Below are 51,118 nucleotides of genomic sequence, written 5' to 3'. Positions count from 1 at the left end.
ATACATGCCAGTCATCCCGAGAATCGGGACGAGTTCGAGTCTCGTCCGGACCGCTGAAAAAATGAAGCCTTCGATTCTTTTGAGTCGGAGGCTTTATTCTGAAAGTCTTGAAAAGTTTGAATTGTGGAAAGGTAGAAAAATTGTGAAATTCAATGGACAATACAATGATGTACTGGCGCATGGTTTTAATTCTATATTCGCACAATAACAAAATTACACTCCCAATAGCTATCGGATACGAAAACTTTCATTTCTGTTGGTGGTTCGCATTTCATCATGAAAGTTTTTATTGCTCTTAAAAATCTTGTTAGGCGTCGATTTTTATTCGTATCTTAATTAAGTCAAAATAAAAATCACACTTATGCAACAACAACTTTTTAATGATCTTTGGAAAGGATACACAACAAAAAATCCTTCTGCACAAGCCATTCATGATCTTTTCTCGAATGAAGGAGAATTAGTCATCAACGATCATGTAGCATTTCGTACTTTTGATGATCCAAGAATGAACATACAAGTTTTAGCCAAGAAATTCTTGAAAGCTGGATACGAATATGTTGGCGAATATAAATTCGAAGACAAGCACCTAAATGCGGTTCACCTGGAACATCCAAGCGAAAAAGCTCCAAGAGTTTTTATATCTGAGTTGATTCTATCTGAGTTTTCAGAAGAGTTTCAAAAAATTATTAAAAATAGACTTAATTCCATAGGCAATGCTTACTATTCAGATCCTGATCTTATATTTAAAGGTAGTGTTTGGAGCAAACCTTCATATGAAACCTACCAAAGGCTAAGAGAAGAATCGGAATATGGAGCCTGGCTATATGTACATGGATTCACTGTAAATCATTTTACTGTTAGCATTAATGCTTTGAAAAAGTTTGATACAATAGAAAAGGTAAATCAGTTTTTAAAAGATAATGGATATCCAATGAATACATCTGGAGGTGAAATTAAAGGCTCTCCTGAGGTTTACCTGCAACAATCTTCAACCCTATCGGATATTATTAAGGTAGAATTTGAGGAAGGTGTTTATGATATTCCTGCATGCTTTTATGAGTTTGCTATTCGTTATCCTGATGATACTGGAGAACTATTCTCTGGCTTTATAGCTGCCAATGCCAACAAAATTTTCGACAGTACAAATTACAGGGAAGCTTAATCAGATAAAACATCATTCAAAAAGCAAAATTCATGAACTGGATTTTGCTTTTTTTGTGCAAACCAACAAATGTCACTCTATTTACATTTCGATAATATTATCTTTAAGCACAAAATCTAACACACCAAAAATGAACAAACAACTAACACTCATGATTCTTATTTGTATGCTATTATCAGCTTGTAATAAGAACACAAAAACTCTTCCTGTTGAAACGGGTGTCGCAAAAACTCTTGCTGATTATCGAAAAGTGAATATTTCAGATTTGCAATATCAACTTCAGTTCGATATCCCGGAAGAAAAGACAACTGAAATATCTGGAAAGAACAAAATGATTTTTGAATTAAAATCAGTTAACCAGGATTTACAAATTGATTTCCGTGAAGATGCCAGTCTAATAAAGTCTGTAAAGACAAACGGAAACAACTCTGCCTACCGCTTTGAATTGGAACACGTAATCATTCCAAAAGAAGAATTAAAAGTAGGAACTAATGAAATCGAACTTGAATTCATTGCTGGCAATACATCTTTAAATAGAAATGATGAATTCTTGTATACTCTTTTTGTGCCAGATAGAGCAAGAACTGCATTTCCATGTTTCGATCAACCTAACTTGAAAGGAAAATTTCAGCTAAACATGAGCGTTCCATCGCACTGGAAAGCCATGGGTAACGGAAAGCTGGTGCAAACAAAAGAGAATGGTAATAGAACCACTTACGAATTTGCCAAAACAAAGCCGCTGCCAACTTACCTATTCTCATTTGTAGCTGGTAAATTTGAAACCATCACTCGTGAACACAATGGCAGAAAGCACACAATGTATCATAGAGAGACCGACCCGGAAAAACTAGCAAATAATACCGATGAGATCTTCCGAATGCTATTTGAATCATTGGATTGGCTGGAAGAATATACTGATGTACCCTATCCTTTTGCAAAATATGATATTGTAGTAATTCCATCATTCCAATATGGAGGGATGGAGCATACAGGTGCTACCCTTTATAATGCATCAAGAATGTTTTTAGATAAAAATGCTACTCAAAACCGCCTGTTGGCACGTGCGAATTTAATAGCACACGAAACTGCACATATGTGGTTTGGCGATTTGGTAACAATGAAATGGTTCGATCAGGTTTGGTTGAAAGAGATATTTGCCAATTTCCTTGCTGATAAAATCACCAACCCAAGCTTTAAGGATATGAACCACGATTTAAAATTCCAGATGGCTCATTTCCCAAGTTCATACAGTGTTGACAGAACTACAGGTCCGAATCCTATCAACCAGGTATTGCCTAACCTAAAGGATGCAGGAACCATGTATGGTGCCATTATCTATCACAAATCACCAATTGTGATGAACATGCTGGAAAATATTATTGGAAAAGAATCTTTGAAAAAAGGATTGCAGACCTACATGAAAAACTACGCCTATGACAATGCCAGTTGGGAAGATTTAATTGCCATATTGGATGCTTCAACACCTTTTGATTTGAAACATTGGAGCAAGGTATGGTTCAACAAGGCAGGAAGACCTCATTTAACTACCAATATCAGCTCAAGAAATGGTAAGATTACCGAATTAAAAATGGTTCAAAAAGATGCCAAAGGAAATCCTGGTGATTGGACTCAAGACCTACACTTAATTTTTGGATACAAAAATGAAAGTAAGAGGATCAAAGTAAATATGAATGTTCCTGAAGTTTTTGTTGAGAATGCCAAAGGGATGGATGTACCTGAATACATCATTCCAAATGCCAAAGGCGATGCTTACGGATTTTTCAAACTAGATAAACAAAGCAAACAATACCTTTTGGAAAATCTTGATGGCATTAAAGATGATTTGGTAAGAGGTATTGCTCTAATCAATCTATATGAAAACCTAAGAGAAGGATTTCTAAGTGGAAATGAATTCGTGACAGCAATTGAAAAGCAAATTGCCAAAGAAGAGAATAGCTTGATCCTGGAACGCATGTTGTCTTACCTGAAATCAGTATATTGGATAGACCAGACACCTGATGAGAGAAAGAAAATTGGAAAGCAATTAGAAGATACTCTTTGGATAAGGTTGAGCAATGAAAATGACATGAGTAAAAAATCGAGCTTGTATTCTGCTTTGAGCAGTATTGCCGAAACTCCTGAAAGATTATCTCAGCTATTCAAAGTTTGGAAAGAAGAAATTGCCATTGGTGGATTTAGCCTTTCGGAAACCAAAGCAACTGCATTGGCATGTAATCTGGCAATTAAAATGCCTGAAAAAGCTGATGAACTGATCAAAACACAAACAGAAAGAATCCAAAATCCTGATCGTAAAAAGAAAATGCACTTCGTTGCTCCTGCCCTTTCTGCAGATGCTGAAGTTCGTAACGAATTCTTTGAAAGTTTAAAGAAGGAAGAGAACAGGCAAATTGAGCGTTGGACTTTGGAAGCTTTGCGATATTTGAATCATCCTTTGAGAGAAACAGAAGCATTAACTTATTTACCTGATGCATTAGAACTTCTTAAAGAAATACAGATTACCGGAGATATTTTCTTCCCTTACAATTGGCTAAGTGTAAGCTATAGCGGCCACCAGTCAAAAAAAGCGGGAGATATCACACGTAAGTTTTTAGAGGAAAGACCTGATTATCCCGAAAATTTAAAACTAAAAATCCTGCAGGCATCGGATGTTGTACTTAAGAAATAAATGAATAGCCACGTGGTTTCAAACCATGGTTCAAAATAAGGTGGCTCTTCCGAATTAGGAAGGGTCATTTTTGGTTTAACCACAAAGCATACGAAGGTTTTTCACAAAGGAACATACAATATTAATCTCCTCGGGAGAAGTTTAGGGTAAAACATGTCAAGAATTCAAACCACTTGTTATACCAAATGTAATATTCAATGAGCCATATTGGAAAATTGTATAATGCCGATGTTGAAAATGTTAGACAGTGCAAGCTTGCGAAGCAGTGGCTCATATATTTTCACAATCGGTATTAAAGGCAGTTTAATTCATCATTTATATCTTAGAATTTCTGTATCACAAAAACTCCAGCCAATATCAACAACACACCAATCGACCTTCCCCAATTCACTGGCTGAACAGGAACACCAAACAATCCAAAATGATCGATTACCAAAGAAAACACCAACTGCCCACAAACAATTAATGCAAAGCTTAATGCTGCTCCCAAACGTGGTACCAAAAAGATTACTGATGATACATACACAGCACCAATAGCTCCACCTATCCAGGCATGAAAAGGAGCCTCTTTAATGGTTTGCAACAAATTATTTGGTGTTCGCATACCAAGCACCACAAAAAGCAATATACTTCCTCCAACAATAAAGTTTACCAAAGCAGCCAATAAAGGAGCTTTCAGGAAAGAACCCAGTTTGGCATTTACACTGGCTTGTATCGGCATTAAACAACCCACCAGCAAAATCAAAATCATCAGGAAATATCTCATAGCTTTTTCTTTTGTTGCAAAAATAATGAATTCTACGAGCTATCCTTTATACCTAATCATTTCGATTATTGGTTCATTGGGACTTCCATCAACAATATTTTTGAGTCTTTATCAGCTTTTATCAATATGGTATTTCTTCCCCAAACGCCAAAGCCATCACGTTTCTGCAATTCCTGATTTTCAATAACTGCATTTCCTTCAATCACGAAAGCATATACACCATTGTACTCTGAATGGAGCTGATATTGACAATCTGTAGCAAGAGCAAACTGTCCCAAGTTGAACCATGCATCCTGATGAATCCAAACTCCCTGATCATCGACATTTGGAGATAGAATTTGATTGAACTGATTCTCCTTCGAAATATCCGCAATGGAAATCTGATCGTAGCGGGGCTCTACCTGTTGTTGATTTGGAATGATCCAAATCTGAAGAAATTGCACCGTTCTGTCGTGGTTTTTATTGTATTCGCTGTGATAAACTCCAGTCCCGGCACTCATCACCTGAATATCTCCAGCTTTAATTCTTGCAATATTCCCCATACTATCCTTGTGTTCCAACTCTCCCTCCAATGGTATCGAAATGATCTCCATATTCTCATGAGCATGCGTCCCAAATCCTTGCCCCACATCAACCGTATCATCGTTGATAACTCTCAAAACCCCAAACTGAATTCTGTTAGGATTGTAATAGTTCGCAAAACTAAAAGTATGATAGGAATCCAACCATCCATGCTTGACATGTCCCCTTGTGCTGGCTTTGTGCAATACTGTGTTCATCGATTTTATTTTCTGAAATATAAATTATTCTTTGATCCTTCGCCCAGAAAAGGCATAAATAAAAAAGCTACCAAAGGCAATGCTCACCAATCCTACAAACGGAGCGTACGGCGTAAATACAGTGAGCACTGTAGCAATGAACTCCTGCAAGTTTTGCTGACCAATAAACAAAAAGATGAGTGCAACAAGCACAAACATACCACCTATTATTTTTACCGCAAGCGGGTGTTTCGATTGCTTGGCCGATAGAATTAGTATGGCACCTATCACCAGGCGCACCACAATGGCAACAACATAAACCCAGAGCTCCTCCTTATTGCTATCCAAAAAACCAAAGATGATTTCAGGGGCACAAAGCAAAGATATCCCTGCCAATATCAATAGGATTCCGAATATTTTGATGCTTGGTTTCATGCTTGTTGGGTTTTAGTGAAATGTAACAGTCATTTGCTAGTTGTCGCTTCGGTTTTCGAAGAGGGTCAGCGTCCACAGGGCGAAGACGGTCAAGAAAGGAACAGAGACAACGCACAGCTGTAAAACCACAATGCAATATACAAAATGTCAGGCACTTTTATTCTTCAATCAAAGTAATAATAATAAGCTTGTTCTCTTGCTCTTCAACTTTTACATATCTTCCCTTTGGCTGGGGGTATCATTGAAGTTTTAAGCCTTTCTTTGATGCTGGATAGTTGATTCATTACTCATTCATCAATTTAATCTTCTTCCAATTTCAAATCCTTAAAAATCTCCTCAAACATTTCTCCTGGGGAAATGTCAATTGCCAAAGCAATCAAATACAGCTCATCAGCACGGAGCTTGGTTGATTCATTTGAACTCAATTGAGATAGTCGAGCCTGACTGATTCCAGTTCGTCTCGAAACCATTGCTCTATTCACTGATTTTTTAGTTAAATAAAGTCCTAAAGAAGTCATAAATCTTTCGAATTTGTTAAGATAAATATAACTCAGATAAAGAAAAATATAGAATCTCTAAAGTTTTATTTTGAATTTAGATATAGTTTAAATAGAATTATTTAGAAAGTCTAAAGAATACTTGCAAAATTCACAATTATGAGCAGAAGATATACCAAAGCCGATTTAGAACAAATCGTTTCCGTTCAACTGGAAAACCTGAATGCCATGCATGACCTTTTAAGTATCATGAAGCATCAAAATGAATTACTGAAGAATGTCAACAAGAAATTGAAAGATGAAATCACAGACTTTAAGCAGAATTTGTATCCAACTCGAAAAAGAAATTCTTAAATCTGTTAGGTTTCCGCAATGGCATACTTGTCTATAACATCAATATTGTTCTTGCCCCACCGATATGACATGATAAGAACAATAACTTATGGTTGTCAACCAAAACAAGTACTGTCTAATAAGAAGATAAAAAGTGAAATCATTTAAAACTTACCAATTGGAAAATCGTAATTTATTCTGAGGTGGATTCTGAATTAATCCTTTCAGTCACTAAGTTCTTTTTATTCTTTAATTCGTGATATTCCTTTTTATCGATGAGCTGCTTTAAAGTAAAAAAGACTGCAATAATTAAAGGAAAACAGTTCAGTCCCAGTTGGTAAAATTGTTCGCCGATTTCATTATTCAACAACCATTTCTGGCAAATAAAAACAGCAGTAACAAAAATCATTAAATAGCCCAGCCAAAGTAAAAACAAAGAGGTTCTTCGGAACTTCTTTTTGTTAGCAAAAACTTTCTCTTCTTTTTTTGATATTTGCTTCACATCTCCCATGCTACTAAAAGCAAAGGCAATCCCCATACACAAAACGCCAATACCAACATTGGCAAGGTTAGGTTGAAAAAAGGATCCCTTAAAAATGTAATAAACTGCCAATACAGTAAATGGGTACTGTACATACTGGAGGTAATGAAAAAATCTAATCATTGTTATGAGATTATTTTACTGGTTTTTAGCAAAAAAACAAATCTACAAAACAAACTGCGCTTAACAAAATAATAATTTGAGAAATAATACAAAGAAAAACTTAACAGAGTTGCAAGACCTATCAACCTTTAGCGTCTCGGTCGAGATTGACGCAAAGCCGTTTTCTTTCGGATCCATTGCCACAGCAAGCTGGCACCAATTGCCATGCCGGCAGCCAAACCATTAAAAAGAAAGTCGGCCATATCGAACACGCGGCGTGGAATAAACACCTGCACACATTCGTCGAACACTCCAATTAAGAAGGAAAGCAGCAACGATAATAGTGCAATTGTAAAGCCTTTGTACTTGTTCTTGTATCGTTCGAGCATGGCACGGTGAATAAAAACGGTAAGCACCGAATATTCTATCAGGTGAGAACGCTCGGCCAAGCCAAGGCGAAGGAAAAGCATCATGAATACTGCCAATATACCAAGTACGGTGACGGTATCGTTTTTGTCTTTGGCTCGGCGAAAGGTGTGCAAAATAACTGTAGTACCAATAATAATCATGCACAAAATAAAAATAAGAGCCTCCATATTTTCGGCCCCCAGCTTTTGCAGCAATGGATATCCGAATATCAAACTGGTTAAAATGGCCAGCCATACCAACAGCACGTATAACCACAATCTTTTTTCAAGTGATGATTTAAATAAAGGCATAGTCTTACTTTTGTTTATTAATCTGTAAGATACCAAGCTAAAATTTAGATATCAAGCTTTTGTGCAGACTTTGGTAATTTATCTGTAATAAAAAAAGCCGTCAGACTTTTGAATCTCTAACGGCTTTGTGATCTTATTTTTTGCGTTTGTAGGCACTTTGTACAATCTGGTCGAGGTAAACCTTCGATTCCACAAGCTCATACTCTTGTTCCTTTGGCAGGTTCCCAAACAGAGAAGCTCCCTCACCCAACAAAATTGGAATCGTAGTTACAATCAGTTCATCAATTAAATCCTCTTTTAAGAAAGATTGAATGGTTTTTCCTCCATCGATGTATAAGCTTTCGTAGCCTTTTGCATGAATGCTTTCAAGAATTTCCGACAGGCTTCCTTTTACCAATTCAATTTTGCCTTTGTACTTTTCCGGTACTTCGCTCAATGAATTTGAGATTACAAAAACAGGCTTTGTATAAGGCCAGTCAATTCCAAAACTACAAACCGTATCGAATGTGTTTCGCCCCATAAGCAAAGCATCTATCCTTTCTATGGTAGACATATAACCCATATCCAATTTCTCAGGATTTGGAACCATCTCTAACCATCCTAAACCTCCATTACGATCAGCAATGTATCCATCTAAACTTTGTGCTATAAAAACCAGGTTTTGCTTCATTTTGTATTTGTTTTAAAATTCACTGCAAAAGTCTCACTAATCTAAATGAAAAAATTGTACAAAATTTACCCTATTCCTTTTTCAGGGATTTTACGAATTGCTTTGGACTTAAACCACAAAACTTTTTGAATACCCTGATAAAGTGTGACTGATCGTAGAAACCAGCATCTAAACCAATCTGAATAAACTTTTCAGCATTGTTGTTCTGCAACAAATGAATGGCATGGTTCACTTGCTTCAACTTCACATATTCGCCAGGTGTTAGCAGGTAATTCTTCTTGAACTTTTGAATGAAACTTTTCTGCGAGATGGATATGGAGAGGTTAAAATCGCTCAATGAACCCTTGCCCAGCACATTGCTTGACAGATAGTTTTCAAACTTCAGCAAATCAGTATCAATTGTATTGCCTTGAAAAAGCGGCAGTAAGTTTTGTTCTACAAGCTGATAGTTGGGTTCATTTACTGCAAACAGATGATTGTAAAGAATTTCAGAAATTTGCTCCATGGCCTTGCTTCCAAACTGCTCGATGAGCATTCCGTAGCAAAATGGTTTTAGAATTAAGCCTACATTTCCATACACGCCCGATACTTTGGTCTGAAAAGGTTCTGTTTTTAATCCCGATATAATTTGATGATTATTTGTGCCTATGTAATTCTCAATATTCTGTCCTTCTACCTGAAAAGTATCTCCGTAGTTGAAGATCAATTCGGTAAACATTGCCGCATGGTGCCTGGCCTTCAATTGAAGATTGGAAGCCTTACCCACCCATATTAAATCAACGTATTGATTTAGTGGACAATTAGGAATGTATGAATAGGATGTCATTGATTTGAACAATTTGAAATAAGCAGGCTACAAATCTACTTGTTTCGATCCAACTCTTTATGCCTTATCTACAATCCGGATAATTTTATCCTCCTCGAAAACAAATTCAGATTGTCCTGAGATCTGCAAGATATCACCTTGCTTCATTCCATTGGGAAGATCGGTGGCTAAAATGGCCTTAAACTCAATATCAATTACCACTTTATCCAGCTGAATGTCCCAATTCTTGATCATTTGCTCACGCTGACTAAAATAAGTTATGGCTTTTTCAGCCTGTGTTTGAAATTCATCGATTCCTTCTGTTCGCAAAGTCAAAATCCCCTCTGAAATGTTCTCAAAAACTACATCTTTGTGCAAATCCATAAGCATTCCTTCCATATGGAACTGATTATAGGCCTGAATGTAATTTTCTATTAGTTTTTGTAGATTTTTCATGATAGTGGATTACAATATTTTAAACTGAAGCTACAAAACTAAAAACAGCTTACCAAATGTAAACTTATGATTCTCATAAACGTTTGTCCCAAGCTTAGTTATTTCGTAAATTTATTAAAAGGCCGATCATCATTGAATAATACTATTCTTTAGAGCACTTCTGAACCTTAGTTCTACTCACCCATTCAACTTTAAAAACATTTCTCATGGACATTTTACTTATTTTATTTTCGGCAGTTGTAGTATTCTTTTTTGCAGGCATCAGAATTATTTTCGAATACAAAAGAGCATTAAAATTCCGATTCGGAAAGTACATTAAAATCCTTAATCCAGGATTCCGATGGATCATTCCTATTGTAGAAACGGTTAATATTGTTGACATACGTGTAATTACCATCAATATCGATTCGCAGGAAGTAATGACCGAGGATAATGTTCCTTGTAGCATCGATGGAGTGGTTTTCTTTAAAATTGATGATCCCGAGAAGGCGGTTCTGGAAGTGGAAGAATACAAATTTGCCATTATGCAATTGGCTCAGGCTGCTTTGCGCGATGTTTGCGGTAAGGTGGAACTGGATACCATCCTATCCAAAAGGGAAGAGATGGGCAAAAACATCAAAACCATTGTTGAAAAGGAAACCCAGGAATGGGGAATCATCATTATTGATGTAAAGATTAAAGACATTCAGTTGCCAGAAAACATGCGCCGTATGATGGCCAATCAGGCCGAAGCAGAACGTTCGCGCAGAGCTCGTGTTATTCTTGCCCTGGCCGAAGAGGAAGCTGCCCAAAACCTTTTATCGGCTGGTAAAATGATAGACAAATCGCCATCGGCAATCAAACTTAGACTTTATCAAACCCTTGCTAATATTGCATCTGAGAAGAATTCCACCATTCTGTTCCCATTCCCTGAGGAAGTATTGCCAAGGAATACCAAAAAGCTAAAAACAGATTCGAAGGAAGAAAAAGGAAAAAAGGATAAGAAGTAGGGAGAGTATCATTCTCCCCTTCTTTAAAAATGATAGCCTAACTTTATAGATATTTCAGGTGTGAACCGATCTGGCTTGTACAATTCATTTCCCACCCGAACTTCCTTGCTGCCTGCAATTCGAAGATGACCAGCTATCCATGGATTGACATACAGGTTATCCCAAATTTTCATTACGTAACCTGCACCTAATGTGTATACCCAGGCATGGTATCCCGATTTATTTTTTAACTGATCTTCAAGCTCTCCATCCCAGTATTCAAATCCACTTCCAAGCCAGACTCCTTTGTAATTTGGTTTAAAAAAGTAGTCGACAACTACAGCATAAGCCTTCAGGGTATTGCGATTGAACTCATCATCAAGCATGAAATCCGGCAAATCCGATTTTGCCAAAATAGACCTAAAGCGCACTTGCTGATCATCCAAACCAAGCCATGCAGAGGCATAATAACCGTTCGAAACATAGGGAAATAAATCCAGTTCGGTACCAATGGTACATTTGGTTTGTGAAGAAGTTTTTTGAGCAGCCAATTGATTTAATGCACCCACTGCCAATAATAAGCCAATAAATAAAGCAATTCGTTTCATCATCGTAAGTTTTACCATTTACATATTGAATGCAAAACTAGCGCGATCAAAATCGAATATATTTGACAATTGTTAAAAAAATCAATGAATGGATTTTCTGATGCGACTTAATGACTCTTTGGTAATTCCAAGATATGAAGCAATATACTGCAAAGGTATGGATTGTATATGTTGTGGATATTTCTCCATTAATTCCTTGTACCGTGTTTCTGCTGATTGGCCAAGCAAAAGAAAAAGATGCCTTTCGGAATTTATGGCAACCTGTTCGGCAATCATGCGGCCTATGGTCTGCACAGTGCTGTACTTTGCATATAGCTTGTAAATATCTTCCCTGCTAAATTCCAACACTTCCATATCCTGCATTGCCTGAACACTTACAAGGGATTGAGATTTTGTAATAAAACTTGTGTACGATGTGATAAAGCTAGGTGCAAAATAAAAGTCACTGGTAATTTCATTTCCATTCTCACTTAAATGATAAAACCGTAAGTAGCCACTATTGGTAAAGAGTACATTACTACAATGCTCACCGGCTTTTACAAAATGCTCTCTCTTCTTCAATTTTCGAATGGTGGCTTTTCTGTAAAATGCAGAAATTTCTTCTTCCTTTAAATTTACAAATCGACTTAAATAATCATGAAAATCTTTTTTCAGGCTCATTTTTTTATATTCTTAGATTACATCATCAGGCAAAATAATCTGTCCTGAGAATGATTTTTTTACCGTTTACCTCTACCTCAGCGGCAATTCAATTAAAGAAAGGAATTTAATACCACAATCAAAAAAATCCCCTAACAAATTCATGTCAGGGGATTCTTTTCATTCTAACTTCTATTTCTAATTTATCTCCAAAATCATTACTGAGCGAGCCGGCAGGTCAATGCCATCCTTCAGCTCAAAAGACTTTCCTGTAAAAATATCTTTTGCTTTCGATTCTTTGTTGATCATCTCATGAAATCTGTCGGTAAACAAATGTGCTTTTTCCTTGCTCTTATTCAGGATTACCATCACTTTTCCCTCATTGGAATATCTAAAATACGTATACACGCCATTCTCAGGTGCAAAATGCATTAACTTCCCTTTGTGAATGATTTCATTGTTCTTTCTCCAATTCATCAATTTTTTCATGAAGTCTTGCGCATCCTTCTCTTTAGCACTCAAACCTTCGCCAGTAAAAGCATTTACCTTATCGCCTTTCCAACCGCCTGGAAAATCAGTACGTAGCTTTCCATGATCACCTCCTGCGTCACTCTTGGCTAAAATTTCAGTTCCATAATAAATTTGAGGTATTCCACGCATGGTAAGTGTATATACCATTGCCATTTTATACAAATCGTAATCTCTCTCTACTTGATCAAAAATTCGAGCCATATCATGATTGTCAGGGAAAATTACAAGATTATCCGGATCGGCATACAAGAAGTCATTCGACAACATTTCGTACAACTTAATCAGACCTGTTCCCCAGGTATCTTCCTGTACCAAACCTTCCTTAAGGGCATTCTGCAACGGGAAATCCATTAAACTTGGCAAGTTCGACACATAACCATCGTGATTTACTTTTCCTTTTTGCCAGTACGAAACAATTGCCGGATTGGTACTCCACTCCTCACCTACGATGTTCAAGTTTGGATATTCTTCCAATAATCTTTCAGTCCACTCACTTAAAAAAGCTGCATCGGAATATGGATAGGTATCTACACGAATACCGTAAAGCTCGGCATACTCAACCCACCAAATTGAATTTTGAATCAGGTAGGTTGCCATGAATTCATTACGCTGATTCAAATCAGGCATAGTTTGCACAAACCAACCATCGGCAAATTGTTTCAAGTCCTCCTTTGATGCATATCTGTCCTGAACAGTAGTTCGCTTGTGAGAACAGCTGGTAAATTCTCCTCCGTTATTGATCCAGTCTTTTGAAGGTACATCTTTCATCCACCAATGTTCCGATCCACAGTGGTTCAAAATCACATCCATAATGATGCCAACTCCTTTTTCTTTTCCCAATTGCGACAGCTTGCGATACTCTTCGTTGGTTCCGTAACGTCCGTCAATCTTGTAGTAATCGGTAGTTGAATAACCATGATATGAATATTCAGGCTGGTTGTTTTCCAATAAAGGGTTGATCCAGATGGCAGTAAAGCCCATATCTGAGATGTAATCCAAATGATCAATCATCCCCTGGATATCGCCACCATGACGACCATTGGAGTTGCTTCTGTCAGCTTGCTCACTTAAGCCCTTCACATTATCATTATCAGGATTTCCATTGGCAAATCGGTCAGGGGTTATCAGATACATTACATCGGCAGGAGTAAAACTTGCTCGTTCTGCTGAGCCTTCCTTGCGTTGCAACAACTGGTAGTTGTATTTCAAAACAGTCTTCTTGCCTTTTTTGAAAAGGATATCAAAACTTCCTGCTTTAACCTCTTCACTCAAGTTAAGGTCTACGAACAAATAGTTTGGATTTTCCACAAAGCTAACCTTTGAGATACTTACTCCTTCGTAACTTAGTTCAGGTTTAAGGTCTGCAATATTTTCCCCATGCACCAAAAGCTGAAGTTTAGGATTTTTCATCCCTGCCCACCAAAATGCAGGTTCCAGGTGATCAATCTTGTATTTTGCAGCCTCTGCAATGTTCCCTAAAAACAATACTGTGATTAGAGCCAATAGTATTCTTTTCATATCTATATAAATTTGATGTTTTACATTATTCTTTCTTCCCAAGCATAAACTCCAATGGAATATGCAACCTGTCTCTCCAGGCATTTTCATCGTGTTTGGCTCCCTCGAACTTTCTGGTCATCCAGTTTTGATTCTTTCTGAATCCTTTCTTTTTCATCATCAGGTCCACTTTTTGCTGGTAAGGCTGATAAAGAGAATCCAGGGTTTCAGTACCATAATCGAAGTAGATTTTATGAGATTTCGGATCCGGTAAATTCTTCTCCACATATCCCAGAAAAACACCATCGAGAGCAGGCCAATGAGTTGACATACAAGCTGCACCACCAAACACATCCGGATATTCCGAGATGGCATAACAACTAATTAATCCTCCCATGCTCGAACCCAAAATAAAGGTATCTTCAACTCCTTTTAGAGTATTGTACTTTTCATCGATGAAAGGCTTCAGCTCCTCTACCAGGAACTTCAAATATTGATCAGAAACGATTTCACCTTTGAATTTGTCTGTTCGCTTAACTTTCTGAATTTCATTCTTAGGCTTGTTGGGCATGTATTCTGCATACCTGTCACCAAACCAAACGCCAACAACAATTACCGGTCTGATTATATTCGCATCAATCAATCCGTAAACCACCTCATCAACGCCCCATTCCTGTTGGTTCCAGGTTATTGAAGCATCGAAAAGCATTTGCCCGTCATGCATGTAAAGAACCGGATATTTCTTGTTCTCATCATAATTTGGCGGAAGCAAAACTTCAATGGTTCGGGCACTAACATGCTTGGATTTAAAATCGAGATACTTGTGAATACCGGTAACCTGTTCATTCATATTTTGCGATTTTGCAACGAAAGCAAAGGATACAAGACATAGTAAAATTATATTTCTCATGATTATCTTTTTGAATTCAATGTTCAAGTAACAAAGCATCCGGGTATGAAACAAATTAATTTCGTAAACAACACTTTCAAAAGTATATATAACACAGCATTTTGTCCAAAGTCATATGTCCTCATTATTCTGCATTTTGTACTCATAAAACGACACTTGTAGCATTTGGGCTACAAAACCTTCTTCAATTTGTGATAATCGATATAGTATCTCAAGCGTAGCGAAAGACTGTTGATTTGATTCTTGCCAAGCATATTTGAGAAGTTCTCCCAGTAATTCCTATCGATTCGGGAATCGTTGGCCTGCACATTGTTCTTCCAAGCCAGCGATAATTCACTTCCCGGAGCAAACTCCCAGGTGTAAATCATATCTACATTCAGGGCATTGTAATTGATATGGTTGTGATTCTCATACTCCGACTGATCGCCCATGGAACCATCGCTCTCCAACAAATAACTCTCTTTGTATTCCACTTCCGACCAATAATGTCGCGCCCTTAAACTCAAGGACGACTTTTGATTGAATATCCACCTGGCCTCAAAAGTGTTGGCAAGTGTATTGATATCGCGGTTCACGAAATAAACATTCCCCGTTTCCTGCTGGTAACTGGCAAAGCCCAGACTGTTCTTGTTCTGTTCATAATAGAAATGGTGTTTCAGCAACAGCTTGTCGCTGATTCGTAGCTGAGGAGTCAGCTCTAACCAATAGCTGGCTTTCCCAAAGGTTCTTCCCTTCCAAAATGCCACTCGCGTGTTCAGGGCCAAAGCCTTTCGGTGGTCGGTATCATGTGTCAAACGAAGCCAGTAATCGGTAGGCTCTTTATACTTTCTACCCTCCACACGTGGCTCGTAAAAATCGTATTTGGGAACAGGGGTCAAACTCCACTCCAATGCCAGTGCTGAATAGTTTTGAAACACCAACCTGCTTTGCCAGTAGATCTCCAACTTCGAAAAACGATTGGGATGATACAAACTGTTGTGGGTAATACTCATCTGGTTGGTAAACTCATTGATATTGCCAAAAGGTTTGTAATTGTTGTACTTAAAGACTGCCACATTGCTTTGTTCATTATTCTTTTCGAGATATCCCATGGCATTGGGATCGAAACGATGATCGATTGCCGAATGAATCAGGTCGAACTGAAACTTCCCCTTGATGCGCGACAATTGTACCTTGTAACGGAGGCCGTTATTACTTGATCCCAACTCTTTGTTCTGACTTAGAGCTGCATTCCCCGAAACGGCATAACTCCCCGATGGATTGGTAAGCTTAAACTCTGTGGCACTCACCATCGATCTGTAATCATCGTGAGGGTGAATCATGTGCGTATTGGCAAAACTCACATAGGACTGATTGCCCAGGGACTGATCCAATACAATCATGTTGTAGTTGGCAACTCCCTGAGTTAGGTAGTTTCTGGTGGTTTGCTTGAGCGTATCCTTAATGTGTGCATAGGTCTTTGAGTTCACGGCATTGATAAAGCCAATTCCCAGCCCTTTGTTGGTTCTTCCCGATAATTTTACGGCGTTAATCAAACGTGTATCATTGGGATTTTCCGTGATCACCTCATGCTCTTCCAATGATTCTGCAACCTTTCCTCGCTTGACAGGCTCTCCTCCCAAACGACGGGAATAAAAGATATCGCCCTTATTAAAGATTTCGGTTCCCTCGGTAAAGAAAGAGCGTTTCTCGTCGTAGAAGGTTTCGAAAGGTGTAAGGTTCAGCTCCTGATCGTCGGATTGTACCTGTCCAAAGTCAGGAATCAACATCATGTCGAGTGTAAAACTTTCGTTGATCCCGTACTTCACATCCATTCCCCCTTTTACCGACCATGAATTCTCGTGCGTATCACTATTTCTGCTTACATAGGACGATACGTAGGGGCTGAAGGAAAGCCTCATTTTGGGTTCCACTCCTTTGATTCCATGCAGTTCTCCTGCCTGGTTCAGCCATCCCACAATGTCTTTGTCTACAAAATTCCAGGTGATGCCTTCATTCTTCCTTTTAATCAGGCGAAAGAAATTCATTTCCCACACCTGCACTTCTGTTTTGGGAAAACGTAGAGCCGAGTAGGGAATTCGCATCTCCACAATCCATCCTTCTTCAGTAATTCTGATGTGGCTGTCCCAAACGGCATTCCAGCTTTTATTCATCGCCGAAATGGTATTGTTTGAGTCCATCTGAATGCCCGAAGCAGAAACCATGAATTCCATTGCTGTGCGCCCGTCATTCCAGGGATTAATCTCAATGGAAAACAAATCGGCATTGAGCTGATCGCCAGAATCGCGAGGCCCGTATTCGGTAAGTATGCTGTCGGGGGCTGAATCATAGAGGATGGCGCCCACATAGAGAGCATTGTCATCGTAAAGCACTTTTACACGGCTGCGCTCACTGGGCTTTCCTCCGTTCACAGGACTTTGCTGAATAAAATCCTCCACAAAGGGAGCATGTTTCCAAGCTTCATCGTTTAAATGGGCATCTATTCGGGGAGCCTGTTCGCAACGAGCCGTCACAAAAGTTTTTCGAATGGTTTGTGCCTCTGCAAAAAAAAGGACACATAGAAGGTGTATTAGTAAAACAATCCGCTTTAGGTACATATCAAAACAAATAATCAGAGCTTATGCATTCATTTTTTTATGATTTCCATTCTCCTGAAAAATCACATCTTCAGAAGATAAAGTGAAAATGAATACATGAACAGTTAGTAATCTTTTCGGCCAAATTATAATCACCAAATAAGAGCTACTAATAAAATTGACCGACGGCAGGATAACAGCTACACTCTGCAAAATATCCCGTCATGGCAAACAAATATTTCCACATCGGCTTTTTGTCCATGGAAAACGGTTTTCTGTCCTGCCAAAGCCAATTGCAGATTAAAATACTTGCAAATGGATATAAATTCCCTTACATATGTAATTTATACCGATTATTATTTGATTTATCCTCTATCTGCACAAACTTGATATTGAATATCAAATATCTATCGGCATTATACCTGGAAGATTTGATTTTATAAATGGTATAAGAGAATTTCAGCCTATCGATTATGCAAATCATTGCTAAAGAAAACAGTATACTGGCCAGAGTTATAAATAATAGCTGGGTGCAACACCTAACCTTCTGGATGGTGTTCATCTTGTTCTTTGCCTATGCCTGGGGAAGTTACGATGCAAACTATTTGAAGACCATCTATGTGGAACTGGTCAACCTGCCTGTAAAGATATTACTGGTTTATTCGGTTATTTATTTCTTGTATCCGACCTTTCTGTACAAGGGAAAAATCTGGCAGTTTCTTTTCTTTTTTATCCTGTTAATTGCCATCTCGGCGTCCCTGCAAAGGATTACCGACAACCTGTTTATTATCGATTACTTTTTTCCCATGTGGGAGAAAGCACCTACTTTTTCCTTCTCGCAATTGGTTAGAAGTGCCGTTAACCTGGGAGCAGTACTAGCCCTTCCCATGACGGTAAAGCTGATGGAATACATCGGGAAAGTGCAACAAAACGAGCAGATCCTGGCCAAGGAGAAGTTGGAAGCTGAGCTGTCCTTTCTGAAAAATCAGGTTCAACCTCATTTTCTTTTCAACACCCTAAACAGCCTGTATTCTTTGATCCTTAAAAAGTCGGACCAATCGCTTGATGTGGTGCTGAAACTATCGGACCTGCTGCGGTACATGCTCTATGAAACCAATTCGGCCAGGGTAGATTTGCAAAAGGAAATCAACAGCATTAAAAGCTATCTCGATTTAGAAAAAATCAGATATGGCAATAGAATTGATCTTAGCCTGAACATTTGGGGTGATTTGGGAGGCAACCGCGTTGCACCCATGTTGATTCTTCCTTTTATTGAGAATGCATGCAAACACAGCACCAAAGGTTTCGATGGCACCGCCTGGATTACCATTGAATTGGGGATAAAGCAAAACAGCCTGATTTTAAAAATTGAAAACAGCCTGCCCTCATCAAGCTCCAACCAGGACTCTATGGTGGGAGGCATTGGCTTGCAAAATGTAAAAAGAAGGTTATCATTAATCTACCCCGAGCGTCATGAATTAAAAATCGAGGTAACGGAGGAATCCTATTGTGTTCACTTAAATTTAGAACTGTAATGAAGGTAAAGTGCTTAATTGTTGATGATGAAGATTTGGCTCTTGATGTTATTGAAGAGTACATCAATCGCATTGATTATTTGCAGTTGGAAGGCAAATGCAAAAGTGCCGTGGAAGCTCTGTCTATTCTAAACAGCAAGCAAATCGATCTCCTGTTTCTGGACATACAGATGCCGGGATTAACGGGCATTCAGCTTCTTAGGAACCTGTCGAACCCGCCTACGGTAATTTTCACTACTGCCTACTCCGATTTTGCCCTGGAAGGATTTGAACTGGAAGCCCTGGACTACCTGATTAAGCCCATCCCTTTCGAACGATTCATTAACGCGGTAAACCGATATTTTAAATTGAAGAAGCACCAGTATCATATTGCCGAAAAACAGGAAAGTACGCTTAGCGAGCAGCCTTTTATATTCGTGAAATCGGAAAAGAGGATGGTGAAGGTGTTTCTGCATGAAATCCTCTACATCGAAAGTCACAGGAACTATGTTTCCATTTACCTTGAAAACGGCAACGAGGTGGTCACCCTGAATACCATCAGCAATATTGAAGAGAAATTGCCCGAAATGAATTTTCTGCGCATTCACCGATCCTTTATTGTGGCCATCAACAAGCTTAGCAGTTACTCCTCAGCAAATATAGAGATAGGAAACAAGCAGCTTCCCATTGGTCGCAACTACAAAAATATGGTAATGGATGTGCTCGACCAGAATTCCATCAAGTAAACTTGATACAAAATTCGAATCCAATGTCAGTGACGACGATCAGTTTTCCCTCTAACTGCCGCAAGTCTGTGACTTGTGGCTATACCAATCCACTATCAATTCATCCTTTCCCATCGGCATAATCTATAGCACTACTATACTTTTAATGGTGTGCTTCTGTCACAATACTAATGTAGCAATACATGAGTTGGTTCAGCAGTAAATGAATTAAGCCCGGCACTTTTTATAATTTGGCTGGGCTAATATATTTTAAGTTTTAGCCACAAGCCTGTGATTTGAGTCAGCTTGGGGGCTATCAAGAGTACAGTATCTATATTCTTAAATTGTTAAAACTAGTTGTAAACCAATTCAACCTATTAAAAATGTGCAACAAAACATACAGTACGAATATCAATCCAATTTTATCATGCATTTCAATAAGAATGAAACCTAAAGTGCTTTCGTCACTTATTGTACTAATAAACCATGGGATGAAACCTGTTATTGTAACCAGAACACTGATAACCGAAAAGATTATTACCTGCCTGTGTTTTGAATAAAGCTTTTTCTTGATAACCACTTTATACCATTTTTGGAGTGTAACAATATGGTGCAGCATAAAAACAGAAAATAAAATACTTGATATTTTATGCACTTGCAACCATCCAAAATGTTTAAATCCTAAAACAACACTTGTAAAATCCTGATCTCCTACATGATAATAAAACTGAATTAGTAAACCAGAAAACACCGCAACCAAACTAGAAATAAGCAATCCAATATTTACCGATAAATTTAAAATCCCTTTACTCATACCTTAGTTTTTTAGATGTAAAACAGCATTAAAACCACAAACTTTTAGGCATTTTAAACATCCTATGCAGTTAGCTTGATTCACTATTTTTGCATGTTTGTGCCAAAGGATATTTATTTTGCCAAGCACATTATTTGGGCATACTTCAATGCACATCCAACATGCTTTACATTTTTTTGAATCGATTTGGATATTTTCGCTCAAGGGCTGTCTTGAACTTTTTACTTTTTGTTTCATAATTGTTATCGTTGATTTATGCAAAAATGCACCTTGAAGTTTTTTTCAACGATAACAATTGTTAAGAAATCAGGTTTTCTTTCTGTTTCTTATTCTGCTAAGTGAAATTGCTGTGATGCCCAAATATGAAGCAATGTAATGTTGAGGAATTCTTTTAACTATTTCCGGATGGTTTGTAACTAAATCTTCATAACGCTCTCTTGGAGTATCTTTTATCCTCGATAAGAATAAGCGAGTATAGTTTCTAAATCGTTGAAATATTAATGATTGAAAAGCTTCCTTTAATTTAGGATAAGCTTGAAGTATTTCATCAAAGTCATCTTTTTTTATTGACAGGATTGAAGATGCTTCAATACTTTCTATTGAAAAAAGACTTGGTGTGCCATTAATAAAACTATCAATTGATGCCACTGCCTGATCTTCAAAAAAGAATTGAAAAGTGATATCTTTTCCATCTTTGTTGAACCCTTGACGCAAACATCCCTTTTTTATAAAGTGAATACAATTAGCTATATCCCCTTCGTTTAGCAAAACAGTTTTAGATTTAATTTCTCTTTCAGAAATTGCGCTCCTAAACTTATTCCAACTTTTCTCATCCTCCTTAATCGAGTTCAGTACCAAATCTAAAAATGTCATAGAATTTTTGTGTTTAACCAATCACTCCCCTAAGTGCAGCAAGTCTGTTGTTTATAGTTCTGTCCTCCAATATCGCATGAGTCCATTCATGTGGTTCTATTTTACAAATAGAACTCAATAAAATGATACACTAGCAAAAGCATCTCTTCAATTAAAATTTACATGTTCATTTCATCCTACTTCCAAAGAATTGTAAACGTAATAATTTTATTACGGCATTTCAAATGTTTCCATTTCTTTATGTAAGCAAAATAATTGAGAGTAAGTTTTGTAAAAGTGGCCAGTTTTGGACTTCATGCTATGGTATAAAAACAGAAAAGCCACTCGATGAGCGGCTTTTCCTTGGGATATCGGTTTTCCGAATCAATCGGAAACTTAATACTACTTAACGAATACTTTGTATTCCCATGCCTTTAGAGACATTTTCTCTTTGGCAGCAAACTTGGCTGCTTCGTTGGTAAAGTACTCTTTATATTCTCCGGCTAACAGCTCAGAGTTCAGGTTTACATCCTGTGCTTCTCCTGTAAGGTTCAATACCACAAGAATCTTGTCGCCATCTTTTTCACGAACAAAAGCATATACAGCCTCATCCTTATCAGAAGGAATTCTTACCAACTGTCCGCCCTGTGCACCGTTTCTCAATGCCTTGTTGTTTTTCTTCAGGCTGATTAATTGAGTATAGAATGGCATTAACTCCTTGTTGTCCCAGTTGATTTCATCTTTCTCGAAGAATTTCAAACGGTGATCTAAACCAGCCTCCTGACCGCTGTAAAGCATAGGCATTCCAGGCATGGTGAAGGTTAACACGGCAAAGGTATTTCCTGCATCGCCCATTCTCTCCTTAATGGTTCCGGCCCATGAGTTCTCATCATGATTGGTCAGGAAGTTCATGATGTATGCATCCTTAGGATACAAAGTATCAACTTTAGCAAAGTATGCATCAATCTCTTTTGCATTCTTTTCTCCCTTGGCAATATGGTTCATCAGGTGGTGGAAATCCCAACCGTAAGCCATATCAAAAGCTTCCTCAACCAACTCAGGCTCCCAGGCTTCAGCCAACATAAATACGGGTTTCACAGCGTCCAACTCCTTGCGAGCTCTGTTCCAGAAATCGGTAGGTACCATGGCAGCCATATCGCAACGGTAACCATCTACATCGGCCTGCTCAATCCAGAATTTCAAAGAACCGATCATGTATTTGCGCAACTCCTCATTGTCGAAGTTCAAATCAGCAGTATCGCTCCAATCCTCAACAGGAGATACAATCTCACCTTTCTCATTGTGAGTATACCAATCAGCATGTTCAGTAATTAGGTGATTGTCCCATCCGGTATGGTTTGCCACCCAGTCAAGGATCACATACATTCCCAAATCATGTGCTTTTTTCACAAGGTTTTTGAAGTCTTCCATGGTTCCATACTCAGGGCTTACCGCTCTGTAGTCTTTCACAGAATAATAACTTCCCAATGATCCTTTACGGTTCTTCTCAGAGATAGGAAAAATTGGCATTAACCAAAGAATATCAACCCCCATCTCTTTCAAACGTGGCAAGTGATCTGCAAAGGCATTGAAAGTCCCCTCCTTGGTGTGCTGACGAATATTCACCTCGTAAATGTTCGCATTTCTACTCCATTCCAAAGGTTTTTCGGCCTTGACAGTTTTAGTTGCCGGTTTGTTTTGGCATCCTACCAAAATACCTGCTAGCACTAAAAAGCTTAAAACAGTCTGATAAATTCGCTTCATTTCTAATAATTTAATCAATTAGTATCTGTGATATTTTGTTTCGATAAAGAATGCTGAGAGTCCCTATTACAGGATTCTCTCAACGTATTTTAGTTAGTGGTTTCCAACAATACAATATCAAATTCAGTGTCGATAGTCACTTTTCCATTCTTCACCGTCACCTCTTTTCCTGAGTAGGCATCACGCAAGTGAGTTCCATCAACAAATTTTACAGGTAGTACTTTTTCTCCTTTTTCAAGATCCAAAGCCACAATCACCTGATCCTGAAAATCACCTTTCGTATATGAACGGCTGAACACATATGGATTTTCCGAAATCATTTTGTGAACACCTGCTCCAACAGCCGGGTGGTTTCTTCTGAACTGTCCCAACAACTGCCAGTGCTTCAATGTAGCCTGTACCTTAGCATCTGTTTTTACATCTTCCCAGTTCATGAACGAACGTAAGGTAGCATCGCCCTGAGTCCCCTCAATAAGCAAAGGTCTCGCCGTTTCGTCGCCATAGTAAACCTGCGAAGTTCCCGGGCAAAGCAATAGCTTGGTAGCCGACTCAATACTTCTTTCTCTTTTCTGATCGAAAGGAGTACCGTCATCATGTGAGGTCAGGTAGTTCAATACACCATATCCTTTTAAATCGCCATGAAGAATATCTGAATATCTCGAAAACAACTCTTCATAAGCTGATTGAGCGTTGTATTTAAATTCGAAGTTGATTAAATCGGTAAATCCGTTGGCATAGTAATTCACCTTTTTGTCGCCAAAATCGTAGGCAAACTTGTGGCTGATGCTATATCCATAAACCTCTCCTACTGTGTAGAATTTGTTATCATCCAGAACCTTTTCTGGATTGTTCTTCTTCCACAATTCAAAAGCATATTCACACTCTTTGCGGAAGTCAGCCCAAACCGATTCTTCGGTATGTTTTACTGTATCTACTCTATAACCGTCGATACCAAACTGAATAATGTAATCGCACAACCACTTAATCAGGTAGAACTTCGGGGTACGAGGATAACCCGTGCGAGCAAAGAACTCGTCCAGTTCCTTCATCTCCTGATCGTAGCGACCTTCGTCTTTCCACTTCTGTGCCAGGCTGGCTGGAATTCCAACCTCCTGAGTGCTTTCTGTTTTGATATCAGGCAGATTATCGGTTAAGGTACACTCAATGGTAGTTTTGTAATTCTTATAAGTACAGGTAGGCTCTACACGCACCCATTCCTTTTCCCATGCAGGATCTTTCTCAGTAGCTGGTCCGGTATGGTTGATTACGGCATCCATTACGATACGAATTCCATTGGCATGAGCTGTTTGAACCAATTCAGCCAAATCGTCCATGGTTCCAAAGTTAGGATCTAAAGCAGTCCAGTCCTTGGCCCAGTAGCCGTGAAAACCGTAGGTATTTCCTGTTCCCTCATCAACAGATCCGTGAATCTGTTCCGTGATTGGCGTAAACCATATGGCATTAATACCCAGTTTGGTAAAATATCCTTCTTTAATCTTTTGCGTGATTCCCTTGATGTCTCCCCCCTCGAATCCTCTCAATTTACCTGTTGGTAATTCTCTCTCAAAGTTGACATCATTATCTGTTGTTCCATTATTGAAACGGTCAGTCAGCAGGAAGTAAAGGTTTGCACCCTCCCACACAAAAGGTTTCTCTTTCTGTTCTGCTTTTTTCTCAACCTTTGAACAAGATGACAAAAACAGAAACAATACTGCTAAAATGCTGAATCCAATATTCTTCATTATTTGGCAAGTTTTATAGTGATTGATTGATTTTTTCCTTTATGTAACTCTTCAGTAAACTGAAGAACTCTTGAGTTTTTATCCCAGATGAAATCAAGGTTTTTCTTTCCCCACTTCACCTTCTTAGGTTGCTTTTTGATACTATGAATCACCCAATTTACTTTCTTGTCTTCAATTGTGTAGTTCGATCCTTTCTCAGTTGCAATATCCAATTTTAATTTGGAACCTGAATGGGCAGAAGTAAACTTCAACAACTCATATTCTCCTTTTTCATATGCTTTAGGAGTTTCTCCATTATCGTTGTAAAGTTTTCCCTTGCTAGTCTTCACAGAAGAGTCATGATAGTAGTGCAATTCATAATTCTCTAAAGAGTATTCACCTGAATTGTGCATTCCCTTTTTCATTGGAATGAAAGAACCTGCACGCACAAATACTGGAATATGATCCTCTTCAACCTGAACCGTGTACGACGATCCACCGAAATATTTTTTCTCCTTTACAAAATCGAACCATACGTTTCCTTTTGGCAAGTACACCTCTTTTTGCTTGGCTCCTGCATCAGTAATGGTAGATACTAGAAATGCATCTCCCCACATGTAGGTATCGGAAACATTCAGCAATGCTTTGTTATCCTGCTCTTCAAAAAACAGAGGTCGCATCAATGGCAATCCTGTTTGGTTGTTTTCAAACGCTAAGGTGTAGTTATATGGCATCAACTGATATCTCATCTCGATAGATTTCTTGGCTAGTGCCTTTGTTTTAGGCTCTCTGAATATCGGCTCCGATGGCACAGCTTCCTGCGCATGCGGACGATAAATAGGCTGGAATACGCCATACTGCAACCAACGGGTATAGAGTTCATCATCCAGGTTATCCCCGGCAAATCCTCCCAAGTCGGAGTGCATATAGGAAATTCCCTGTAGCCCCATCTGAAGGGAAATCTCAGTTTGAGGTTTCAAACCATCCCAGCTACGGCTCACATCTCCGGTCCATGGAATCATTCCATATCTTTGAGATCCGACAGCTCCAGCTCTCATCAAAATAAAAGGTCGCTGATTGGAAAGGTCCTTCTCGTATCCTTCATAGACCAATTTGGCCCAATAATGTCCGTAAATATTGTGTACTTCATCGGCTGAACCATTGATATGCTGCAAGGCTGAAGGGTGTACTTCAGGCTCTCCAAGGTCGCCCCACCAGCCACCAACGCCCATATTGGCCAAACCTTTATAGATATTCCAGAACCATTCTTGTGCCTCTGGTTTAAATACATCAACCAATCCTGTGTTTCCAAAGTAGAAGTCAAAGGTGAAAGGTTTCCCCTCCATGTCGGTTCCCAATACTTTGTTATCCACAGCTTCCTGCCATCTTTTCGAGGTGGTCAGGATAAAAGGTTCTGTAATCAGAATGGTCTTCACTCCCTTTTTATCCAAATCAGAAATCATCTTCTCAGGATTTGGGAAAGAGTCGCGATGGAAGGCCAGGTTCCCCATTTCTCCTTTCATCTCCTTTCCAAACCAGAACAGGTCCAGAATAATCGCATCTACAGGAATGGAATCTTTTACAAACTGATCGATGGTTTCCATGGTCTCCTTCTGAGAATGGTAACCAAAACGACTTGAAAAGTTACCCAAAGCCCATCGAGGCAACAGCGGTTGTCTTCCCGTCAGGTTGGTAAACTCATAGGTGAAATCTTCCCATGAATCAGCAGCAATTACCTGATAAACCTTACGTCCACTGATAGTCTCATAACGCAAAGTATTTGTCTTTTTGCTGTCTAAATCCAGATGTCCGATAGGAGCATTATCGAAATGAACCGCATATTTCTTTGATGAAATAACCACAGGCATGGTGTAGTTCATCAATTCAGAATGAGTTCCGTATCCGTAATGTGCACGATTGTAAAGATTCAAACGATATCCTCGTCTGTTCATTCCCAACACACGAGCTCCTCCACCAAATAACACTTCCTCTTTTTCAATTTGGAAATCGATATTTTCGGTACTGTCAGTTTTAGTATATCCCTCTTTTTCTGATATCAGATTCTTTCCTTTATATAGGTATTGAATCGAAAATGGTGACTTTGATATCTCCACTGCAAGTCCTTTTGACATGTATGCTAAAGTACCATTCTTCTCAACCAAACTAAGACCATCAACTTTTGGGTTCAACACAACAGCATGTGAAATACCTTTTTCTTCTCCATTCGGTATAAATGCAGTTTCAACAATACTTTCATTGTAAAATTGAATTTCATATTTTCCATCATTGGTTTTAACTTCTAAAACCTTACCATTCAATTGAGATGAAATAAATTGTCTCTCACTATTTTGTGCAAAAACAGTAGATGATATTGCAATTAATGCAATAAAAACAAATAATCTTAAACCTTGTAATAACCTCATACTCTTTCTAAAAATGCCCTCAAGCTATTTTCTATTTTAATTCCAATACCATTGATGTGTTCCCATTCACTTTTAATTTTCCATTTAAAAGTTGAATGTTTTTTTCACTCAAAATATCATATCCTTTTGTAAATTCTTTTATACTTTCCGAAAAACGATCCAAACTCAACTCCTGACTTTCATCACCATTATTTAGGATTACCATAACTGTTTTCTCATCATTAAATCGGAAATAAACATACACATCATTTTGCGGGATATAATGTTTGAGTTTGCCCGAATGAATAACAGAATTAGCTTTTCGCCACTGAAGTAGTTTTTGTAAAAAATTGAATGCCTCATTTTCCTTTTCAGTTCTTCCCTGGGCTGTAAAAGCATTTCTTGCGTCATCTTCCCAACCTCCGGGAAAATCGATACGCATTTTTCCATCACCATCACTCTTCTTTCCTTCCATTAAGATTTCCACACCGGCATAAATTTGAGGTATTCCTCTTGTAGTCATCAAAAAAGTGTTGATTAATTTAAACTTATCAAGATCACCTTTTAAAGTAGACATGATCCTATCCGTATCATGATTTTCTGTAAAAATCAGAATATTACTTAAGTCTTTGTATAAATAATCTGAAGCAAGACTCTTATACAATCGAACCAAACCATTCTCCCACTGCTGTTTTTCCAGGAATGCTTTCTCCAAGGAAAAGAACAACTGAAAATCCATAACACATGGCATGTAAGAGTTGTAAGCATTTGCATTCAATGCATCCTTTTGCCAGTAGGCAATATCAGCCGCAGACTTGTACCATGTCTCTCCGACAATATTCAAATGGGGGTATTCAGTTAAAACCGCTTTTCCCCATTTGGACATTCCCTGAGGATCATTATAGGGATGAGTATCCATCCTTATTCCGTCCAGGTCTGCATATTCTACCCACCAAATACTGTTTTGAATCAGGTAGGTCATCAACAATTCATTTTTCTGATTTAAATCAGCCATACTACGATCAAACCATCCATCAGAGAATTGAACCTGATCAATATTCGATGCATAAGGGTCCAGGATGGTCGATTTTCTGTGGTTGGAGTTGGTGTACTCATCGTGCAGATGTACCCAGTCTTTCTGAGGTAAATCTTTCATCCACCAATGAGCGCTGGCACAATGGTTAAAAACCATGTCCATGATCAGCTTTATGCCTCTTTTTTTACATTCTTTGGAAAGCTCCAGGTAAGCTTCGTTTCCTCCAAATCGAGCATCTACATTGTAGTAATCCGAAATGGCATAGGTGTGGTAAGAACCTCTGGCTTCATTATCTTCCAGTAAAGGAGTACTCCATAAAGCAGTAATTCCTAAATCTTGTAAATAGTCAAGCTGATTAATGATTCCTTCAATATCGCCACCATGGCGACCATCAAAATTGGCTCGATCTGCTTTTTCAGCCAATCCATCAACTGAATCGTTTTCGGGATTTCCATTGGCAAATCGATCTGGCATCAATAAATAAATCACATCAGAAGAATTAAAACCTTTGCGGTTTGAAGAATTCACTTTTCTCTCCTTCAGTTCATACTGATATTTAATTTCCTTGCCTTTGGAATTGGTAAATGTAATATCAAATTTTCCTGCTTTCGCAGATTTATCGATTTGTAAATTAACAAACAGGTAATTTGCATTCTCAACATTTTGCACTGATTGCAGAAAAACACCTGGATAATCCAATCTTACCTTATAATCTCCAATTTCCTGACCATAAATTAACAATTGCAGATTGGGATTCTCCATTCCTACCCACCAGAATTCTGGTTCAAGCTTTTCGATTTTAGTTGTTGCTGCTATGGTAGTCAGACTAAAAAAAGAAAAAAATAAAATTAGAAAAAATGTTCTTTTCACAGTGCTCATCATGAGTGTTATTAATATTAAAATTCAGGACAGCAGATAAACCACCATCCTGAATTGCTATAACTATTAATTAAGCATGTTCTACTACTAGACTGCTTTCTTTTTCAACTTTGTATTCATCATCTTTAACGAAGATATTGATTGTTTCCCCTTCTTCATTAATAACTCCTACACCATCTTCAGAAACTCTTACATTTAACAAGTTGCCTCTAAAACGAACTTTAAATGAGTAAGATTTCCAGACTTTAGGAAGCATTGGGTTAAATACCAAACTTCCATTTACAACTCTCATACCACCGAAACCTTCAACAATCGACATCCATGTTCCTGCCATACTTGTAATGTGAAGTCCTTCGTGCACCTCTTTATTGTAATCATCCAAATCCAAACGAGAAGTTCTTAGGTACAAATTGTAAGCTCTTTCTTCATCGCCAATTTTTGCTGCTAAAATAGAGTGAATACATGGCGACAATGATGACTCATGAACTGTTCTTGGTTCGTAGAAATCATAGTTCTTACGAATTGTTTCCAAATCATATTGATCTTCGAACAAGTAGATTCCTTGCAATACATCTGCTTGCTTGATAAAACAAGAACGTAAAATTCTATCCCATGACCAGTGCTGGTTAATTGGACGAATTGCTGGATCCAGGTCAGCAGCCAGGATTTGCTCTTTATCCATAAAGCCATCTTGTTGCAGGTAAACACCTGTTTCCTCATCAACAGGATAGTACATATTTTCAATAATATCGCTCCATTTAGAAGTTTCCTTATCGAAATCGAAGTTCAAATTCTTCAAGATTTCTTCGAAACGTGCTGGATTGGTTTCTTTCACATGAGCCATAGCTTCCTGAGTATATTTCATACACCAGTTTGCAATGGTATTTGTGTACCAGTTGTTGTTGATATTATTTTCGTATTCGTTAGGACCTGTAACTCCTAACATTACATATTTCTTCTTTGCTTGAGAATAAGATACACGCTGACTCCAGAATCTTGAAATTCCGATCAACACATCTAATCCATATTCTTCTAAGTATTTTTTATCGTCTGTGTGGCGGATATAGTTATAAATGGCAAAAGCAATTGCTCCATTTCGGTGGATTTCTTCAAATGTAATCTCCCACTCGTTATGACACTCTTCACCATTCATTGTTACCATTGGGTACAATGCAGCACCATTAGTAAAACCAAGTTTCTCTGCATTTTCAATGGCTTTTTGTAATTGCTTATGACGATAGATCAATAGGTTTCGAGTTACTTCAGGTTTAGAAGTACTCAAATAGAATGGAACACAGTAAGCTTCAGTATCCCAATAGGTAGATCCACCATATTTTTCACCGGTGAAACCTTTAGGACCAATATTTAGTCTTTCATCTTCACCTGTATAAGTTTGATTCATTTGGAAAATATTGAATCGAATGGCTTGCTGAGCAGCAATATCACCTTCAATAACAATATCACTATGATCCCATTTGTCAGCCCATGCATTAACATGTTCTTCCAATAGTGCACCATATCCTTTAGCATTAGCAGCCTCTACTACAGAAAGTGCGTCTGATGCAATATCAGTTTTACTGTGGTTTAATGAGCTTAATACAGCTGCATATTTATAGATTGAAATCTCTTGATCTTGCTCAGCATCAATTTCTACTGTATTGGCAACATATTTGGCATCCTCAGTTAAAGCAGGATTTAAATCCACTTTCTGACCATCCTTTAACACCTCATACTTCATGCTCATACAAACATGAAAGTCAAGTTTTTTAGTTGCAGCAGTAATGTATGCTTCACCTTTCATTGACTTAGCCTGCAGAACATTCCAAAATTGTTCGTCGTAGTTTGAATCTTCGTTTGTAACATCAGCATCCACATATGGAGTGAAACCAATCTTCCCATCAAAATTTAATGGTGTTACAGAGTAACGAATGGCACCAACTTCAGACGTAACAATACTTAAAAATCTTTTGGCTTCAACTTTTACCTTGTTTCCGTTAGAAAGTGTAGCTACAAAACTACGCTCTAAAACGCCCTCTTTCATGTTCAAAGTACGCACAAAATCACTCACTTCACATTTGGCAAGGTCAAGCATTTCACCATTAATTTTCACATCGATACCAATCCAATTTGGCGCATTTAACACTTTTGCAAAATATTCAGGATAACCGTTTTTCCACCATCCTACTCTGGTTTTATCCGGATAGTAAACTCCAGCTACGTAAGTTCCTTGTAAAGTTTCGCCTGAATAATGTTCTTCGAACATGGCTCTTTGTCCCATGTTTCCATTACCCAAACTAAATATACTTTCAGATGCACGGTGGTTTTCAGGATTAAAGCCTTCCTCAATTATACACCACTCATCATGCTTTAAATACTCATTCATGTTTGATTTTCTTTTAATTAGCTATTAGCAGTTAACTTTTCAAACAATTACTGCTAAGCGTTAATTGTTTATCGTTAAAAGTTTAATTGAGTCATTGAAAAACCCACGAATCCTGGAACAACAATATTTGCTTTTCCCAATACATCAGGTGATCCGATACCGACACATTTCATATTACCATTTATAGCAGCTTCAACACCAGCTTCTGCATCTTCAAAAACAATACATTCAGATGGTGAAACACCTAACAACTCAGCCCCTTTTAAAAATACTTCAGGATCTGGTTTTGCATTGCTAACATGTGTTCCATCAACAACTGCATCGAAATAATCAGTAAGTTCTAACTGATTTAAAATGGTCATAGCGTTTTTACTAGCTGAACCTAAAGCAATTTTGATTCCCTTAGCTTTAAGTTCATTAAAGAAATCTTTAACACCAGGAAGTATTTCATCTGGAGTCATTTTTAATATGTACTCCACATAGTTTTTGTTTTTCTTATCAGCCAGTTCCAGTTTTGTTTTTTCATCCAATTCAACTCCACCAATTTCCAAAAGAATATCTAATGATCGCATACGGCTCACGCCTTTCAATCTTTCATTATCCTCTTCGGTAAAGTCGAATCCCAATTCATTTGCTAAACTCTTCCATGCGATATAATGATACTTTGCGGTATCAACAACCACACCATCTAAATCGAAGATGCATGCACTAATCTTTCCCATCAGTTTTTATAAATTGTTTTTGTTATTTATCTGATTCTTTAACAAAGAATACAGATATTGCTCCTAAAATCATGATAATACCGGCTAGAACCAGAATGTAAATTCCATCGCCGCCAAAAAAAGTACGAAGTATTGGTCCTCCAAATACACCACTTAAAATCTGAGGTACAACTACAGTAAGGTTGAACAGTCCCATATAAACTCCCATTCGTTTAGCTGGAAGTACTCCTGATAAAATGGTATAAGGCATAGCCAAAATACCAGCCCACGCAATACCTACACCTATCATAGAAATCAATAATAAGTAATGGTTGCTAAACATCATGGTTGATATAAAACCGATACCTCCCATAGCTAAAGCACCTGCATAAACTGTTTTTCTACTGGTCAAGCTAATTAGCTTAGGCATTACAATAGAAAACAATGCCGCTACCAAACTGTACACTGCAAAACAAATACCTACCCAATTCCCTGCTTCGTTAAAAGCATTTAAAATTTGCTTATTGGTTTCGGTTTTTGCATTAAAATCGATAGGAACACCGAAATAATGCTGAGAAATTGCAGTTGTAGAGTAAACCCATAAAAGAAATAATGGAAACCACGAAAACAATTGTACAATTGATAATTGCTTCATTGTTTTTGGCATATTCATCAACAAACTCCAAAAACTTTCTTTCGTTTCCTTATCTTCTTCTGTTATGTTATTATAAGCCTCAAATTCTTCTGGTGGATATTCCTTTGTTTTAAATACTGTAACCAGCACACTAATCAAAAGAAGGGAACCTCCAATATAAAATGACCAAATTACCGAAGGAGCAACATTGCCTCCTGCCGATTCATTGGAAATTCCTGAAGCAGTCATAATAAAAGGCAATGCAGAACCAATTACAGCACCCACATTAATTAAAAAGCTTTGCACTGAATAACCAACATTTCGTTGCTCTTCAGGTGTCATATCAGCAACCAATGCTCTAAATGGCTGGAAGGTAACATTAAAAGATCCATCCATTAATGCAAGCATAACAACTCCAAACACCAAAGCCCCACCTGCTTTTACAAACATTGGTGCATTAGGCATTAAGAACATTGCCAACATTGAAACGATTGCTCCAAACAAAATATATGGAGATCTTCTTCCCAATCGGTTCCACGTTTTATCACTTGCTGCACCAACTACAGGCTGAACTACCAATCCCATAATTGGGGCTACCAACCAGAAAAAGGATAATTCATGTGGATCTGCACCTAAACTTGTTAATATTCTACTGGCATTTGCATTTTGTAATGCAAAACCAAACTGAACACCTAAAAATCCAAAGCTCAGGTTCCAGATTTGCCAAAAGCTTAAACGAGGTTGTTTCTTCATTTGATCGATATTAATTCTTCTTACTTTTTAGAAGTTTGATTTCAATTTAAGCTGTTTTTTATATCACAGCTTATATCACCACACCAGGATAAAAGAAACAAAAGGAATTAATCATGTCCCACAATATTGCAAGTGCAATACAGTTTAAGACCAACTAACTTTTACATCACAATTAGAAAAATGGATTTGATCTTATTCATCTCCTTCTATTATCCAGAAATGAGATCATATTATAAGGAAGTATATTTTTATAAAGTCGGAAAAGAGGTTTCCCTCTGGGACAAAAGTACGGAAAAGTATGCAATCTGTCAAGAAGTTTCGTACCTCGACCTCTCTACAAGCCAGTAAAAACAGGCCAAGAAACCCATTTCAAACGATTGCAACATTTTTTTATTTTTTTTTACATCTATTAAATTAAAAGCCAACATTCTAACTTTTAAACAAAAAAAAAGAGTTGAACTTATTCAACTCCTTATCATCTTATAATATCGATAATTAATTTTTAGTAGATCCCCTAACGATTAAATTAGTCTTTACAACTTTGGTTACAGGCTCATAATCCATTTCACCTTCCTTAATTCTTCCTACAAGCAATTCACTTGCTCTTAAGCCAACCTCATATCCATGCTGTTCTAAAGTAGTTAAAGCAGGATCAGAGGTTCGTGAAACAACACCATCGGTAAATCCTATAATAGATATATCGTCCGGAACCCTAAATCCAGTTTTCTTTACAACCGATAATGCACCGGCTGCTGTAAGTTCATTAACAGCAAATATAGCATCAGGTGGTTGTGGAAGTCTTAATAAATCCGGGGTTTTCTCTAATGCTTCCTCAAAACTATCACATTTAATAATCAATTCATCATCAATTGGAAGTTTGTGTTTTAGCAAAGCCTGTCGATAACCCTTCTGTCGATTTTGCCCCAAAAGCATATGTTGTGGTGCAGACAAATGAGCGATTCTTTTACATCCTGTATTTATAAGATGTTCTACCGCAGTAAAAGCACCAGCAAAATCATCAACAATTACGTTATCAGAAGAGATCTCATTGCAAACTCTATCAAAGAAAACAACCGGTATTCCATTGTTTCGTAACTCTTTAAAATGACTAAAATTTCTCGTTTCCTTTGACATGGATACCAACACCCCATCTACCCTACTTGACAACAAAGCCTGTACGTTGGCCAATTCCCTTTCATAAGACTCATTGGATTGGAACATCATAACATTATACCCAGCTTCGTGTGCAATTTTTTCAATCCCACTAATTACGGATGAAAAGAAGTGATGAACAATTTCTGGAATAATAACCCCAATAACATTCGATTTGCTATGTCGCAAACTAAGAGCAACAGCATTCGGTTTATAATGCCATTTCTTAGCCAATTCATTTACAGCTTCCTTGGTTTTTGCACTAATATCAGGATGATCTTTTAAGGCTCTTGATACAGTAGAGGCAGAAATGCCTAATTCTTTTGCAATATCTTTTATCGTTACCTGTCCGCTTCTCATATATATTTAATAGAGATTTAATAAATAAGTTTGATTGCACAACTCTAATATTATCAAAGAATTAAGAAAACCTTAGAATTACCCCAACCGAAACCTTTATAGCCTTCGTAAATATAGAAAAATTTAAACAAAACTATCGGATTACCCATTATAATATTGCCTGTAAATTTAAATATCGACATAAATAGATATCAAACGTTTGCGGCAACGATTGCGATGATTTATTTGCACTTAAATATCAATGGTTTAAAAACTTGATTTTGTCATTACGTATCTTTGGTAATAGAAAAAATTAAGGCTAACTTAAGACTTAGATAATTTTAAACGCTGAAGAAGGAAGCTAAAAAGTCGGAAACTTGAGTTCATATTTCTTTATCGTATTTTAAAATATATCTAAGCTATTAACTAAATTCTAATTTATCTTAAATTTCTATTTATGGAACTTAACATTAGTATGCTAAGAAAACTGCTTCTCATGTTTGTTACGGTTTTTTCATTTACCGTTTTGCAAGCACAGGAAAAAGCAGTTAGTGGTACTGTTACCGATGCAAACGATGGCATGGGTATACCTGGTGTTTCCGTTGTAGTTAAAGGTACCACTATAGGTACTACAACTGACATTGACGGAAAATATATGCTTAATGTCGATGCTAATTCTACACTTGTATATTCATTTGTAGGATATAAAACTCAAGAAATTTTGGTTGGAGAGCAATCTCAAATTAATGTAGTTCTTGGTGTTGAAACCGAAAACCTTTCCGAAGTTGTTGTGATTGGTTATGGTCAGGTTAGAAAAGATGATGCAACAGGAGCTGTTTTTTCAGTAAATTCTGATGATTTTAACCAAGGATCAACAAGTTCTCCACAAGACCTAATTGTAGGTAAAGTTGCTGGTGTGCAAATTGTAAGTGATGGAGGTGCACCTGGTTCGGCTTCTACAATTCGTATTCGTGGAGGATCTTCCATGTCTGCTAGTAACGATCCATTAATTGTTATTGATGGTATTCCGTTAGACAACAGAGCTATTGATGGTATGAGTAATGTTTTAAGTTCATTAAACCCGAATGATATTGAAACATTTACAGTTTTAAAAGACGCCTCTGCTACAGCAATTTACGGTTCCAGAGCATCCAATGGTGTAATCCTTATTACTACTAAAAAAGGAAAAGCCGGACAAGATATTCAAGTAACTTACGATGCAAAATTTTCTTTTGGCAAGATTAAAGAAACCATTGATGTTTTAAGTGCTGATGAATTTAGAGCTTTAGTAAATGAAAGAGCAAAGACAAGTTCTTCTGTAAATCCAGATTTACTTGGTAATGCTTCAACAGACTGGCAAGACGAAATTTATCGCAATGCTTCTGGTCACGAACACAATGTAGGTATTACAGGATCTTTAAAAAACATTCCTTACCGTGCCTCAATAGGTTATACTGATCAAAAAGGTATTTTGCAGACTTCAGAAATGCAAAGAACAACAGGAACATTAAACCTTAATCCAAAGTTTTTTGATGATCACTTAAAACTTAATGCAGGATTGAAATACATGTCTATCGATAATCGTTTTGCAGATCGAGGTGCTATTGGAAGTGCATTACGTTTTGATCCTACCAAACCTGTTTTCAACAACACTGGAATTTACGGAGGTTATACAACCTGGTTGATGAGCGATGGTTCAAGAAATGTTAACGCAACACGTAACCCGGTTGCTCAGTTACAACAAAGACGCGACGAATCAGATGTATCAAGATTTATTGCTGATTTCCAAGCTGATTACAAATTACACTTCTTCCCTGATTTACAAGCTAGTGTAAAATTAGGATATGACTATTCAGATAGTGAAGGATATACAATTACTGATCATGAAGCATCTTGGGTAAGAGGAAATCTAGATGTTATTGAAAGAAATTACACACAGGAAAAAAAGAATAAGCTTTTAGACCTTTATTTAACTTATAATAAAGACTTGCCATCTATTAACAGTAAAATAGATGTGATGGCTGGTTACGAGTGGCAAGAATTTTGGGCTAAATCAACAGGTATAGAAGATCTTAAAGATGGTAGTACCAGATTAGACCCTGTTAGAGAACCACAAAACAACTTAATTTCATATTTTGGTAGAGTCAACTACAACTTTATGGACAAGTATATTCTTACTGCTACTGTTCGTAGAGATGGTTCTTCAAGATTCCATGAAGATAATCGTTGGGGTACCTTCCCTTCTGCTGCTTTTGCATGGAGACTAAGTGAAGAAGAATTTATTAAAAACATTGAGGCCATAAGTAGTATCAAAGTTCGTTTAGGTTACGGAGTTACCGGACAGCAAGATATTGGTGGAGATTTCCCTTATTTAGGAGTTTACCAAATCAGTGATTCTCAAACAAGATACCAGTTTGGTGATAAGTTTTACAATTTGATTAGACCTAACGGATACGATGAAGCAATTAAGTGGGAGGAAACTACTACATATAACGCTGGTATCGACTTTGGATTCTTAAATAACAGAATTAATGGTACAATCGACGTTTACAAACGTAAAACCAAAGACCTGTTAAATACAATTCCAGTACCAGCCGGAACAAACTTTATCGACCTGTTAACAACAAATGTTGGTGATTTGGAAAACAATGGTTTCGAATTCACAATCAACGGTATCCTAATGAATAAGGAGGATTTATTTTGGGAGGTTGGATTTAACCTGGCTTACAACAAAAACGAAATCACTAGTTTAACAAATTATGACGATCCTACTTATGCAGGTGTAGAAACTGGTGGAATTAGTGGTGTAGGTGTAGGTAATAATATCCAAATCCACTCAGTTGGGCATCCGCTATATACATTCTACGTTTACGAACAAGTTTATGATGCAAACGGAAAACCAATTGAAGGCCTTTACGTTGATAGAAATGAAGATGGTCTGATAAATGATGACGATAAATACTATGCTAAAGATCCTGCTCAGGATTACAATATGGGATTCTCTTCATATTTAAAATACAAAGATTTTGATTTTGGTTTTAATGGTAGAATTGGAATTGGCGGACAAATTTACAATAATGTAATAGTAGGTGGTAGATACCAGGAAATGACAGTAAATGAATACTTAACCAACTTACCTACAGAAATTAACAAGTCACAATTCGAAACTGCACAACAATACTCTGACTATTTCTTAGAAGATGCATCATTCTTTAGAATAGATAATATTACTCTTGGTTATAACTTCACTAAGCTATTAAAACCTCTTCTAGGTTTCGATGTTAATGCCAGAGCATACGCTTCTGTTCAGAATGCATTTGTTATTACAGACTACAGCGGATTAGATCCTGAGGTTAACGGTGGGATTGACAACGACGTATATCCAAGACCAAGAACATTCTTGTTTGGATTGAATCTGAAATTTTAATTGATAAATGTTATTAGTTATGAATAAAAAATATTTTAAAACAAATTATATCATGATAGCATTTGCATTATTATTTGCATGTGTGTCGTGTGAGGATGATTTGAACACAACTCCTCGTAGTGAGGACCTGGCAACTGCTGACAAAGTGTTGACCGATGCTGAATCGTACAAACAACTTTTAGCTAAATGTTATGCAGGATTAATTCTAGGTGGTCAATCAGGTGTTGATGCAGATCAGGATATTAGTAGTATTAATGGTGGTTTTTCATCTTATTTAAGATTATTATGGAATCATCAGGAGCTACCAACAGACGAAGCTATTTGTGCCTGGAACGATGGTAATTTGAGAGATTTACATGATCAAGACTGGAATAGTAACAATGAATTTGTTACTGCAATGTATTATCGTATCAATCTTGAAATTGCGTATTGTAACAATCTGATTCAACTAACTGAAGGAAAATCAGAATTCGATGCATTTAGAAATGAAGCAAGAGTATTAAGAGCTTTAAGCTACTACCATATGTTAGATATGTTTGGTCGTGGTCCTTTTGTAACCGAAAAAGATCGTGTCGGATCATTTTTCTTCCCGGAAATGGCAACGCAACAACAACTTTTTGATTATGTAGAAACAGAACTTACTACTATTGAAAATGACCTAATGGATCCAGGAACCAATGAGTATGGTAGAGCGGATAAAGGTTTAGCGTGGGCAATTCTAGCAAAAATGTATTTGAATGCAGAAGTTTACATTAATACTCCTAAGTATACTGAAGCAATTACCTATAGTAATAAAATTATAGATAGCTATTCATTAGAAGCTGATTATGAGAATTTATTCTTAGCTGATAATCATTTAAGAACTAATGAAATTATTTTCCCTATCACATCAGATGGTAACAACACTCAAACTTGGGGTGGTATGACTTTCATCATTCACTCTACCGTTGGAGGCGACATGCCTGCAAGCGAGTCAGGTATCGATGGTGGTTGGGGTGGTAACCGAACTACTTCAGCTTTTGTAAATCTTTTTCCAGATGCTACTGGCACCGATGCTCGTGGTTTGTTCTTTACTGAAGGACAAAACCTTGAAATCGGAGACATTTTTAACTTTAGAGATGGATATGCATTGCGTAAGTTTAGAAATATTACTTCAACAGGAGCCGTAGGGTCAAATTTATCATTCCCTGATACTGATTTCCCATTGTACCGACTGGCTGATTTCTACCTGGTATATGCTGAAGCTGTACTTCGTGGAGGTACAGGTGGTACTAAAACTGCTGCAGTAGATTATATCAACGAACTTAGAGAAAGAGCATATGGCGATACATCTGGTAACATCACCGAAGGCGATTTGAACCTAGATTTTATCCTTGACGAAAGAGGACGCGAACTATATTGGGAGTGCCATAGAAGAACCGACTTGATTAGATATGAAAAATTAACAGGAGGAGCTTATAATTGGCCATGGAAAGGCGCCGTTGCTGGTGGTACATCAACTGATGCAAAATATAATGTATTTCCAATTCCATCGTCAGATATCAATGCAAATCCAAATCTGTCGAATATCTCAGGTTATTAATAGATTTAAAAATACGTTATGAAGAATATAAAATACATACTAATATTACTTCTCGCAGTAAGCTTTTTTTCTTGCGAGGATGATGATATTATCAAGTTAAATGATTCAAATTATGAGCCTGCTAATAACATCACAGGTTTTGGTTCTACTTTGAACATTTCTAAGGATATTAAAGCTGAATCAATTAAAATAACATATACTCCTGCATCATATGGTGTAGATATTGTTACAACTCATCAGCTTCAATTTGCTACATCAAACGATTTTGCAAATCCTGTTACTTTAGATATTGATGCTGCAGACGATTCTTTTACTTTCACAGTAGGAGCATTAAATGAGCTTCTTACAGAATCTCTTTTATTGCCAGTAGATGTAGAAGCAAATGTTTCTGCAAGAGTTATGACTTACTCTTTATCAGGAGTTGACACTCTTTATTCTGAACCAGTTAGCTTTGCAACTACTCCATATCTGGATATTCTTTTTGCTCCTGAAACATTCTATCTATTTGGTGATGGTGTTGGACGTGTTGCACAAAACAACAAGCTTAAATTCAATAAAGTTCATAGTGAACCAGATGATTCTTGGACAATTGTTTGGATGGAAGCTAATGGTACTTTCAAACTTTGTTCTGATGAAAACTACAAAGGAGTAATCGGTAAAATTGGAGATGCTGATCCTGCTACTGGAGAGTACACATTAGGTACTACTGACAACAGAGGTGAAGATATTCCTGTTCCGGGAACTGCTGGCTATTATACCGTTGGTGTTAATTTAGCAACAAACAAGTTACTAATAGAACCTGCTAACATATACATTACAGGTCCTACCATTGGTAATGTGTGGCCTACTAGTTCTGTTGTAGATGATAACAAGTTTAAGTTAGATGCTGAGAACAAGAAAATGTTCTTAACAAAATCCTTACAAGCTGGAGAACTTAGATTACACGTTACCCACCCATATATTGGAGACTGGTGGCATGCTGAATTCTTATTCTTTGATGGTAAGATTGTTTACAGAGAAGCTGGTGATGATCAGGAAAGAGTTAATGTTAACGCAGGCGAACAGACCATAGAGCTTGACTTTATTAATCAAACTGGTAAAATTGAATAAACATGAAAAATTTAAAATATTTATTTATATCACTTTTGGCGGTTCTATTCGTTGCCTGCGACGATGATTTTGACACGCCAGATGTAACAGAACCAGTTCAAGGTACAGCACCTGTACTTAATGAACTAGCGGAAGAAATCGACCTGGTTCTAATGAAAAAGAACGAAGGTGAAACCATTGTTGAACTTACCTGGTCTGAAACTACTTTCGCAGATCCTATTGGAGTGAGATATTACGTTCAGATTGATACTGTAGGTAATGAATTTGCCAACCCATTGGAATTTGATAGAATTGCAGCAACAACAACTACAATCACAGTAGGAGGTCTTAATGAATTGATATCAGGAAGATATCCTCCTGCAAAGAAAGTAGAGTTAGAAGCCAGAATTAGAGCTTTTGCAAATGAAGATCTAAATAGCTTGTACTCGAATGCAGTTTCTATGAAAGTAACTCCATACCTTGATGTACCAATTCCATCAGAATTCTACATCTATGGAACGGCTACTTCTGAATCAGATGTAACAAAAGCTTTAAAGGCTTATGGTGCTAATGACATTTACACCAAATACTTGAAGCTTACTAAAGATGGTTTATTCAAATTTGCTGAAAAGCAAGGTAGTGATGGATATGATTACAACTTTGGTAAATTCGCAACAAAATCTGATAATATCGAAGCTGCTGGTGACGATGCTGGAAACTTCAAATTCACTGGTGAAACTGGATGGTATAAAGTTGAAGCTGACTTTGTATCGAGCTCACTAAACATTACTTCGCATGTAGTAGGTTCGGCTACTTATGGTTTTGATTACGATAACCTTTATATGGTAGGTGATTACAATTCTACCGATCCTACCTGGGATGCTGAAAATGCTGTTGCATTTACTAAAGTAAGCGAAGGTGTTTATACTATTGAGAAAGCATTGAAAGATGGTGCTCAATTCAAATTTATTGGCCAACAAAGCTGGGGTGACCTTGATTGGGGTAACATCCAAGAAAATGGTAACACTGGTATCTTAGGTCCTAAAACTGCTAATGGTAACATTACTTTCGATGGTGGTGATGCTGAATATGACATTACTGTAGATCTAAACGCAGGTACTTTTACAATTGTTGCTAAGCCTGTATTTCCTACTGAACTTTACATGACTGGTAATGGAGTTGGTCCTGATGATGAAAACTGGGATTGGAAAAACGAACTTCAATTTGTTCCTGTTAACAGTCATCCTGAATTGTTCTGGAAAATTGTTTGGATGAAAGGTTCAGGAAGCTTCAAATGTGCTCCTCAAGCTGCATGGTCAAACGATTTTGGTAGAGATGGTGATGCAACCAATGGAGTTTACGCCAAAGGTGGTACAGACATTCCTGTTCCTGCAACAGCTGGATATTACATGGTTGTTGTTGACTTAGCAAATAACACGATCGAAATTGCCGAGCCTAAGGTTTACGGTATGGGTAATGTGTTTGGTGGATGGGATGGTGGAGATCCTGCTGATCTTTTCACTGTTGACAATACCAATAAAGTAATTAAATTTGATGGAGTTCCTAATGATGGAGAATTAAGAATGTATGTTGATGCACCAACATTGAACTGTGATTGGTGGCAAGCTGAATTCATCGTTCTTAATGACAAAATTGAATTCAGAGGAACTGGTGGTGACCAGGATAGAGTAAATGTTACTGCAGGTGACAATATCTCTCTTAACTTCTTAACTGGAGCTGGTTCGATCACAACACCTTAATAAAACGATAAGCATGTAGGGTAGTCATGAGGCTACCCTGCTTCAAATAATTAAATGCAATTGGTAACTATTCTGGTTGCTGATTGCATTTTTTTATACTGAAACCAAACGGAATTCAATCAATACAAAGTTCTGATTATGAAGAAACTTTATACATATCTTACCTTTATATTCCTGCTAATGTCATTCATTAGTCAGGCACAAATCATAACAACCTCTCCCGCCTTTCCTACCGAAAGTGATGAAGTGACCATTACTTTTGACGCTACTTTGGGAACTGGAGGATTAAAGGATTACACTGGAGATGTTTATGCTCACACAGGTGTAATTACCGACAAAAGTACTTCTGATACCGACTGGAAATATGCTCCTACCTGGGGAGATAATAGTGCCAAGTACAAATTGACCTCACTTGAAAACAACAAGTGGGAATTGAAGATTACTCCAAGCATTCGTGAATACTATGCTGTTGCTGATGGAGAAAAAATATTAAAAATGGCTTTCGTATTCCGTTCTGAGGATACTCAAAAAGAAGGAAAAGGTGATGGCGGAACTGATATATTTGTAGATGTGAGCGAAGGTGGCTTAAACGTTAGCTTCTCTGCTCCTGCCAACAACAAAGTCATTCAAAAAAATGAAGATTTACAGGTTACGGTACAGTCCAGTGCCAGTACAAACCTAAGCCTGTTTTTGGATGGTGTTGAAAATGAAACTACCACAGGAACTGAAATTAGTAAAATCATTAATACCGATGTTGCCGGTAATCATGAATTGGTAGCTGTTGCTACTGATGGTTCGGAAGAAGTTAGAGCTACAGTTAATTTCTTCGTTCGCGATGATGTTGTAAATGAAAGCATGCCTGCCAATGTTGTTGCTGGTATCAATTATATTGATGATAGCTCAGTAACACTTGTTCTGTATGCTCCCCAAAAGGAATATGTATATGCCATTGGAGATTTTTCAGATTGGAAACTTGATAACATGTACCAAATGAAAAAGGATGGTGATAACTTCTGGGTGACCATTAATAACCTTCAAGCTGGTAAAGAGTACATTTTCCAATATCTTATTGATGGAGACATTAAAATTGCAGATCCATATGCCGATAAAATATCAGATCCTTGGGATGACAAATACATTACTGACGAAACCTACCCTAATCTAATTGATTATCCGGAAGGAAAAACAAGCGAAATTGCCAGTGTATTCCAAACAGCACAAACAGCATTTAGCTGGACTGATAATGGATTTACCATGCCTAAAAAGGAAGACTTGGTTGTTTATGAACTTCATGTAAGAGATTTTACTGCAGCTGGTAATATCAAGACAGTTACTGATACTTTAGATTATTTGGAAAGATTAGGTGTAAATGCAATTGAACTAATGCCATTTAACGAGTTTGAAGGAAATGATTCATGGGGTTACAATCCATCATTTTATTTTGCTCCCGATAAAGCATATGGTACTAAAAACGATTACAAAGCCTTTGTCAATGAATGTCACAAAAGAGGAATTGCCGTATTTATGGATATGGTGTTGAATCACACTTACGGACAATCGCCATTCCTGCGCATGTATTTTGATGGTAGCAAACCAACAGCTAATAATCCATGGTACAACCAGGAGCATAATTTCGAAAACACGGCTGCTCATTGGGGATATGATTTGAATCATGAAGCCCAGGCAACTAAGGACCTTGTGGATCGCATCAACAAGTATTGGATGGAAGAGTATCACATTGATGGTTTCCGTTTTGATTTCACCAAAGGATTTTCCAACACAGTTCATAGTGCTTCTTCTGATCCTTGGGGAGGAAGATATGATGCAGCTCGTATTGCCAATCTTAAAAGAATGTCTACTGAAATTTGGGCCGTAAAATCAGATGCAGTGGTTATTTTCGAGCATCTTTCGGATAATGAGGAAGAGAAAGAGCTGGCAGCTCATGGCATTATGCTTTGGGGTAATGCCAATCATGATTATAGTGCAGCAACCATAGGCAATGGTTCCGATTTTAATTGGACCTCATGGAAAAACAGAAGTTGGGATGGGCCTAAGCTTGTAAGTTATATGGAAAGTCACGATGAAGAACGCATGATGTATCGTAACCTTAATGAAGGTAAATCTTTAGATGGCTACAATGTGAGAAGTCTGAATACTGCTCTTTCCAGAATAGAAACTGCAGCAGCCTTCTTCTTAACCATTCCCGGACCAAAAATGATCTGGCAATTTGGCGAACTAGGTTATGATATCTCTATCAATTACAATGATAGAACTGGAAGAAAACCCGTAAAATGGGAATATCAGGATGATCCTTATCGTAAAAAAGTATATCAGGTATTTTCTGCCTTGGCAAAGATTAAAAAGGAAGAGCCTGCATTTGAATCAGACAATTTTAATTTAATTACTTCACAAGCCTTAAAGCGTATCGAAATTAATCATGCTGATATGAATGTTCGTATCATCGGTAATTTTGATATCAAGGAAGGTAGTATTTCTGCTAATTTTAGTAAAACAGGAACATGGTATGATTATTTCTCTGGTCAGGAACTTAATGTAACGGATGCCAATGTCAACATTACCCTTAAGCCTGGTGAATATCATATCTACACCACAAAGCAATTGACTCAACCTAATGTTATTTCAGCACCTGTTGCTAGTAATGTAACCATTGCCGGTACTGCGAAGGAGAATGAAACGCTTACTGCATCATACACCTACTCTGATGTAAATGGAGATACAGAGGGTGCATCTGTTTACAGATGGTATAGAGCTGAGGATACCAATGGTAAGAATGAAATAAGTATTAGTGGTGCTACCAATAAAACTTATCAGCTTACTGGCGACGACCGAGACAAATACATTAGATTCTCAGTAACTCCTGTTGCACTAACCGGTGAATTACTTCAGGGTAAAACAGTTTATTCTACTTATACTGATCAAATTGTTTCATTGGTAAATGCTCCTGTTGCAAGTAATGTAACAATAACAGGAATATTAACCGAAGGTGAAACGCTTGAGGCAAAATATGACTATAGTGACCCTGAAAATGATGCAGAAGGCACATCAATATTCCAATGGTACAGATCAGACGATACGCAAGGCACAAATGAAAGTGAAATTTCGGGTGCTACAAGCTTAAGTTACACGCTTCTTAATGCCGATGGTGGAAAATACATCCGATTTTCAGTTACACCGGTTGCCCAAACTGGCGATCTACTTACGGGAAATAAGGCATATAGTAATTATACTGATGTAATCGCTTTTACTACAGGCATAGATGATATATTGGAAAAAGAGCTTAAGCTGTATCCTAATCCTGTTAAAGATATTCTATACCTATCCAATTTAAAAGGGGTTGATCAGATTAAGATTTATAGTTTAAGTGGTCGTATGGTAAGAACAATTGGTACTCCAAATCGATCGGAAGAAATAAATCTTAGCAACTTAGCCAGTGGCATGTATTTATTCATTTTCGAAATGGAAGATGGTTCGAGACTAACAAAAAAAGTGATAAAAAAGTAATTAGTTTTCTTTATAGTTTATAGATCAAGTAAAACTCCCGCTTAGCTACAATGCCAAGTGGGAGTTTTTATATTTTATAAATGTAAGCTTATTTAATTGTAAGCTCCAATCGGTATTTGATTTCCGAACCACCTGGTTGCATAATTAATTTGTATTCGCCAGGAATTAAAGGCTCATCAGGCATTGATACTTTAAATACAAAAGGAGACTCGGTATAATTCCCAATTTGTTGACGAACCAGCTGATCTTCTGTATTAAATAGTTTCAAATTCAATTCACTATTGACAAACTGCTTTAAATGAAACTGAACAAACACATTCTCCGATTCTGAATAATAATACTCCTGATCGGCTCCCATAAATTCTTCTCTCTCCTGCTTGTTGTTTTCATTCAAATCAATAAAACCAGTAAAAAAGAAGAACCCTTCCTGGCCTTTGGTAAACTCCGGAGCTAAATTCTCAACATTCTCACTAATATTCATTGCCATAGCAGGAGTTTCTGGAATCTCTTCGCTTACCTCTTCCAATTCTGGTGTTTCATCAGTTTGGGCTGCCATAGCCTCATCAGTCTTAACAATATTGGCCGTAGAATCGCCAATTTGTACTAATATTCTATATTGTATAGGATCTTTCATATCCAAGGATGCAGTAATCATATATTCTCCTTCGGGTGCATTCTTTAAAACTCGCAAGAACTGATTGCCAGGATGAATCGTATCTTCTTTCATGGTATAATGTTGCAAACTATCCAGTCGGGAAATATTCATTGCAATCATATCATAGGTAGAATTCCATATCTGATAAACCACTCGTTTATCATTCATGGGAAGATTCAATCCAACTTGAAAATCAACTTTCCCAAGCTCAAACTGTTTCTGATCCAAACCAATCACCTCTGCACTATCCAGCTTCATATCTCCATCCTCATCAATCCATTCCTTAAACAGATGAAAACTTTCGGGAAGCAGTTTCTTCCTGATTTTCGCAAATGCATTGCCATTTGGCTCCTTTATCAAAAAGTTAATTTGATAGGTTTTTCCCGATTCTGCTGGATTAATTGTCATGATATATTCTCCCACAGGCAGAAAAGCATCGAAATTTGAATAGGTAAACAAAGGTTTTGTGGTATAGTTTTTACGAACCGTTCGAATCAAGTTTCCACTCGTATCCCAAATTCTAAGCTTCAGGTTTGTTCCCTCTTTTATTTCCGGATCGTACAAAGAAGCACTAATGGACTCTCCTTTGGCATAAGATTGTTTCCCCAATCCAAAAAACTCATTCTTCTCAACGATTTCATTTTCGTTTAAATCCACCCATTTATTGTAAGCAAACAAGCCAATGGGAATGCCATTCTTTTTCTGTTTTTCTTGCCTCTGAATTTCATCTGATTCATCAGCACGTACATTATCATATGGGATGGAATCTTGTATAAATTGTTCCTGCGCACTTGTAAATATGGCTGTGCCAACCAATATGGCAAGTATCAAATAACACCTACCAATAATACATTTCATCTTTTTGTATAACATGGTATTTGGTTTAAAGCTGAATAAAAGGAATTGCTATCTATTTAAATACGGTTTAAATAGTGTATATGTTTTAGCTTCAGACCAATAGTTTGACGAAATAAGGTTTAAAATTGGTTAAAAATCTTTAAGGGATATTAATTTTACCAGGGTATCCCATTAAATTTTTAAATTTTCGTAGCTCTCGCATTCTTTTGGTGGCCAAAAACTTGAGTTTAACCTGATGTTCATCTGGATCAACAGATCCAGAACTGGCATTAAAATGGCCTTTAACACTTAAGTGAGATTGGAATAATTCAGTATTGATTTTATACCCCTCAGCCAACTTCTCCATTTTGATTCTATCACAGCGGTTCAGAATGTCTATAATACTCTCTTTATGATATTCCGATCCTTCGGCAATCATCAAATCGGTAATATCCTAATTGGAGATGGTACCTACATACCTTACTTGAGCGTAATAATCATTTTTCTAATTACTGATATTGTTGGGATAATGCAACAAACTAATTTCTTTTGTACTCATATTTAGGACATTTTGAGGTGCACTACTAAAATAATCACATTTTCTGGAAGTTAAGGGCTGGCTGATTTATACGCTGCTTGTTAGATACGCTTTTACTGGTTAAATATCATTCACACTGTAAGTCAAGGGGTGACTAACTTACAAAACGCTTATTAGTCACCCCTTGACTGACGAAACTTTTAACTGATATAGCTTTTGGCTGATGAGAAAATCAATTTCACTTTGGTTCCCTCTCCTTCTTTTGATTCTATGCTAATGTGTCCATTGTGCAAGCGCATAATTTGGCGCGTAAGGCTTAAGCCGATTCCTGATCCTTCCTCTTTAGTAGTAAAAAATGGAATGAATATATTTTTCATATCCTCGGCAGAGATACCACAACCATTATCCGTAATACTGATTTCTACATGGCCTTCTTGTTTTTTCTCTGCTTTCAGATGTATTTCCCCACTAGCGTGAATGGCCTGCCGCGCATTCTTAACCAAGTTAATTAAAACCTGTTTCACCAGAGCATCATCAGCATAGAATTGAAGATCCTTTGGACTGATACTGAAATGATATTGTATTTGGTCATTGGAATACATATGTAATAAATCTTGCAAATGCATAAACAGTTGAGATACGCTAATGGCTTGCGGATTAGGCTTTGGAATTCTCGATAGCTCACGATAAGCCTCAACAAAATACATGAGTCCCTGCCCTTGCTCCTTTATCACTTGAAGTCCGTTGCGTGTTTTGCTAAGAACCGATTCGGTAAGAATCGTACCGGTTTCAATTTGCTGGTAATTGCTTTCCAGTTTTTCAGATAAACAGGTAAGAGGAGATACAGAATTCATAATCTCATGGCTAAGCACATTAATCAACTTCTGCCAGGATTCCAACTCCTGGGCATCCATCTCATTTTTAATATCCGTAAAGGATAACAGCTTTAACTCCCTGCTTTCTTGCTTAATTGTAGTACAGTAAATTAACAGGTATTTACTTCCATTTTTCACCTGCAAATGATAGACTCGGGTATCTCCTGCCTTCATTTTCTCAAACAGGTCAAACAAGTCTGCATCGTATTTTTTCAATGGCTTTATGCTGTATAGATTGTGCACATCTAAAAGCTCACGTCCTCTTTGGTTTATGCACTCCACCAAGCCATTCTCGTTAAAAGATAACAAACCTACAGATGCATGTTCAATAATGGCATCGCTTATCATCTCCTTTTTCTGTGCCTTTAGACGTAAATCTTTTATGATGTAATTTACCTCTTGCATTCCCATGCGTAATTCATCAAAGGACTTGCCCGATATATTTTTAGGAAAGCTTAATGCTGAATCCTCATTCTTTACCGAAAGGAAGAATTGCGACAACAAGCGATTGCTTGTATTCAGATAATGAACCAAACGGTAACTTAACCAAAAAATAAGCATTAAAACCAATAAGGCCATGTAAGGATAAGCCGTAGCCCAAAATATCCATCCCATAAGAAAGCTCAACAACAGAATACTACTGAGTCGAATCAGAACCTGAATAAAGAGGCTATTGTAAATCATACTTCTTAATTTTGTGATAAAGAGTTGGGCGGGTAACGCCAAGCTCTAAAGCCATATGTGTTAGATTTCCTTTGTGTCGTTCCATAGCAGCAAGAATCATTTGCTTTTCCATCTCCACAAAGCTTTTGGGTGGTACTTTGCTTGTTTGAGTTCCATTTTGCTTTAATAGAAAATCTTCTTTGGTAATCCTATTTCCCTCTGAAAGGATTACCGCCTTTTCAACAGTATGCTGCAACTCGCGGACATTTCCCGGCCACGGGTAATTTTGCAGCTTAAGCAAAGCTTCATCGGTATAGGCCAATGGCCTTTTATCGTATTTCGTTGCATACTTCATTAGGAAATACTCTGCCAGCAGAGCAATATCACTAGTACGATCGCGCAAAGCTGGCACATCAACCTGAATGGTATTGATGCGATAAAGCAGGTCTTCACGAAAAGTTCCTTTGGCAACCATTTCCTGAAGGTTTTTATTGGTAGCGCACACCAAACGAATATCAATACTCCTTGTTTGATGATCGCCAACGCGAATTACCTCTCGATTTTGTAGGACCGACAACAATTTAGCCTGCATGGCCAATGATAGATTTCCAATCTCATCCAGAAAAATGGTTCCACCCGAAGCCAATTCAAATCTTCCCTGCCTGTCTTCCCTGGCATCGGTAAAGGCTCCCTTCACATGACCAAACAATTCGCTTTCGAAAAGACTTTCGTTCATGGCTCCCATATCCACCGAAACCATAGGCTTATTACTTCTTTTGGATTGCTGATGTATTTCTCGTGCAATCAACTCTTTACCTGTTCCATGTTCACCCAATACCAAG

41 protein-coding genes (1 of these 41 running past the window's edge) are annotated in these 51,118 nt (G+C 37.5%); 12 read left to right on the top strand and 29 right to left on the bottom strand.

Going from position 1 to position 51,118, the window contains the following annotated elements:
* The 3 genes from NQ163_RS05445 to NQ163_RS05435 form a co-directional block, all read left to right on the top strand.
* Positions 1-208 (top strand): hypothetical protein (locus NQ163_RS05445; protein ID WP_268189267.1); only part of this gene is annotated, 208 nt, incomplete at its 5' end.
* Between the two features lie 153 nt (positions 209-361).
* Positions 362-1,162 carry a DUF1338 domain-containing protein gene (locus NQ163_RS05440; protein ID WP_268189266.1) on the top strand — a complete coding sequence of 267 codons (801 nt, stop codon included), beginning with the start codon at positions 362-364 and terminating at the stop codon, positions 1,160-1,162.
* Between the two features lie 130 nt (positions 1,163-1,292).
* On the top strand, positions 1,293-3,848 hold the full coding sequence (locus NQ163_RS05435; RefSeq protein WP_268189265.1) for a M1 family metallopeptidase: 2,556 nt from the start codon (positions 1,293-1,295) through the stop codon (positions 3,846-3,848).
* Positions 3,849-4,170: 322 nt separating this feature from the next.
* Here NQ163_RS05435 and NQ163_RS05430 read toward each other — a convergent pair whose 3' ends face one another.
* From NQ163_RS05430 to NQ163_RS05415, 4 genes are all read right to left on the bottom strand, one after another.
* Positions 4,171-4,614, bottom strand: a complete 444-nt coding sequence (locus NQ163_RS05430) for a DMT family transporter (protein ID WP_170150652.1) — start codon at positions 4,612-4,614, stop codon at positions 4,171-4,173.
* Positions 4,615-4,679: 65 nt separating this feature from the next.
* Entirely contained in the window at positions 4,680-5,393 is a 714-nt protein-coding gene (locus tag NQ163_RS05425) for a pirin family protein (protein ID WP_268189264.1), read from the bottom strand.
* Positions 5,394-5,417: 24 nt separating this feature from the next.
* Positions 5,418-5,807 carry a hypothetical protein gene (locus NQ163_RS05420; RefSeq protein ID WP_268189263.1) on the bottom strand — a complete coding sequence of 130 codons (390 nt, stop codon included), beginning with the start codon at positions 5,805-5,807 and terminating at the stop codon, positions 5,418-5,420.
* Positions 5,808-6,106: 299 nt separating this feature from the next.
* Positions 6,107-6,325, bottom strand: coding sequence for a helix-turn-helix domain-containing protein (locus NQ163_RS05415; RefSeq protein WP_268189262.1), 219 nt, complete (start codon positions 6,323-6,325; stop codon positions 6,107-6,109).
* Positions 6,326-6,463: 138 nt separating this feature from the next.
* On the opposite strand from NQ163_RS05415, the gene NQ163_RS05410 reads away from it, so the two are divergent.
* On the top strand, positions 6,464-6,658 hold the full coding sequence (locus tag NQ163_RS05410) for a hypothetical protein (protein WP_268189261.1): 195 nt from the start codon (positions 6,464-6,466) through the stop codon (positions 6,656-6,658).
* 172 nt (positions 6,659-6,830) lie between these two features.
* On the opposite strand, the gene NQ163_RS05405 is transcribed toward NQ163_RS05410, so the two are convergent.
* The 5 genes from NQ163_RS05405 to NQ163_RS05385 all read right to left on the bottom strand — a co-directional run bounded on the left by NQ163_RS05405 (position 6,831) and on the right by NQ163_RS05385 (position 9,930).
* Positions 6,831-7,301, bottom strand: coding sequence for a hypothetical protein (locus NQ163_RS05405; protein ID WP_268189260.1), 471 nt, complete (start codon positions 7,299-7,301; stop codon positions 6,831-6,833).
* Between the two features lie 128 nt (positions 7,302-7,429).
* Complete coding sequence (locus NQ163_RS05400) at positions 7,430-7,999, bottom strand: VanZ family protein (protein ID WP_268189259.1); 570 nt, start codon at positions 7,997-7,999, stop codon at positions 7,430-7,432.
* A gap of 133 nt (positions 8,000-8,132) precedes the next feature.
* Complete coding sequence (locus NQ163_RS05395) at positions 8,133-8,669, bottom strand: dihydrofolate reductase family protein (RefSeq protein WP_268189258.1); 537 nt, start codon at positions 8,667-8,669, stop codon at positions 8,133-8,135.
* Between the two features lie 70 nt (positions 8,670-8,739).
* Positions 8,740-9,495, bottom strand: a complete 756-nt coding sequence (locus tag NQ163_RS05390; RefSeq protein ID WP_268189257.1) for a helix-turn-helix domain-containing protein — start codon at positions 9,493-9,495, stop codon at positions 8,740-8,742.
* Between the two features lie 57 nt (positions 9,496-9,552).
* Entirely contained in the window at positions 9,553-9,930 is a 378-nt protein-coding gene (locus NQ163_RS05385; protein WP_268189256.1) for a nuclear transport factor 2 family protein, read from the bottom strand.
* 206 nt (positions 9,931-10,136) lie between these two features.
* Here NQ163_RS05385 and NQ163_RS05380 point away from each other — a divergent pair, with 206 nt between their 5' ends.
* A complete protein-coding gene (locus tag NQ163_RS05380; protein ID WP_268189255.1) occupies positions 10,137-10,919 on the top strand; it encodes a slipin family protein in 783 nt (260 codons plus the stop codon).
* Between the two features lie 23 nt (positions 10,920-10,942).
* Here the strand turns inward: NQ163_RS05380 and NQ163_RS05375 are convergent, their stop codons facing one another.
* From NQ163_RS05375 to NQ163_RS05355, 5 genes are all read right to left on the bottom strand, one after another.
* Complete coding sequence (locus NQ163_RS05375; protein WP_268189254.1) at positions 10,943-11,506, bottom strand: hypothetical protein; 564 nt, start codon at positions 11,504-11,506, stop codon at positions 10,943-10,945.
* An 81-nt stretch (positions 11,507-11,587) separates the two neighbouring features.
* Positions 11,588-12,166, bottom strand: a complete 579-nt coding sequence (locus NQ163_RS05370; RefSeq protein ID WP_268189253.1) for a Crp/Fnr family transcriptional regulator — start codon at positions 12,164-12,166, stop codon at positions 11,588-11,590.
* Between the two features lie 177 nt (positions 12,167-12,343).
* Entirely contained in the window at positions 12,344-14,194 is a 1,851-nt protein-coding gene (locus NQ163_RS05365) for a glycoside hydrolase family 13 protein (RefSeq protein ID WP_268189252.1), read from the bottom strand.
* Between the two features lie 25 nt (positions 14,195-14,219).
* Complete coding sequence (locus NQ163_RS05360; protein WP_268189251.1) at positions 14,220-15,083, bottom strand: alpha/beta hydrolase; 864 nt, start codon at positions 15,081-15,083, stop codon at positions 14,220-14,222.
* 170 nt (positions 15,084-15,253) lie between these two features.
* Positions 15,254-17,680 (bottom strand): DUF5916 domain-containing protein, encoded by a 2,427-nt coding sequence (locus tag NQ163_RS05355; RefSeq protein ID WP_268189250.1) that lies wholly within the window; start codon positions 17,678-17,680, stop codon positions 15,254-15,256.
* Between the two features lie 452 nt (positions 17,681-18,132).
* On the opposite strand from NQ163_RS05355, the gene NQ163_RS05350 reads away from it, so the two are divergent.
* A complete protein-coding gene (locus NQ163_RS05350) occupies positions 18,133-19,194 on the top strand; it encodes a sensor histidine kinase (protein ID WP_268189249.1) in 1,062 nt (353 codons plus the stop codon).
* A complete protein-coding gene (locus NQ163_RS05345; RefSeq protein ID WP_268189248.1) occupies positions 19,194-19,919 on the top strand; it encodes a LytR/AlgR family response regulator transcription factor in 726 nt (241 codons plus the stop codon). The genes NQ163_RS05350 and NQ163_RS05345 overlap by 1 nt, the downstream gene beginning before the upstream one ends.
* 310 nt (positions 19,920-20,229) lie before the next feature.
* Here NQ163_RS05345 and NQ163_RS05340 read toward each other — a convergent pair whose 3' ends face one another.
* The 11 genes from NQ163_RS05340 to NQ163_RS05295 all read right to left on the bottom strand — a co-directional run bounded on the left by NQ163_RS05340 (position 20,230) and on the right by NQ163_RS05295 (position 35,349).
* Positions 20,230-20,712 carry a DUF4405 domain-containing protein gene (locus tag NQ163_RS05340; protein WP_268189247.1) on the bottom strand — a complete coding sequence of 161 codons (483 nt, stop codon included), beginning with the start codon at positions 20,710-20,712 and terminating at the stop codon, positions 20,230-20,232.
* Positions 20,713-20,715: 3 nt separating this feature from the next.
* Entirely contained in the window at positions 20,716-20,949 is a 234-nt protein-coding gene (locus NQ163_RS20810) for a 4Fe-4S dicluster domain-containing protein (protein ID WP_442786021.1), read from the bottom strand.
* Between the two features lie 69 nt (positions 20,950-21,018).
* On the bottom strand, positions 21,019-21,585 hold the full coding sequence (locus NQ163_RS05335; RefSeq protein WP_268189246.1) for a Crp/Fnr family transcriptional regulator: 567 nt from the start codon (positions 21,583-21,585) through the stop codon (positions 21,019-21,021).
* A gap of 381 nt (positions 21,586-21,966) precedes the next feature.
* On the bottom strand, positions 21,967-23,328 hold the full coding sequence (locus tag NQ163_RS05330) for an alpha-amylase family glycosyl hydrolase (RefSeq protein WP_268189245.1): 1,362 nt from the start codon (positions 23,326-23,328) through the stop codon (positions 21,967-21,969).
* Positions 23,329-23,417: 89 nt separating this feature from the next.
* A complete protein-coding gene (locus tag NQ163_RS05325) occupies positions 23,418-25,070 on the bottom strand; it encodes an alpha-amylase family glycosyl hydrolase (RefSeq protein WP_268189244.1) in 1,653 nt (550 codons plus the stop codon).
* Positions 25,070-27,472, bottom strand: coding sequence for a glycoside hydrolase family 31 protein (locus tag NQ163_RS05320; protein WP_268189243.1), 2,403 nt, complete (start codon positions 27,470-27,472; stop codon positions 25,070-25,072). The genes NQ163_RS05325 and NQ163_RS05320 overlap by 1 nt, the downstream gene beginning before the upstream one ends.
* Before the next feature lie 31 nt (positions 27,473-27,503).
* Positions 27,504-29,366: a glycoside hydrolase family 13 protein gene (locus NQ163_RS05315; protein WP_268189242.1), complete on the bottom strand. Its 1,863-nt coding sequence runs from the start codon at positions 29,364-29,366 to the stop codon at positions 27,504-27,506.
* A 70-nt stretch (positions 29,367-29,436) separates the two neighbouring features.
* Positions 29,437-31,749, bottom strand: a complete 2,313-nt coding sequence (locus tag NQ163_RS05310; protein WP_268189241.1) for a glycoside hydrolase family 65 protein — start codon at positions 31,747-31,749, stop codon at positions 29,437-29,439.
* 74 nt (positions 31,750-31,823) lie between these two features.
* Positions 31,824-32,471 carry a beta-phosphoglucomutase gene (gene pgmB / locus NQ163_RS05305; protein ID WP_268189240.1) on the bottom strand — a complete coding sequence of 216 codons (648 nt, stop codon included), beginning with the start codon at positions 32,469-32,471 and terminating at the stop codon, positions 31,824-31,826.
* A gap of 22 nt (positions 32,472-32,493) precedes the next feature.
* Positions 32,494-33,837: an MFS transporter gene (locus NQ163_RS05300; protein WP_268189239.1), complete on the bottom strand. Its 1,344-nt coding sequence runs from the start codon at positions 33,835-33,837 to the stop codon at positions 32,494-32,496.
* Between the two features lie 495 nt (positions 33,838-34,332).
* A complete protein-coding gene (locus NQ163_RS05295; RefSeq protein WP_268189238.1) occupies positions 34,333-35,349 on the bottom strand; it encodes a LacI family DNA-binding transcriptional regulator in 1,017 nt (338 codons plus the stop codon).
* 436 nt (positions 35,350-35,785) lie between these two features.
* On the opposite strand from NQ163_RS05295, the gene NQ163_RS05290 reads away from it, so the two are divergent.
* The 5 genes from NQ163_RS05290 to NQ163_RS05270 all read left to right on the top strand — a co-directional run bounded on the left by NQ163_RS05290 (position 35,786) and on the right by NQ163_RS05270 (position 46,708).
* On the top strand, positions 35,786-38,755 hold the full coding sequence (locus tag NQ163_RS05290) for a SusC/RagA family TonB-linked outer membrane protein (protein WP_268189237.1): 2,970 nt from the start codon (positions 35,786-35,788) through the stop codon (positions 38,753-38,755).
* Between the two features lie 52 nt (positions 38,756-38,807).
* Positions 38,808-40,337, top strand: a complete 1,530-nt coding sequence (locus tag NQ163_RS05285; protein WP_268189236.1) for a RagB/SusD family nutrient uptake outer membrane protein — start codon at positions 38,808-38,810, stop codon at positions 40,335-40,337.
* 18 nt (positions 40,338-40,355) lie between these two features.
* Positions 40,356-41,447: a SusF/SusE family outer membrane protein gene (locus tag NQ163_RS05280; protein ID WP_268189235.1), complete on the top strand. Its 1,092-nt coding sequence runs from the start codon at positions 40,356-40,358 to the stop codon at positions 41,445-41,447.
* Between the two features lie 2 nt (positions 41,448-41,449).
* Positions 41,450-43,186, top strand: coding sequence for a SusF/SusE family outer membrane protein (locus NQ163_RS05275; RefSeq protein WP_268189234.1), 1,737 nt, complete (start codon positions 41,450-41,452; stop codon positions 43,184-43,186).
* Positions 43,187-43,324: 138 nt separating this feature from the next.
* A complete protein-coding gene (locus NQ163_RS05270) occupies positions 43,325-46,708 on the top strand; it encodes an alpha-amylase family glycosyl hydrolase (RefSeq protein ID WP_268189233.1) in 3,384 nt (1,127 codons plus the stop codon).
* An 88-nt stretch (positions 46,709-46,796) separates the two neighbouring features.
* Here NQ163_RS05270 and NQ163_RS05265 read toward each other — a convergent pair whose 3' ends face one another.
* The 4 genes from NQ163_RS05265 to NQ163_RS05250 all read right to left on the bottom strand — a co-directional run.
* Positions 46,797-48,236 (bottom strand): hypothetical protein, encoded by a 1,440-nt coding sequence (locus NQ163_RS05265; protein WP_268189232.1) that lies wholly within the window; start codon positions 48,234-48,236, stop codon positions 46,797-46,799.
* 124 nt (positions 48,237-48,360) lie between these two features.
* Positions 48,361-48,642 carry a DNA-binding domain-containing protein gene (locus tag NQ163_RS05260; protein WP_326493316.1) on the bottom strand — a complete coding sequence of 94 codons (282 nt, stop codon included), beginning with the start codon at positions 48,640-48,642 and terminating at the stop codon, positions 48,361-48,363.
* Positions 48,643-48,938: 296 nt separating this feature from the next.
* Positions 48,939-50,297, bottom strand: a complete 1,359-nt coding sequence (locus NQ163_RS05255) for a sensor histidine kinase (RefSeq protein ID WP_268189230.1) — start codon at positions 50,295-50,297, stop codon at positions 48,939-48,941.
* Positions 50,284-51,118, bottom strand: partial view of a sigma-54-dependent transcriptional regulator gene (locus NQ163_RS05250; protein WP_268189229.1) — the 3' portion only. 536 nt of this gene lie beyond the right edge of the window; only the last 835 of its 1,371 coding nucleotides appear in the window; the start codon falls outside the window, past its right edge; it ends in the stop codon at positions 50,284-50,286. Before NQ163_RS05250 ends, NQ163_RS05255 begins: the two co-directional genes overlap by 14 nt.

The organism is Marinifilum sp. D737 (assembly GCF_026672275.1).
In the GTDB taxonomy this organism is placed as follows: Bacteria; Bacteroidota; Bacteroidia; order Bacteroidales; family Marinifilaceae; genus Marinifilum.
The sequence above is the reverse complement of the archived record's forward strand: the minus strand, read 5'-3'. Positions and strand labels throughout refer to the sequence as shown.

Coding starts and splice junctions, on each gene's coding strand:
- NQ163_RS05440 (WP_268189266.1), top strand. CDS start 362: ATGCAACAACAACTTTTTAATGATCTTTGGAAAGGATACACAACAAAA.
- NQ163_RS05435 (WP_268189265.1), top strand. CDS start 1,293: ATGAACAAACAACTAACACTCATGATTCTTATTTGTATGCTATTATCA.
- NQ163_RS05430 (WP_170150652.1), bottom strand. CDS start 4,614: ATGAGATATTTCCTGATGATTTTGATTTTGCTGGTGGGTTGTTTAATG.
- NQ163_RS05425 (WP_268189264.1), bottom strand. CDS start 5,393: ATGAACACAGTATTGCACAAAGCCAGCACAAGGGGACATGTCAAGCAT.
- NQ163_RS05420 (WP_268189263.1), bottom strand. CDS start 5,807: ATGAAACCAAGCATCAAAATATTCGGAATCCTATTGATATTGGCAGGG.
- NQ163_RS05415 (WP_268189262.1), bottom strand. CDS start 6,325: ATGACTTCTTTAGGACTTTATTTAACTAAAAAATCAGTGAATAGAGCA.
- NQ163_RS05410 (WP_268189261.1), top strand. CDS start 6,464: ATGAGCAGAAGATATACCAAAGCCGATTTAGAACAAATCGTTTCCGTT.
- NQ163_RS05405 (WP_268189260.1), bottom strand. CDS start 7,301: ATGATTAGATTTTTTCATTACCTCCAGTATGTACAGTACCCATTTACT.
- NQ163_RS05400 (WP_268189259.1), bottom strand. CDS start 7,999: ATGCCTTTATTTAAATCATCACTTGAAAAAAGATTGTGGTTATACGTG.
- NQ163_RS05395 (WP_268189258.1), bottom strand. CDS start 8,669: ATGAAGCAAAACCTGGTTTTTATAGCACAAAGTTTAGATGGATACATT.
- NQ163_RS05390 (WP_268189257.1), bottom strand. CDS start 9,495: ATGACATCCTATTCATACATTCCTAATTGTCCACTAAATCAATACGTT.
- NQ163_RS05385 (WP_268189256.1), bottom strand. CDS start 9,930: ATGAAAAATCTACAAAAACTAATAGAAAATTACATTCAGGCCTATAAT.
- NQ163_RS05380 (WP_268189255.1), top strand. CDS start 10,137: ATGGACATTTTACTTATTTTATTTTCGGCAGTTGTAGTATTCTTTTTT.
- NQ163_RS05375 (WP_268189254.1), bottom strand. CDS start 11,506: ATGAAACGAATTGCTTTATTTATTGGCTTATTATTGGCAGTGGGTGCA.
- NQ163_RS05370 (WP_268189253.1), bottom strand. CDS start 12,166: ATGAGCCTGAAAAAAGATTTTCATGATTATTTAAGTCGATTTGTAAAT.
- NQ163_RS05365 (WP_268189252.1), bottom strand. CDS start 14,194: ATGAAAAGAATACTATTGGCTCTAATCACAGTATTGTTTTTAGGGAAC.
- NQ163_RS05360 (WP_268189251.1), bottom strand. CDS start 15,083: ATGAGAAATATAATTTTACTATGTCTTGTATCCTTTGCTTTCGTTGCA.
- NQ163_RS05355 (WP_268189250.1), bottom strand. CDS start 17,680: ATGTACCTAAAGCGGATTGTTTTACTAATACACCTTCTATGTGTCCTT.
- NQ163_RS05350 (WP_268189249.1), top strand. CDS start 18,133: ATGCAAATCATTGCTAAAGAAAACAGTATACTGGCCAGAGTTATAAAT.
- NQ163_RS05345 (WP_268189248.1), top strand. CDS start 19,194: ATGAAGGTAAAGTGCTTAATTGTTGATGATGAAGATTTGGCTCTTGAT.
- NQ163_RS05340 (WP_268189247.1), bottom strand. CDS start 20,712: ATGAGTAAAGGGATTTTAAATTTATCGGTAAATATTGGATTGCTTATT.
- NQ163_RS20810 (WP_442786021.1), bottom strand. CDS start 20,949: ATGAAACAAAAAGTAAAAAGTTCAAGACAGCCCTTGAGCGAAAATATC.
- NQ163_RS05335 (WP_268189246.1), bottom strand. CDS start 21,585: ATGACATTTTTAGATTTGGTACTGAACTCGATTAAGGAGGATGAGAAA.
- NQ163_RS05330 (WP_268189245.1), bottom strand. CDS start 23,328: ATGAAGCGAATTTATCAGACTGTTTTAAGCTTTTTAGTGCTAGCAGGT.
- NQ163_RS05325 (WP_268189244.1), bottom strand. CDS start 25,070: ATGAAGAATATTGGATTCAGCATTTTAGCAGTATTGTTTCTGTTTTTG.
- NQ163_RS05320 (WP_268189243.1), bottom strand. CDS start 27,472: ATGAGGTTATTACAAGGTTTAAGATTATTTGTTTTTATTGCATTAATT.
- NQ163_RS05315 (WP_268189242.1), bottom strand. CDS start 29,366: ATGAGCACTGTGAAAAGAACATTTTTTCTAATTTTATTTTTTTCTTTT.
- NQ163_RS05310 (WP_268189241.1), bottom strand. CDS start 31,749: ATGAATGAGTATTTAAAGCATGATGAGTGGTGTATAATTGAGGAAGGC.
- pgmB (WP_268189240.1), bottom strand. CDS start 32,471: ATGGGAAAGATTAGTGCATGCATCTTCGATTTAGATGGTGTGGTTGTT.
- NQ163_RS05300 (WP_268189239.1), bottom strand. CDS start 33,837: ATGAAGAAACAACCTCGTTTAAGCTTTTGGCAAATCTGGAACCTGAGC.
- NQ163_RS05295 (WP_268189238.1), bottom strand. CDS start 35,349: ATGAGAAGCGGACAGGTAACGATAAAAGATATTGCAAAAGAATTAGGC.
- NQ163_RS05290 (WP_268189237.1), top strand. CDS start 35,786: ATGGAACTTAACATTAGTATGCTAAGAAAACTGCTTCTCATGTTTGTT.
- NQ163_RS05285 (WP_268189236.1), top strand. CDS start 38,808: ATGATAGCATTTGCATTATTATTTGCATGTGTGTCGTGTGAGGATGAT.
- NQ163_RS05280 (WP_268189235.1), top strand. CDS start 40,356: ATGAAGAATATAAAATACATACTAATATTACTTCTCGCAGTAAGCTTT.
- NQ163_RS05275 (WP_268189234.1), top strand. CDS start 41,450: ATGAAAAATTTAAAATATTTATTTATATCACTTTTGGCGGTTCTATTC.
- NQ163_RS05270 (WP_268189233.1), top strand. CDS start 43,325: ATGAAGAAACTTTATACATATCTTACCTTTATATTCCTGCTAATGTCA.
- NQ163_RS05265 (WP_268189232.1), bottom strand. CDS start 48,236: ATGTTATACAAAAAGATGAAATGTATTATTGGTAGGTGTTATTTGATA.
- NQ163_RS05255 (WP_268189230.1), bottom strand. CDS start 50,297: ATGATTTACAATAGCCTCTTTATTCAGGTTCTGATTCGACTCAGTAGT.